Source organism: Streptomyces sp. NPDC002896 (assembly GCF_040295225.1).
In the GTDB taxonomy this organism is placed as follows: Bacteria; Actinomycetota; Actinomycetes; order Streptomycetales; family Streptomycetaceae; genus Streptomyces.
Map to the genome: position 1 here is coordinate 1 of NZ_JBEOVA010000003.1, position 57671 is coordinate 57671.

At 71.8% G+C, this 57671-nt stretch carries 44 protein-coding genes and 1 pseudogene (1 of these 45 running past the window's edge); 20 read left to right on the forward strand and 25 right to left on the reverse strand.

Annotation, left to right across the window (positions count from 1 at the left end; all coding sequences use genetic code 11):
• Positions 1-413 precede the first annotated feature (413 nt).
• Entirely contained in the window at positions 414-863 is a 450-nt protein-coding gene (locus ABT009_RS04715; RefSeq protein ID WP_351289578.1) for a PTS sugar transporter subunit IIA, read from the forward strand.
• A 100-nt stretch (positions 864-963) separates the two neighbouring features.
• Positions 964-2634 (forward strand): phosphoenolpyruvate--protein phosphotransferase, encoded by a 1671-nt coding sequence (gene ptsP, locus ABT009_RS04720; RefSeq protein WP_351289580.1) that lies wholly within the window; start codon positions 964-966, stop codon positions 2632-2634.
• Between the two features lie 109 nt (positions 2635-2743).
• On the opposite strand, the gene ABT009_RS04725 is transcribed toward ptsP, so the two are convergent.
• A complete protein-coding gene (locus ABT009_RS04725; protein ID WP_351289582.1) occupies positions 2744-3637 on the reverse strand; it encodes a DUF8829 domain-containing protein in 894 nt (297 codons plus the stop codon).
• A gap of 61 nt (positions 3638-3698) precedes the next feature.
• Positions 3699-5666 (reverse strand): acetoacetate--CoA ligase, encoded by a 1968-nt coding sequence (locus tag ABT009_RS04730; RefSeq protein ID WP_351289584.1) that lies wholly within the window; start codon positions 5664-5666, stop codon positions 3699-3701.
• Between the two features lie 211 nt (positions 5667-5877).
• Between ABT009_RS04730 and ABT009_RS04735 the strand changes: the two genes are divergently transcribed.
• Positions 5878-8244, forward strand: a complete 2367-nt coding sequence (locus ABT009_RS04735) for a glycoside hydrolase family 31 protein (RefSeq protein WP_351289586.1) — start codon at positions 5878-5880, stop codon at positions 8242-8244.
• Between the two features lie 63 nt (positions 8245-8307).
• Here ABT009_RS04735 and ABT009_RS04740 read toward each other — a convergent pair whose 3' ends face one another.
• Both ABT009_RS04740 and ABT009_RS04745 read right to left on the reverse strand, forming a co-directional pair.
• Positions 8308-8844, reverse strand: a complete 537-nt coding sequence (locus ABT009_RS04740; RefSeq protein WP_351289588.1) for an NUDIX domain-containing protein — start codon at positions 8842-8844, stop codon at positions 8308-8310.
• A gap of 157 nt (positions 8845-9001) precedes the next feature.
• Complete coding sequence (locus ABT009_RS04745; protein WP_351289590.1) at positions 9002-9811, reverse strand: M15 family metallopeptidase; 810 nt, start codon at positions 9809-9811, stop codon at positions 9002-9004.
• 180 nt (positions 9812-9991) lie between these two features.
• Here ABT009_RS04745 and ABT009_RS04750 point away from each other — a divergent pair, with 180 nt between their 5' ends.
• The 4 genes from ABT009_RS04750 (at position 9992) to glpK (ending at position 14359) form a co-directional block, all read left to right on the forward strand.
• Positions 9992-10483: a Zn-ribbon domain-containing OB-fold protein gene (locus ABT009_RS04750; protein ID WP_351290398.1), complete on the forward strand. Its 492-nt coding sequence runs from the start codon at positions 9992-9994 to the stop codon at positions 10481-10483.
• Positions 10480-11670 carry a lipid-transfer protein gene (locus tag ABT009_RS04755; protein ID WP_351289592.1) on the forward strand — a complete coding sequence of 397 codons (1191 nt, stop codon included), beginning with the start codon at positions 10480-10482 and terminating at the stop codon, positions 11668-11670. Before ABT009_RS04750 ends, ABT009_RS04755 begins: the two co-directional genes overlap by 4 nt.
• A gap of 414 nt (positions 11671-12084) precedes the next feature.
• Positions 12085-12834 (forward strand): MIP/aquaporin family protein, encoded by a 750-nt coding sequence (locus tag ABT009_RS04760; RefSeq protein WP_351289593.1) that lies wholly within the window; start codon positions 12085-12087, stop codon positions 12832-12834.
• Between the two features lie 13 nt (positions 12835-12847).
• Positions 12848-14359, forward strand: a complete 1512-nt coding sequence (gene glpK / locus ABT009_RS04765) for a glycerol kinase GlpK (RefSeq protein ID WP_351289595.1) — start codon at positions 12848-12850, stop codon at positions 14357-14359.
• A gap of 94 nt (positions 14360-14453) precedes the next feature.
• On the opposite strand, the gene ABT009_RS04770 is transcribed toward glpK, so the two are convergent.
• From ABT009_RS04770 to ABT009_RS04790, 5 genes are read right to left on the reverse strand one after another with little or no spacing between them, the layout of a single operon-like run.
• The gene (locus ABT009_RS04770) at positions 14454-15059 is read right to left on the reverse strand and encodes a GTP-binding protein (protein WP_351290400.1); all 606 of its coding nucleotides are present in this window, start codon (positions 15057-15059) and stop codon (positions 14454-14456) included.
• Positions 15060-15076: 17 nt separating this feature from the next.
• A complete protein-coding gene (locus tag ABT009_RS04775) occupies positions 15077-18706 on the reverse strand; it encodes a hydantoinase B/oxoprolinase family protein (RefSeq protein WP_502989817.1) in 3630 nt (1209 codons plus the stop codon).
• A gap of 23 nt (positions 18707-18729) precedes the next feature.
• A complete protein-coding gene (locus ABT009_RS04780) occupies positions 18730-19134 on the reverse strand; it encodes a DUF742 domain-containing protein (RefSeq protein ID WP_351289597.1) in 405 nt (134 codons plus the stop codon).
• A 9-nt stretch (positions 19135-19143) separates the two neighbouring features.
• Positions 19144-19584, reverse strand: coding sequence for a roadblock/LC7 domain-containing protein (locus tag ABT009_RS04785; RefSeq protein ID WP_351289599.1), 441 nt, complete (start codon positions 19582-19584; stop codon positions 19144-19146).
• Complete coding sequence (locus ABT009_RS04790) at positions 19581-22424, reverse strand: nitrate- and nitrite sensing domain-containing protein (RefSeq protein ID WP_351289601.1); 2844 nt, start codon at positions 22422-22424, stop codon at positions 19581-19583. Before ABT009_RS04790 ends, ABT009_RS04785 begins: the two co-directional genes overlap by 4 nt.
• A 545-nt stretch (positions 22425-22969) precedes the next feature.
• Here ABT009_RS04790 and ABT009_RS04795 point away from each other — a divergent pair.
• On the forward strand, positions 22970-23410 hold the full coding sequence (locus ABT009_RS04795; RefSeq protein ID WP_351289603.1) for a hypothetical protein: 441 nt from the start codon (positions 22970-22972) through the stop codon (positions 23408-23410).
• A gap of 83 nt (positions 23411-23493) precedes the next feature.
• Here the strand turns inward: ABT009_RS04795 and ABT009_RS04800 are convergent, their stop codons facing one another.
• From ABT009_RS04800 to ABT009_RS04815, 4 genes are all read right to left on the reverse strand, one after another.
• Positions 23494-28293, reverse strand: a complete 4800-nt coding sequence (locus ABT009_RS04800) for a hypothetical protein (protein WP_351289605.1) — start codon at positions 28291-28293, stop codon at positions 23494-23496.
• 42 nt (positions 28294-28335) lie between these two features.
• Positions 28336-29235 (reverse strand): hypothetical protein, encoded by a 900-nt coding sequence (locus tag ABT009_RS04805; protein WP_502989818.1) that lies wholly within the window; start codon positions 29233-29235, stop codon positions 28336-28338.
• 355 nt (positions 29236-29590) lie between these two features.
• Entirely contained in the window at positions 29591-31117 is a 1527-nt protein-coding gene (locus ABT009_RS04810; protein ID WP_351289607.1) for a hypothetical protein, read from the reverse strand.
• Positions 31118-31370: 253 nt separating this feature from the next.
• Complete coding sequence (locus ABT009_RS04815; protein ID WP_351289609.1) at positions 31371-32129, reverse strand: GntR family transcriptional regulator; 759 nt, start codon at positions 32127-32129, stop codon at positions 31371-31373.
• A gap of 282 nt (positions 32130-32411) precedes the next feature.
• On the opposite strand from ABT009_RS04815, the gene ABT009_RS04820 reads away from it, so the two are divergent.
• The 5 genes from ABT009_RS04820 to ABT009_RS04840 are packed head-to-tail and all read left to right on the forward strand — an operon-like array spanning position 32412 to position 36866.
• Positions 32412-33734, forward strand: coding sequence for an MFS transporter (locus tag ABT009_RS04820; protein ID WP_351289611.1), 1323 nt, complete (start codon positions 32412-32414; stop codon positions 33732-33734).
• Positions 33731-34576, forward strand: coding sequence for a putative hydro-lyase (locus ABT009_RS04825; protein ID WP_351289613.1), 846 nt, complete (start codon positions 33731-33733; stop codon positions 34574-34576). Before ABT009_RS04820 ends, ABT009_RS04825 begins: the two co-directional genes overlap by 4 nt.
• 45 nt (positions 34577-34621) lie before the next feature.
• The gene (locus ABT009_RS04830) at positions 34622-35386 is read left to right on the forward strand and encodes a LamB/YcsF family protein (protein ID WP_351289615.1); all 765 of its coding nucleotides are present in this window, start codon (positions 34622-34624) and stop codon (positions 35384-35386) included.
• Positions 35383-36000, forward strand: coding sequence for a 5-oxoprolinase subunit B family protein (locus ABT009_RS04835; RefSeq protein ID WP_351289617.1), 618 nt, complete (start codon positions 35383-35385; stop codon positions 35998-36000). The genes ABT009_RS04830 and ABT009_RS04835 overlap by 4 nt, the downstream gene beginning before the upstream one ends.
• Complete coding sequence (locus ABT009_RS04840) at positions 35997-36866, forward strand: 5-oxoprolinase subunit C family protein (protein ID WP_351289619.1); 870 nt, start codon at positions 35997-35999, stop codon at positions 36864-36866. Before ABT009_RS04835 ends, ABT009_RS04840 begins: the two co-directional genes overlap by 4 nt.
• Positions 36867-36939: 73 nt before the next feature.
• Here the strand turns inward: ABT009_RS04840 and ABT009_RS04845 are convergent, their stop codons facing one another.
• The 5 genes from ABT009_RS04845 to ABT009_RS04865 all read right to left on the reverse strand — a co-directional run bounded on the left by ABT009_RS04845 (position 36940) and on the right by ABT009_RS04865 (position 42443).
• Entirely contained in the window at positions 36940-37794 is an 855-nt protein-coding gene (locus ABT009_RS04845) for an SGNH/GDSL hydrolase family protein (protein WP_351289621.1), read from the reverse strand.
• Positions 37791-38966 carry a glycosyltransferase gene (locus tag ABT009_RS04850; RefSeq protein WP_351289623.1) on the reverse strand — a complete coding sequence of 392 codons (1176 nt, stop codon included), beginning with the start codon at positions 38964-38966 and terminating at the stop codon, positions 37791-37793. The genes ABT009_RS04845 and ABT009_RS04850 overlap by 4 nt, the downstream gene beginning before the upstream one ends.
• A complete protein-coding gene (locus ABT009_RS04855; RefSeq protein WP_351290404.1) occupies positions 38963-40087 on the reverse strand; it encodes a glycosyltransferase family 4 protein in 1125 nt (374 codons plus the stop codon). Before ABT009_RS04855 ends, ABT009_RS04850 begins: the two co-directional genes overlap by 4 nt.
• 218 nt (positions 40088-40305) lie before the next feature.
• On the reverse strand, positions 40306-41724 hold the full coding sequence (locus ABT009_RS04860; protein WP_351289625.1) for a HEAT repeat domain-containing protein: 1419 nt from the start codon (positions 41722-41724) through the stop codon (positions 40306-40308).
• A gap of 326 nt (positions 41725-42050) precedes the next feature.
• Positions 42051-42443, reverse strand: a complete 393-nt coding sequence (locus ABT009_RS04865) for an ankyrin repeat domain-containing protein (protein WP_351289627.1) — start codon at positions 42441-42443, stop codon at positions 42051-42053.
• A 304-nt stretch (positions 42444-42747) separates the two neighbouring features.
• On the opposite strand from ABT009_RS04865, the gene ABT009_RS04870 reads away from it, so the two are divergent.
• Both ABT009_RS04870 and ABT009_RS04875 read left to right on the forward strand, forming a co-directional pair.
• Positions 42748-42942, forward strand: coding sequence for a hypothetical protein (locus ABT009_RS04870; RefSeq protein WP_351289629.1), 195 nt, complete (start codon positions 42748-42750; stop codon positions 42940-42942).
• A 49-nt stretch (positions 42943-42991) separates the two neighbouring features.
• Positions 42992-44551, forward strand: a pseudogene (locus tag ABT009_RS04875) (hypothetical protein); the annotation flags it as partial.
• A 578-nt stretch (positions 44552-45129) separates the two neighbouring features.
• On the opposite strand, the gene ABT009_RS04880 reads toward ABT009_RS04875, so the two are convergent.
• Positions 45130-46629, reverse strand: a complete 1500-nt coding sequence (locus ABT009_RS04880; protein WP_351289631.1) for an SCO1417 family PLP biosynthesis transcription factor — start codon at positions 46627-46629, stop codon at positions 45130-45132.
• Between the two features lie 218 nt (positions 46630-46847).
• Between ABT009_RS04880 and yczE the strand changes: the two genes are divergently transcribed.
• From yczE to ABT009_RS04900, 4 genes are all read left to right on the forward strand, one after another.
• Positions 46848-47471 (forward strand): membrane protein YczE, encoded by a 624-nt coding sequence (gene yczE, locus ABT009_RS04885; RefSeq protein WP_351290406.1) that lies wholly within the window; start codon positions 46848-46850, stop codon positions 47469-47471.
• Positions 47468-48235 carry a glycerophosphodiester phosphodiesterase family protein gene (locus ABT009_RS04890; protein WP_351289633.1) on the forward strand — a complete coding sequence of 256 codons (768 nt, stop codon included), beginning with the start codon at positions 47468-47470 and terminating at the stop codon, positions 48233-48235. The genes yczE and ABT009_RS04890 overlap by 4 nt, the downstream gene beginning before the upstream one ends.
• 81 nt (positions 48236-48316) lie before the next feature.
• On the forward strand, positions 48317-49654 hold the full coding sequence (locus ABT009_RS04895; protein ID WP_351289635.1) for an MFS transporter: 1338 nt from the start codon (positions 48317-48319) through the stop codon (positions 49652-49654).
• 255 nt (positions 49655-49909) lie between these two features.
• Positions 49910-50284 carry an RNA polymerase-binding protein RbpA gene (locus ABT009_RS04900; RefSeq protein ID WP_351289637.1) on the forward strand — a complete coding sequence of 125 codons (375 nt, stop codon included), beginning with the start codon at positions 49910-49912 and terminating at the stop codon, positions 50282-50284.
• A gap of 369 nt (positions 50285-50653) precedes the next feature.
• Here the strand turns inward: ABT009_RS04900 and fxsA are convergent, their stop codons facing one another.
• The 4 genes from fxsA to ABT009_RS04920 all read right to left on the reverse strand — a co-directional run bounded on the left by fxsA (position 50654) and on the right by ABT009_RS04920 (position 54954).
• A complete protein-coding gene (gene fxsA / locus ABT009_RS04905; RefSeq protein ID WP_351289639.1) occupies positions 50654-51235 on the reverse strand; it encodes an FxsA family membrane protein in 582 nt (193 codons plus the stop codon).
• Between the two features lie 88 nt (positions 51236-51323).
• Entirely contained in the window at positions 51324-52115 is a 792-nt protein-coding gene (locus ABT009_RS04910) for a polyprenol monophosphomannose synthase (RefSeq protein WP_351289641.1), read from the reverse strand.
• 602 nt (positions 52116-52717) lie between these two features.
• Positions 52718-54358 carry an amidohydrolase gene (locus ABT009_RS04915; RefSeq protein WP_351289643.1) on the reverse strand — a complete coding sequence of 547 codons (1641 nt, stop codon included), beginning with the start codon at positions 54356-54358 and terminating at the stop codon, positions 52718-52720.
• Positions 54359-54513: 155 nt separating this feature from the next.
• On the reverse strand, positions 54514-54954 hold the full coding sequence (locus ABT009_RS04920; RefSeq protein WP_351289645.1) for an Lrp/AsnC family transcriptional regulator: 441 nt from the start codon (positions 54952-54954) through the stop codon (positions 54514-54516).
• A 285-nt stretch (positions 54955-55239) separates the two neighbouring features.
• Here ABT009_RS04920 and ABT009_RS04925 point away from each other — a divergent pair, with 285 nt between their 5' ends.
• Entirely contained in the window at positions 55240-55668 is a 429-nt protein-coding gene (locus tag ABT009_RS04925) for a hypothetical protein (RefSeq protein ID WP_351289647.1), read from the forward strand.
• Between the two features lie 478 nt (positions 55669-56146).
• Here ABT009_RS04925 and ABT009_RS04930 read toward each other — a convergent pair whose 3' ends face one another.
• Together ABT009_RS04930 and ABT009_RS04935 are read right to left on the reverse strand one after the other, a co-directional pair.
• A complete protein-coding gene (locus ABT009_RS04930; RefSeq protein ID WP_351289649.1) occupies positions 56147-57319 on the reverse strand; it encodes an acyl-CoA dehydrogenase family protein in 1173 nt (390 codons plus the stop codon).
• A gap of 350 nt (positions 57320-57669) precedes the next feature.
• Positions 57670-57671: a 2-nt sliver of an SCO1431 family membrane protein gene (locus ABT009_RS04935; protein WP_351289651.1), read on the reverse strand. It continues 148 nt past the right edge of the window; just 2 of its 150 coding nucleotides fall inside the window; its start codon lies off the right edge, out of view; only part of the stop codon is in view: it crosses the right edge, with 2 bases visible at positions 57670-57671.

Here is a 57671-nt window from a genome sequence, read left to right on the forward strand (position 1 = left end):
TTCGGTCTTGCGTTTCCGACTCTATCAGATCTTTCCGATCCGATTTCCTCGGTGCTTTCCAGGTTCTCGCTTTCGCGTTTCCCTTTCCGGCGGTTTCAAACTCTAGCAGGTCTTTTTCGACTCTCTGACCACAGTCACCTGCGGACATGCAGAATCGGATCCAATTTTCAGGATCTGACGCTGTAGATGTCCCCGGGCTTCGACGTTGGCACGTCCTCTCGCCCCGGCGGATCTACGACTCTACATCCGTGTGCGGAGCACATGCAAACCGATTGGGGAGTCCGCCCAGGCCCGGCAAGCAAGGCCTCTCGTGCGGAACCGGCACTTCTTATGACCTACCCTGCTGAACAGTGTGCCGCCCGGGACAACCCAGTGGCGGCGCGGTCGACTCTCCACCCCTGGGAGGCTTCCCCATGACCAGCGTGACGTCCCCTCTTGCCGGTCGCGTCATAGGACTCTCGGCAGTACCGGATCCCGTGTTCTCCGGGGCGATGGTGGGCCCGGGCACGGCCATCGATCCTGTGCGCGAGCCCTCCGAGGCCGTCGCGCCTGTGGACGGCATCGTCGTGTCGCTGCACCCCCATGCGTTCGTCGTGGTCGACGAGGAGGGGCACGGCGTACTGACCCACCTCGGTATCGACACTGTTCAGCTCAATGGCGAGGGCTTCGAGCTGCTCGTCAGCAAGGGCGACACTGTGCAGCGCGGTCAGTCCATGGTCCGATGGAACCCGGCTGCGGTTGAGGCTGCCGGCAAGTCCCCGGTGTCCCCCGTCGTAGCGCTCGAGGCTACGGCAGAGTCTCTCTCCGACGTAGTAGAGGACGGCGACGTAAAGGCCGGCCAGCCCCTCTTCGGCTGGAAGTGACGTCCGCTCCAGCTCGGAGCGACGTCTGCGCCCCCGTAGGCGCCAGATACAACAACCACCGCGGCGGGGCAGGGTCCGCCGCTCTATCGGAGACGGTGACATGGAGACAACGCTGCGCGGCGTCGGCGTCAGCCACGGTGTAGCTGTCGGCGAGGTTCGGCACATGGGGACGGCGGTGCTCGAGCCGCCCGCCAAGCAGATTCCCGCGGAGGAGGCGGAGCGCGAGCAGGGGCGTGCCCGTCAGGCTGTGGAAGCGGTGGCGGCCGACCTCATCGCTCGCGGCAATCTGGCCGGCGGCGAGGCTCAGGCGGTCCTCGAGGCGCAGGCGATGATGGCCCAGGACCCGGAGCTCATGGCGGACGTGGAGAGGCGCATCGCGGTCGGCAGTACGGCCGAGCGTGCGGTCTATGACGCGTTTGCCGCTTATCGGGCGCTGCTGGCGGGTGCTGGTGAGTATCTGGCCGGGCGTGTGGCGGACCTCGACGATGTGCGGAATCGTATCGTCGCGCGGTTGCTCGGTGTGCCGATGCCGGGTGTGCCGGACAGTGACGAGCCGTATGTGCTGATAGCCCGGGATCTCGCCCCGGCTGACACGGCGCTGCTCGACCCGACGCTGGTCCTCGGTTTTGTGACCGAGGAGGGCGGGCCGACCAGCCACAGTGCCATTCTTGCGCGGGCGCTCGGTGTTCCGGCTGTCGTTGCTCTTCCGGGCGCGGGTGAGCTGGCCGAGGGCACGCTGATCGCCGTGGACGGCAGCACCGGCGAGATATTCGTCGAGCCGAGTGCGGAGAAGCGGGCGGCGCTGGAGGCTGCGGCCGCTGAGCGGAAGGCGGCGCTCGCCGCGTCGAGCGGCCCGGGGGCGACCTCCGACGGGCACAAGGTTCCGCTGCTGGCCAACGTCGGCGGTCCCGCGGATGTCCCGGCCGCCGTGGAGGCCGGTGCCGAGGGTGTCGGTCTGTTCCGTACCGAGTTCCTCTTCCTTGATGACAGCAAGAAGGCGCCGTCCGAGGAGAAGCAGATCGAGGCCTACCGCCAGGTGCTCGAGGCGTTCCCCGAGGGCCGTGTCGTGGTGCGCGTGCTGGATGCCGGCGCCGACAAGCCGCTGGACTTCCTGACGCCGGCCGACGAGCCGAACCCGGCGCTGGGCGTGCGCGGTCTGCGTACGCTGCTCGACCACCCCGAGGTGCTGCGTACGCAGCTGACCGCGCTGGCCAAGGCCGCGGAGGGGCTGCCGGTGTATCTCGAGGTCATGGCGCCGATGGTCGCGGACCGCGCCGATGCCAAGGCGTTCGCGGACGCGTGCCGGGAGGCGGGGCTGCAGGCGAAGTTCGGCGCGATGGTCGAGATTCCCTCGGCCGCTCTCCGCGCCCGGTCGATTCTCCAAGAGGTCGAGTTCCTGTCGCTGGGCACCAATGACCTTGCGCAGTACACCTTCGCCGCGGACCGTCAGGTGGGTGCGGTGTCGCGTCTGCAGGATCCGTGGCAGCCCGCGCTCCTCGACCTGGTCGCGCTGGCGGCCGAGGCTGCGAAGGCCGAGGGCAAGAGCTGTGGTGTCTGCGGTGAGGCGGCGTCGGACCCGCTGCTCGCCTGTGTGCTGACCGGTCTGGGGGTCACCTCTCTTTCGATGGGTGCGGCGTCCATTCCCTATGTGCGCGCGACGCTTGCCAAGTACACGCTGGCCCAGTGCGAGCGGGCCGCGGCGGCCGCGCGTGCTGCGGACAGCGCGGAAGAGGCGCGGACGGCGGCTCAGGCCGTGCTGTCCGGCGAATAGTCCGGAATAGTCGGTCCAGGGCATCGGATCAGTAGTCGGTCCGAGCCTTCGGAGGGCCGTTGCGAGGGCGCTCCACCTGCGATCCTGCGGGTGGGGCGCCCCTCGCCGTTCAGTGCCGGTGGGCGCTTCCGGAATGGTCCTCGCCGAGGTCCGGAGGTGCGCAGTAGTCGACGCCTGATTCGGGGCCGACGAGGTCTCCGGATTCGATGTCGGTGCAGTAGGCGTCGAAGACTTCTGCCGCAGTGAGGGGCTGCAGGCCTCCTCCGTGCAGGCGCCAGCCGTAGACCTTGTCGCCGGTGCCGTTACCGCTCGTACGCATGACGAGTCCCCCGGGGCTGTCCGTGGCGATGCCGGCGGCGAGGACCGTGGTGAATTCCAGGGCCCCGGTCTCGTCCAGCCGCGTGGTGCCGTCTGTGTCCCCTTCGGTGCTCAGCACGGCGAGGAGCGGTTCCGTGTCGGTGGCGACGCTGCACACGAGGTGCCGGTGGCCGGGCGCCGCCGTCTCGAGGACCCGGACAAGCAGCTCCGAGGCGCGGACGAAGGCGGCCCGCCCGATGTCGTCTCCGCAGGAGGCGCAGGCGCCGATGACGGCCAGCAGCGTCGTCGCGTACTCCCAGGTGGTGTGTCGAAGGGCCTCGTCGACAAGGTCCGGCACCAGGTCGGCGAGAAGCTGGCCCTCGTAAGGGACGGTCGCGCCGGTGGCCGCGAGTTCTGCGGTGAAGCGGGTGCGGCTTGCGGGTGTGTCGGGTTCCAGGCCCGTCTCGGCGCAGAAGCCCTCGTACTCCTCGGGGTCGAAGAGGGCGACGGAGGTGTGCCGGCCCTGGTCTGCCAGCGTTCTCAGGAGGGCCTCTACCTGCTGGAGGTAGGTCTCGTGGTCGTCGAAGGTGAAGGTGCGGTAGCGCCGCATCGCCGTGAAGTCGTGCTCGTCGGCGAGCAGGCCGATGGTGCCGGCGACTTCGCGGTGCAGAACGTGCGTCGTGGTGCCGTGCCGGGTGCGCCCCATGGTTCCCCCTGTGTGCGGTGAATCAATGCTCACTCACCGTAACGGGCGGCACTGACAACGCTCAGCCGCGCTTGTGTGCCAGGTCCTCGTAGAAGCGGAGCAGGTCGATGCTGTCCACCGAGCCCGGGTTGACGGCCTTGTCCAGGGGCGTGCCCTGGAGGAGGCGCTTGACGGGGACCTCGATGCGCTTGCCGGTGAGGGTGTGGGGGACCCCGGGGACCTCGATGATCTCGTCGGGAATGTGGCGCGGGGAGAGCTGCTCACGGATGGTCTGCTTGATGCGCGCCCTGAGGTCGTCGTCCAGGGTTGATCCGGGCGCCAGGTGGACGAAGAGGGGCATCCAGTAGCCGCCGTCCGGCTGTTCGATGCCGATGACGAGGGACTCGCGGATCTCGGGGAGGCGCTCGACGACTTCGTAGATGTCGGCCGAACCCATACGTACGCCCTGGCGGTTGAGGGTCGAGTCGGAGCGCCCGTGGATGATCAGCGAGCCGCGGCTGGTGAGCGTGGTCCAGTCGCCGTGGCGCCAGACGCCCGGGTAGGTGTCGAAGTAGCTGTCGTGGTAGCGGCTGCCGTCGGGGTCGTTCCAGAAGCGGATCGGCATGGACGGCATCGGGTTGGTGACCACGAGCTCACCGACTTCGTCGGTGAGCGGTTTGCCATTGGGGTCCCAGGCCTGAAGGTCGGTGCCGAGGCAGGGTGCCTGAAGTTCGCCGATGTACACGGGCAGCGTGGGGACCGCTCCGGCGAAACAGGAGCAGACGTCCGTGCCGCCGCTGACGGAGGCGATCCACAGGTCGTCGCGCACCTCGTCGTGCAGCCAGCGGAAGCCGTCGGGCGGCAGCGGGGATCCAGTGGTGGCGACGCAGGAGATGCGGGAGAGGTCGAAGTCGCGTGAGGGGTGGACGCCGGCCTTGCGGCAGGCCATGACGTACGCGGCGGAGGTGCCGAAGAGCGTGGCTCCGGTGCGTTCGGCGACTCGCCACTGGGCGCCGGTGTCGGGGTGGCCCGGGCTGCCGTCGTACAGGACGATCGTGGTGCCCGTGAGGAGGCCGGAGACGAGGAAGTTCCACATCATCCAGCCCGTGGAGGTGTACCAGAAGAAGCCGTCGTCGGGGCCCAGGTCGCAGTGCAGGCCGAGCTGCTTGTAGTGCTCCACGAGGATGCCGCCCTGGGACTGGACGATGGCCTTGGGCAGGCCCGTGGTGCCGGACGAGTACAGGACCCACAGGGGGTGGTCGAACCTCACCTGTTCGTACTCGGGTGTCACGTCCGCGCTGGTGAGCGCCGACCATTCGAGGGCGCCTTCGGGGGCCTCGGTGCCCAGCAGCGGGATGTGGACTACAGCGCGAAGAGTTGGCAGCTCGCGGCGCAGCTCGGCGACCGTGTCGCGGCGGTCGTGCTCCTTGCCGCCGTAGCGGTAGCCGTCGACCGTGAAGAGGACCACGGGCTCGACCTGCTGGAAGCGGTCGAGGACGCTGCGGGCGCCGAAGTCGGGGGCGCAGGAGGTCCACACGGCGCCGACGGCCGCGGTGGCGAGGAGGGCGACGGCGGCCTCCGGGATGTTGGGCAGGTAGGCGCTGACGCGGTCGCCCGGGCGTACGCCGAGGGCGCGGAGCTCGGCGGCCAGGGAGCCGACCTGGCGGCGCAGGTCCGCCCAGCTCACCGAGCGCGGTTCGTTGGTCTCGTCCACGGCGAGGATGGCCGGCGCGTCCGGGCGGGTGTCGGCGGCCCGCAGGGCGTGCTCGGCGTAGTTGAGGGTGGCTCCGGGGAACCATTCGGCCCCGGGCATCGAGCGGTCGCCCAGCACGCGCGCGTAGGGGGTCGAGAAGCGGATGTCGAACCACTCGGTGACGGCCTTCCAGAACGTCTCCAGCTCGTCGACGGACCAGCGGTGCAGCGCGGCGTAGCCGCCCTCGGCGGGTGCTCCGTGGTGCTCGGCCGCCCAGGCCTGGAACCGGGTGATCTGCGCGGAGGCGATGAACTCCTGGTCGGGCTGCCAGAGTGGTGTGGGGTTCGCTGAGGACATGGGGCGGCTCCCAAGCTGTGCGCGTCGTGTGCGTCTGTCGTACACGGGCGTGTGTGCGCGTAAGGCGGCTGCTACGGACGATGCCATGTGATCGACTTCCACACCAGGGCTCGTCCCACATAGTCGTGATCGTGAAGATGTGCCGTTACCACAGGTGAACGGGAGTTGAACGCCTCACGCGCGCGTGGGCCGCAGTGGCAGGGTGATCACTATGGACGGTCGTGGCCTCGTGCGTGCGGTGAAGGCGGTCGGTGTGGTGGGGGCGGCGCAGGGGGTGCGCGCGGTGCGGGCGGCGTGGCGCAGGCGGCGTATCGACGCGGCAGGACTGCCGGCGCGGGGGGCCGAGCGGGCCCGCGTCCCCGGGCCCGTGACGGGGGCCGATCCGGGGCCGGGCGGCGGGGTGATCCGCTTCGAGCGCTCCGAGCTGCGGGTCATGGTCACGGTGGCCGGTGCGGTGTTCTGGGGCTGGGACGGAGCCGGCCCCGAGCCCTCGTACGCGCTGGCGGGGCCTTGTCCGGAGCCGGATCCGCGGGCCGTCCTGGAGCCGGACAAGGACGGCGGCTGGCGGGTGGTGGCCGAGCGGGTCACGGTGGCCGTCTCGCGGCACGGCGCCGTCGAGGTGCGGACCCCCGGCGGGGTCTTACTGCGCCGGGACCTGCCGCCCCGCTGGTGGGAGCCCCGCGAGGGAGGCGTCGCCCGCTGGGTGCAGCGGTCGGAAGTGGCGGCGGACGCACGGTTCTTCGGGCTCGGCGGGCGCGCTTCGGGGCCGCGGCTGCGGAACGGGACGTACCGGCTGTGGAACACCGACCCCGGCCGGGCGTTCGGGCCCGCCGAGGACCCGCTGTACATCACCATGCCGGTGCAGATGGTGGTGGCCGACGCCGGCACGCACCTGGCCTTCCACGACTCCACATGGGACGGCACGGTGGTGCTGCACGAGGGCGAGGAGGGCGCCGGATCCGGACACGACCGTCCCGGTTCATGCGAGCTGCGGATGGACGGCGGTCCGCTGCGGTGCTGGGTCGTCGTGGGCGCCCCCGCGCGCGTGCTGCACGTGTGGACGCAGCTCACGGGTGCGCCCGCGGTGCCGCCCGCGTGGGCGCTCGGGCACCATCACGCGCGGTGGGGCTTCGGCAGCGAGCAGGAGGTGCGGCGGATCGTCGCCGGCTACCGGGAACGGGGGCTGCCGCTCGACGCGGTCCATCTGGACATCGACCACTACGACGGGCACCGCGTGTTCACCGTCGACCGAGAGCGGTTCCCGAAGCTCCCGGTGCTCGCCGAGGAGCTGCGCAGGGACGGCGTCCGGCTCGTGTCCATCGTCGACCCGGCAGTGAAGGCCGAACCCGGCAACGCCGTGTACGACGCCGGGACGGCTGCGGACGCGTTCGTGCGAGACGCATCCAAGCGGCCCGTGCTGGGCGTCGTATGGCCCGGGGACGCGGTGTATCCGGACTTCACGGATCCGCAGGTCCGCGCGTGGTGGGGCGGGCTGTACGAGGAGCGGCTGCGGCAGGGGTTCGCGGGGTTCTGGAACGACATGAACGAGCCGGTGTCGTTCGCCGCCTTCGGGGAGGCGACCCTGCCGCGCTCGGCACGGCATGCGCTGGAGGGCCGCGGCGGGGACCATCGGGAGGCCCACAACGTGTACGGGTTGTGCATGGCCCGCGCGGGATACGAGGGGCTGCGCGAACTGCGCCCCGAGGAGCGGCCTTTCCTGTTCTCGCGTTCGGGGTGGGCTGGGATGCAGCGGTACGGCGGTACCTGGTCCGGGGACGTGGCCACGGGCTGGCCGGGGTTGCGGGCCTCGTTGTCGCTGGTGCTGGGGCTCGGGCTGTGCGGGGTGCCGTACTCGGGGCCGGACGTGGGCGGGTTCGACGGCAGTCCGTCACCCGAGCTGTATCTGCGGTGGTTCCAGCTGGCCGCGCATCTGCCGCTGTTCCGCACTCATGCGGCGCTGCGGGCCGGGCGCAGGGAGCCCTGGGAGTTCGGTGCCGAGGTGCTGGAGCACGCACGCGTGGCGCTCGCGGAGCGTCGGCGGCTGCTGCCGTACTTCGTCACGCTGGCGCATCTGGCACGTCGCACTGGTGCGCCCTATGTGCGGCCCGTGTGGTGGGGGGCGCCCGAGGACAGGGACCTGCGCGACTGTGAGGATGCGTTCCTGCTGGGTGACTGTCTTCTGGTGGCGCCGGTCCTTGACCGGGGAACAGAGCGGCGGGCGGTGCGGCTTCCGGCCGGCCGGTGGTACGACACGGTCACCGAGGAGGCGTACGAGGGTCCCGGGCAGGTGCTGCTGAAGGCGCCGCTGTCGCGTATTCCGGTGCTTGCGCGGGCGGGTGCGGTGCTGCCGGTCCGCGGTGCCGACGGTGGGCTCGAACTGGAGGTCTGGGCCCCCGCCCGCGGGCGTACCGGAGGGGGCCTCGTGGTGTCCGATGCGGGCGACGGCTGGGAGGAGCCGGAGACCGAGCGGTTCACGGCCCGCTGGGAGCGCGACCGTGTGGTGGTGGAGCGGGAATGGGAGGCCGGCAGGAGCGAGCCCTCGTACCCGGTGCGGGTGCGAGGGCTGGGACCGAGGTGAGCAGCCGGGACGGTACGAGCAGATGAGCGGACCCCTCGAGAGGTACTCGGGAGCCGGGCCTCGTCAGACGTAGCGGCCCTCGAACCACGCGCGGACGGCCAAGGTGTGCAGGGGGAAGGCGAGTTCGACGGGTCTGCGCAGCAGGTGCCAGCCCTCAGTCTCGTCCGTCGGCACGGACGGGGGCAGCTCCTGGGCCGGGCGCTCGGGCAGCAGACCGAACAGCAGCAGGTGTCCGCCGGGAGAGCTCATCGCGTCGGCCAGACGCACGTCGCGGCTCGCCGCGTCGATGCCCGTCTCCTCCTTGAGCTCGCGGACGACGGCGTGCCGCCAGTCCTCCCGGTGGTCGAGGAAGCCACCGGGCAGAGCGATACCTCCACGTGCGGGCGCGATGGTCCGTGTGATGACGACCAGGCCCGTGCCGGACGAGTCGTACGCGGGCTGAAGCGCGACCGCCACCGGCAGCGGGCTGCGATAGGCAACGGCACCGCAGGCAGAGCAGGTGCGGGGCCAGCCGGACGCCGCGTCCCCGTAGGGCGTGCCGCAGCTCGAACAGTGTGAGTCCGGCTTGGTGTTGAAGGAAGAGTGCTGGGTTTCGGACACGCCGCGGACTGTATCCGATCGCCTGGCGCCGCATTCTGTCCGGTTCCCGTCCCTGATAGACGCTGAGATGCCGGGCGAGCGTTCGGGGAGCGCGGGCTCCCCGAGCGCGGCCCGAGCTCGCATGGAACGGCGAGGCGGACCCCGGGACGGCCGGCCGTCAGTCGTGAGCGGTGAGCGACTTCCGTGACACGGGGAAGTCGAAATACGTGTCGGGGAACAGCTCAGGCTTGTACGTGAAGTGCCACCACTCCTCCGGGAGGTTCACGAAGCCCTGAGCCGCAAGCGTGCTCCTCAGCAGATCGCGGTTGGCGCGCTGCACTCCCTGGATGCGCGGGTCGTCGGTGTGGGACAGGGTGTCGAAACAGTCGAATCCGGTGCCCATGTCGACCGAGTTGTCGGGGAAGCGCTCGTCCTGCGGCGCGTAACAGGGCACAAGGGGCTCACCGGGGTGATACGGCCTGGTGGGCAGCGCGGGCAGCTTCACGATCGTCAGGTCGAGCGTCGAGCCCCGGCTGTGCCCCGACTTCTCCGCGATGTAACCGTCCGCGAACAGACGTGTCTTGTCGACGTTCGGGTAGAACTCGGCCTTCATGCTCTGGTCGTCGAGGTCCTTCGCCCAGCGGACGAAGTGGTCGACGGCTCGCTGCGGCCGGTAGCAGTCGTAGACCTTGAGCGAATACCCCTTGCTCACCAGCTGGACCTGGGCCTTGTGCAGGGCTTCGGCTGCCGGGCGGGTGAGGATGCACATCGGCTGTTCGTAGCCGTCCACGCGCTCGCCCACGAAGTTGTGCGGGGTGAAGTACCTGATCTCCTGGAGGATCGACTTGTCGACGTCCCTCAGCGCGACGAACTCCTCGGGGGCCTTGGGTTCGGTGCTCGCGTGGGCGGGGGCGGAGGTGAGGGCCACGGCGAGCAGGGCGGCGGTCGCGGTGACCAGGCCGCGCAGTGCGGAAGACAGTGCTCTCATGCCCCATCCGTACCAGGGCGACGTTCCGGCGGGAAGACGATCGCATACAGTCGGCGGCCGTTCGCGACCCCTGCCGGAACTCCGCCAGGCATGGCAGACTCCTGACGTACCGTCAGATTCGACTGCGGAAGCCCGTCACATTCACTGCCGGGAGGGGCCTTGTCGCGCAAACGCACGCCTGTGGTGGCGAGTTGGTTCACGGAGGATGGGGCCGACGGAGAAGGGGAGGGCGGCTTCCGGCTGCTGGGTACGCGGTGTTCCGCGTGCGCTTCGGTCTTCTTCCCCCGGGAGGACGTCCTCTGCCGCAACCCCGGCTGCCCCGGCGGTGAGCTGACCGAGGTGCCGCTCTCCCGGCGGGGCCGCATCTGGTCGTACACGGACTCCCGTTACCGGCCGCCCGCGCCGTATGTCTCGAATCCGGAACTCGAGTGGCAGCCCTGCACGTTGATCGCTGTGGAGCTGGAGGCCGAGCGCATGGTGGTGCTCGGGCAGGGGGCTCCGGGCGTCTCCCTCGCCGATCTGGCCGTCGGGATGGAGGTGGAGGCCGTCCCGGGTGTCCTCAACGAGGACGAGGAGACGACCTGGACGACGTGGCACTGGCGTCCGACCGGGTCAAGGAGGCCGGCTGAAGCGGAGGGGCACACCAAGGGGACGACGGGGGTGGTGGCATGACGGCGGACGTGGCGGTGCTCGGCGCGGGCATGCACCCGTGGGGCAAGTGGAGCCGCAGCTTCATCGAGTACGGCACGGCGGCGGCACGCGCGGCGCTTGCGGACGCCGGGATCGACTGGCGCGACATAGGCTCGATCGTCGGCGCGGACACGGTCCGCGGTGGATATCCGGGATACGTGGCGGGGGCGACGTTCGCGAAGGCGCTGGGCTGGCAGGGCGCGCGCGTGGCGAGCGTCTACGCGGCGTGCGCATCGGGCGCGCAGGCGATCAGCACGGCACGGGCGCAGATCCTCTCCGGCCTGGCGGACGTCGTCCTGGTCGTCGGGGCCGATGCCGCGCCGAAGGGCTTCTTCCGCCCGGCGGGCGGAGATCGCCCTGACGATCCGGACTGGCTGCGGTTCCGGGTGCTCGGCGCGACCAACCCGGCGTACTTCGGCCTGTACGCGCGCCGCCGGATGGCCGTGCACGGAGACACTCCGGAGGACTTCGCCCAGGTCAAGGTGAAGAACTCCACGGCGGGAGCGCTCAATCCGCTGGCCCGGTACCGCAAGCGGGTGACCGCCGAGGAAGTCGCCGCGTCCGCGGTCGTCGCCGATCCACTGCGGCTGCTCGACATCTGTGCGACCTCGGACGGAGGTGCAGCACTGGTGCTGTCCACCATGGAGTTCGCACGGAGGCACGGCGCGCCGGACCCGGTGCGGATACGTGCGGTGTCCACGGTCACGCCGAGGTTTCCGAACACCGTGCTCGATCTTCCCGACATCGCCACGGACTCCGCGGCCGCGGTGGACCCGCCCGCCGAGCCGTTCCGGGTGTCCATCGCGCGGGCGGCGTACGAGGAGGCGGGCATAGGTCCGGAGGATCTCTCGCTGGCCGAGGTGTACGACCTCTCAACTGCACTGGAGCTGCAGTGGTACGAGGATCTGGGCCTCTGCGGGGAGGGCGAGGCGGCGAAACTGCTGCGCGAGGGTGCCACCGGTCCCGGCGGTCGTATACCCGTCAATCCGAGCGGAGGGCTCGCATCGTTCGGGGAAGCCGTGCCGGCGCAGGCCATCGCCCAGGTGTGTGAACTGACCTGGCAGCTGCGGGGTGCGGCGGGTGAGCGGCAGGTGGCGGACGCGCGTGTGGGGGTGACCGCGAACCAGGGGCTGTTCGGGCACGGGTCCTCGGTGATCGCGGTGCGGTGAGGCCGGCGTCTCGCCGTCCGGGAGACGCCCGCACCGGGTGACGCGGCAGCCGTCCTCCGGCCGTACTGGAGGCTCGGCCACCGGTTGCGCCGCATCCGCGCCACCGGCCAATGGTTCGCGTCCACGACCTTGACGCCCCCACACCACCGGTGAACACTTCCGGGTGTCAGTCGGCATCGCCGCACATCGGCTGCCCGGCCACCCATGGCTCCGCCAGGCCTCGGCTATCCCATTGCCGCAGGTCCCGGCCATCTCCACTGGCGCTACGGGCGATTCGGCTGCGAGGGCACGCTCATCACCGAGGCCGGGCGGGGCACGGGACTCCCTGCCCAGGGCTCACACAGGCACGGGAAACGCACCCTGCACGGAGCACCGGGGCGGAGAACCCGCCGCGGGCCAGGCCTAGGAGCCGCCATGAGCAACGGAGACATCTTCTTAGGTGAATTGATCGGCACCGCGATCCTGATTCTCTTCGGCGCCGGCGTGTGCGCCGCCGTCACCCTCAACCACTCGAAGGCGAAGGCGTCGGGGTGGACCGTCATCGCCTTCGGGTGGGGCTTCGGCGTACTGGCGGGCGCGTACACCGCCGCCCCGCTCTCCGGCGGCCAGCTCAATCCGGCCGTCACGATCGGCATCGCCGTCGACACCGGCAAGTGGGACAAGGTCTGGGTCTATCTGCTCGGCCAGATGGTCGGCGCCATGCTGGGGGCCGTACTCGCCTACCTCGTGTACCTGGCGCAGTTCCAGGCCAACGTCCGCAAGGAGGGCACGACAGAGGGGACGGCGGTCGAGCCGACACCGACGCTGGGCATCTTCTCCACCATCCCGGAGATCAGGAACCCGGTCGCCAACCTCATCACCGAGATCATCGCGACGATCGGCCTGGTGCTGCCGATCCTCGCCTTCGGGCTGACGAAGGGGCTCGGCGAGTCCGGCACCCTCGTGCTGATCGTCTCCCTGCTGGTCGTCGGCATCGGTCTCTCCCTCGGCGGGCCCACGGGCTATGCCATCAACCCGGCCCGTGACCTGGGCCCGCGCATCGTGCACTCGTTCCTGCCGATACCGAACAAGGGCACGTCCAACTGGAGTTACGCCTGGATTCCGGTGGTCGGGCCGCTCATCGGCGGAGCCCTGTCGGGACTGATCTACAACGCAGCCTTCTGACGAAGGGGACGTCATGACGGACAAGTTCGTCGCCGCAATCGACCAGGGCACTACCTCCAGCCGCTGCATCATCTTCAACCAGGACGGCGCGATCGTCGCCGTCGACCAGCGCGAACACCGCCAGATCTTCCCCAAGCCCGGCTGGGTGGAGCACGACGCCACCGAGATCTGGTCCAAGGTGCAGGCCGTCGTCGCGGGGGCGATCGCCAAGGCCGGGCTGCGCGCCGACCAGCTCAGCGCGCTCGGTATCACCAACCAGCGCGAAACGACGGTGCTGTGGGACCGCGCCACGGGCAAGCCCGTGCACAACGCCATCGTGTGGCAGGACACGCGTACGTCCGCGCTCTGCACCGAACTGGGCGGCTCGGACGGGCAGGACCGTTTCCGCGAGCAGACCGGCCTACCCCTCGCCAGCTACTTCTCCGGGCCCAAGGCGGCCTGGCTGCTGGACAACGTGCCGGGCCTGCGGGCACGTGCCGAGCGCGGCGAGATCGCCTTCGGCACGATCGACTCCTGGCTGATCTGGAACCTCACGGGCGGTGTGGACGGCGGGGTGCACGTCACGGACGTGACGAACGCCGGCCGCACCATGCTGATGAACCTCCAGACGCTGCAGTGGGACCAGTCCATCCTGTCGGCGATGAACGTTCCCGAGGCGGTCCTGCCGGAGATCAGGTCCTCGGCCGAGGTGTACGGCACGGCCGTGGGCCAGCTCGAGGGGGTTCCGGTCGCGTCGGCGCTGGGCGACCAGCAGGCCGCCGTGTTCGGCCAGGCCTGCTACGACACGGGGACGGCCAAGAACACCTACGGCACGGGCAGCTTCCTGCTGCTCAACACCGGGAACCGGCCGGTGCCCTCGAAGAACGGCCTGCTGACGACGATGGGCTACAAGATCGGCAGCGAGGCGCCCGTCTACTGCCTCGAAGGGGCCATAGCGATCACCGGTGCGCTGGTTCAGTGGTTCCGCGACCAGCTCGGGATCATCCGCACGGCCGACGAGATCGAGCAGCTTGCGTCGAGCGTGGACGACAACGGCGGTGCGTACATCGTGCCCGCGTTCTCGGGTCTGTTCGCGCCGTACTGGCGCGCGGACGCGCGGGGTGTCATCACGGGGCTTACCCGGTATGTGACCAAGGGCCATCTGGCGCGTGCGGTGCTGGAGGCGACGAGCTGGCAGACGCGGGAAGTCGTCGACGCGATGTACCAGGACTCGGGGGTGCAGATCACCACCCTCAAGGTCGACGGCGGCATGACCAAGAACAATCTGCTGATGCAGCACCAGGCGGATGTGCTGGGCGTGCCGGTGATCCGGCCCAGGGTCTCGGAGACCACGTGCCTGGGTGCGGCCTACGCCGCCGGTCTGGCGACCGGTGTGTGGAACGACCTGGACGAGCTCAAGACGCACTGGCAGAAGGACGCCGAGTGGACGCCCGGTATGGAGACGCAGGTGCGGGACCGCGAGTACGACAACTGGCGCAAAGCGGTCGAGAAGAGCCTCGGCTGGCACGAGGACAGCGCGGGGTGACCGTCTCCCGCTGAATCGCGCGGCACGCGCGCGTGGACCGCGGCCCGTACCCCGGTCGGTGGGGGTACGGGCCGCCTCACATGGTGACGCCGTCTCAGGTGGTGACGGTCTGGCGGTGATCCGCGGCGACCGCCATGGCGTGCTCGACGACCTCGATCAGCACTTCCTTGACGGACTGCAGGTCGCGTGCGTCGCACAGCACGACGGGCACTCCGGGGTCGAGGTCGAGAGCCTGCTGGACCGCGTCCGCCGGGTGACGTTCGGCTCCTTCGAAGCAGTTGACGGCGACGATGAAGGGGATGGAGCGCCGCTCGAAGTAGTCGACGGCGGCGAAGCAGTCCTCCAGTCGCCGGGTGTCGGCCAGCACGACGGCCCCGAGGGCGCCGGTGGCGAGTTCGTCCCACAGGAACCAGAAACGGTCCTGCCCGGGGGTGCCGAAGAGATACAGCACCAGGTCGTCGCGGAGCGTGATGCGCCCGAAGTCCATGGCGACCGTGGTGGTGTGCTTGCCCTCGACCCCATTGGTGTCGTCGACCGGCCGGCCGGCCTCGGTGAGCATCTCCTCGGTCCGCAGCGGCCTGATCTCGCTGATCGCGCCGACGAGGGTCGTCTTGCCCACCCCGAAACCGCCGGCCACGAGGATCTTGAGCGTGACGGGCTCGACGGGGGCCTTGCCGCGCGCGGAGCGCCCGAGGATCATCGGTCTGTTCTCCTGACTCACTGTTCGCTGGGGTCGTGTGCTGGGAGACCGTACCCGCCGCCACCCGGGGTTTCGATCACGAGTACGTCACCGGGCCGCACCTCGGCGGAGTCGCTGCCCCGCAGCCGGGTGACCGTGCCGTCGGCGCGTTCGACGCGGTTGGAGCCGAGGGCTCCTGGCTCTCCGCCCGCCATGCCGTACGGCGGCATCCTGCGGTGCTGGGACAGCGTGGACACCGTCATGGGTTCGCGGAAGCGGATCCGGCGTACGGCGCCGTCCCCGCCGCGCCACCTACCCCCTCCGCCGCTGCCGCGCCGTACCGCGAACTCGTCGAGGAGGACGGGCAGTCGCCACTCCAGCACCTCGGGGTCGGTGAGGCGGGAGTTGGTCATATGGGTCTGGACGACGGGCGCGCCGGGGAACCCGTCCCCGGCACCCGATCCCGAGGCCACGGTCTCGTAGTACTGGTACCGCTCGTTGCCGAAGGTGACGTTGTTCATGGTGCCGGAGCCCTCGGCCTGGACGCCCAGGGCGGCGTAGAGGGCGCCGGTGATGGCCTGCGAGGTCTCCACGTTTCCGGCGACGACGGCGGCCGGGGGCTGCGGTGCCAGCATGGACCCCGGCGGGACGATGATGCGCAGCGGCCGCAGACAGCCGTCGTTGAGCGGGATGTCGGCGGCCACCAGGGTGCGGAAGACGTACAGGACGGCCGCGTTGACCACGGAGAACGGTGCGTTGAAGTTGGTGTCGAGCTGGGGCGACGTACCGGTGAAGTCGATGGTGGCGGCCCGTTGGTCGCGGTCCACGCGGATGCGAACACGGATGACGGCACCGGAGTCGGTCTCGTAGGCGTACTCACCGTCCTCGAGGGCGTCGATGACGCGGCGTACCGCTTCTTCGGCGTTGTCCTGGACGTGCCTCATGTACGCCTGGACGACATCGAGGCCGAAGTCCTCCATCATGCGGGCGACTTCGTCGACGCCCTTCTGGTTGGCGGCGATCTGGGCGCGCAGGTCGGCGAGGTTGGTCTTCGAGTTGCGGGAGGGGTAGTGCGCCTCGGTGAGCAGGCGGCGCGTCTCCTCCTCGCGGAAGCGGCCGCCTTCGACGAGCAGCCAGTTGTCGAAGAGGACGCCTTCCTCCTCGATGGTGCGGCTGTTCGCGGGCATGGAGCCGGGTGCGATGCCGCCGATCTCGGCGTGGTGGCCGCGCGAGGCGACGTAGAAGAGAATCCGCTCCCCCGCCGTGTCGAACACCGGGGTGATCACGGTGACGTCGGGGAGGTGGGTGCCGCCGTGGTACGGGTCGTTGATCGCGTAGCTGTCGCCGGGACGCATGCTGTCGCGGCGCCGCCGGATGACCTCCTTGACGCTGGTGCCCATCGAGCCGAGGTGGACCGGGATGTGCGGGGCGTTGGCGACGAGGTTGCCGTCCGGGTCGAAGAGGGCGCAGGAGAAGTCGAGGCGCTCCTTGATGTTGACGGACTGGGCCGTCGACTCCAGGCGGGCGCCCATCTGTTCGGCGATCGACATGAAGAGGTTGTTGAAGACCTCGAGGAGCACCGGATCGGCTTCTGTGCCGACGTGGGAACTCTCCGTGACCGCCGCCCGTTCCATGACCAGGTGACCGTCGGGGTTCATCGCCGCCTGCCAGCCGTCGTCCACGACCGTCGTGGCGCCGGACTCGGTGATGATCGCCGGCCCGGTGACGGGGTGCCCGGGAGGCAGTTCCTCGCGCCGGTGCAGGGGTACGTCGCGCCAGACGCCGCCCGTGTGCAGCCTGACGGTCTCGGGGGTGCCGGCGGAGGGGGTCCGCTCGGCGAATGCGGACAGATCGGGGGGTTCGGTGAGACCGGTGGCTTCCACGGAGAGGGCTTCGACGACGACCGGACGGTCGAGGGTGAAGGAGTAGGTGGCGCGATGACGGTCCTCGAAGGCGCGCGTCATGGCGTCGGGGTCGGAGAGTTCGACGGTGAGCGTGGTGTCCGTGCCGTCATAGCGCAGCTGGGCTCGGCGGGTGACGCGGATGCGGTCGTCGGGCACGTCCTCGGCGCGCAGTTCGGCGTGCGCCGCGCTCTCCAGGTCGTCGGCGCTCTTGCGGATGGCGGACATCGCGGAGGGTTCGAGGCGGGCCTCGACGGACTGCTCGCGCATGGCGGTCGTGTCGGCGAGGCCGATGCCGAGCGCGGAGAGTACGCCGGCCATGGGCGGGACCAGGACGGTGCGGATGCCGAGCGAGTCGGCGACCTTGCAGGCGTGCTGACCGCCCGCGCCCCCGAAGGTGGTGAGGGCATAGCGGGTGATGTCGTGGCCCTTCTGGACCGAAATCCGCTTCACGGCGTTGGCGATGTTGGCCACGGCGATCTGCAGATAGCCCTCGGCGACCTGTTCGGGGGTGCGGTCGTCGCCGGTCTGCTCCCTGATGTCGTGTGCCAGGGCGGAGAAGCGTTCGCTGACCAGCTCGGCGTCGAGGGGCTGGTCACCGTCGGGGCCGAACACGCGCGGGAAGTGGCCGGGGTGGATGCGTCCGAGGGCGACGTTGGCGTCGGTGACGGTGAGCGGCCCGCCGTTCCGGTAGCAGGCGGGTCCGGGGTCGGCGCCCGCCGAGTCGGGGCCCACGCGATAGCGGCTGCCGTCGAAGTGGAGCACGGAGCCGCCGCCCGCGGCGACGGTGTGGATGTCCAGCATGGGCGCACGCAGCCGCACCCCGGCGATCTGCGTCGTGAAGACCCGTTCGTACTCGCCGGCGAAGTGCGAGACATCCGTGGAGGTGCCGCCCATGTCGAAGCCGATGACGCGGTGGAATCCGGCGAGCTGCGACATACGGGCCATGCCGACGATGCCGCCCGCGGGCCCGGACAGGATGGCGTCCTTGCCGCGGAACTGGCCGGCTTCGGTGAGCCCGCCGTTGGACTGCATGAACATCAGCCGTACGCCTTCGAGCTGGTCGGCGACGTGCCGCACATACCGGCGCAGCACGGGCGACAGATAGGCGTCGACGACGGCCGTGTCCCCGCGCGGTACCAGCTTCATCAGTGGGCTGACCTCGCTGGAGAGTGAGATCTGCGGGAAGCCGGTGCGCGCGGCGAGTTCGCCGATGGCGCGCTCGTGTGCGGGGTGGAGATGGCTGTGCATGCAGACCACGGCGACGGAGCGGATCCCGTCGTCGTAGGCCTCCTGCAGCGGGCCGGCGAGGCTGTCCAGATCCGGGGCGCGCAGGACCTCGCCGTCGGCGGTGATGCGCTCGTCGGCCTCGACGACCCGCTCGTACAGCAGCTCGGGGAGCACGATCTCGCGGGCGAAGATGCGGGGACGGTTCTGGTAGGCGATGCGCAGGGCATCGCGGAAGCCGCGGGTGATCACGAGGAGGGTGCGCTCGCCCTTGCGTTCCAGGAGGGCGTTGGTGGCGACCGTGGTGCCCATGCGGACGGCGTCGATCGTCGCGTTCGGGACGTCGCGCTGCTGTTCGGGGCCGTCCTGAGCGGACTCGTCGGCCGCTCTGAGGATTTCGCGGATGCCCGCGACCGCGGCGTCGGCGTAGCGCGGGTTGTCCGACAGGAGCTTGTGGGTCAGCAGGCGGCCGTCCGGGGACTGCGCGACGACATCGGTGAAGGTGCCGCCGCGATCGACCCAGAACTGCCAGCCTGTCACGTGCCCACCCGCTTCCGCCCTGCTCAGAGCGCCCGGAGACCGTTGATCACGTCCCGCAGAATACTCTCGTCCGGCAGCTCCGCGGGGGGCACGGGACGCGACACGTGTACCAGGCCCTCGTCGGCGAGATCGCCGATGAGCACCCGTACGACGCCGATGGGCAGGTTCAGCTCGGCTGCGAGTTCGGCGACCGACTGGGGCGCCTCACGGCAGCGGGCGACGATGTCGACGTGCTCCGGAGACAGCGCCTGGTCCGGCTCCGGGTCGTGCGTCGGGTCCTCGGCGACGACGAGGGCGATGAGGTCGAGGCGGTGCTGCTCGGCGCTCCTGGTGCGGCCGCGCGTCATGGCGTACGGACGCACCACCGGTCCGGCGTCGTCGTCGAACCAGTGGGCCTTGTCCTGCGTGCCCTGACCGTCTGCGCTCATGCCATCCCACTACCCGCCGGGGTGCAGATCCGTACGCGGTGCCGTGCCCAGATGCACGCCGACCCTCTTGACCAGCAGCGTCATCTCGTACGCGATCTGGCCGATGTCGGAGTCGCTGTCGGACAGCACGGCGAGGCAGCTGCCGTCGCCGGCGGCGGTGACGAAGAGGAAGGCCTCGTCGAGCTCGACCACGGTCTGCCGGACGCTGCCCGCCTCGAAGTGGCGGCCGACGCCCTTGGCGAGGCTGTGGAAGCCCGAGGCGACAGCGGCCAGGTGCTCGGCGTCCTCGCGGGTCAGGTCCGCCGAGACGCCGGTGGCGAGACCGTCGCCGGAGAGCACGATCGCCTTGCGGATGCTGGCGACGCGCTGGACCAGTTCGTCGAGTAGCCAGTTCAGCTCTCCCGAGACTCCGGGCGTCGCGGTGTGGCTGGTGGCCTTCGGTGCGGTCATCGACCGTCCCCCTCAGATGTCGTTCCCTGTGCTGTGCTGTCGGGGGCGTTGTCGCCCGCGGCGTTTTCCTCACGGCCGCGCTGCCAGCCCCGCTGGAGCGAGGCCATACGGCTGCGTACCTCTTCGGCGTCGCGTGTCTCGGTCCCGGAGGCGTCGCGAGCGGCTTCTCGCTCGGTGCGGCGCTCGGGTCCGGTCTTGAGCTGGGGGGCGAGGCTGGCCTGGCGTACGCGGCGGGGCAGCGCACCGTCGCCGGTTCCGCCCGGTGCCGCCTCGCTCGGTCCGGTGCCGCTTCCCCTCGGTCCGGCGCCGTTCCGCGTCGGCCCGTCGTCGTCCGCCGTCGACTTGTCGATGTTCCCGCTCGATCCGGTCTCGGGCCGGGTGGCCGCTGCCTCGGTCCGCTTCCGGCGCCGGGGGAGCTCGGGCGTGCCGTCGGAGCTCCCGGGCAGCAGTGGCTGCGCCAGTCCGGGCGTGGATGACTGCGCGGGGCGGTCCGCCGGGGGTTCCGTGTCGCGCTGCCACGGCTGCCCCACCGGGCGGCCGTGCGAGCTCACCAGCTTGGGTGTCCTGCGCCGTGGCAGCGGCACGGGAGCGCCGGGGTGGTCCTCGTCGCCGGGGCGGGCGGAGCCGAACCGGGCCTCGTGCTCGTGGCCGGCCTGCTGGTGCTGTTCGCTCGGGGGCGCGGCGATGGAGCGACGCGGCCGGAAGATGCCGCCCCGCTCGCTGTCGTCGTCGCCGAGCGCGCCCGGGAAGTCGTCCAGGCCCTCCGTCCCGACCGGCGCCTCCAGCTCCACCGGGCCGTCCAGGACGGCGGGTGACAGCTCCGGCAGCGGTACGGGCAGAGCGGTGAGCCCCGCGGTGCGCTCCGCGCGGTCGCCGTGTGCGTCGCGGGGGGCCAGCCCCTTCGCCTGCGGGCGGTCGAGGCGGAAGCCGACGCCGTTGGTGTCGGGCACGTCGTCGGTGAGCAGGGCGTCCGGGATGAAGACGACCGCGGTGGTACCGCCGTACGGGGACGGCTGCAGCGAGACGCGCACGTTCTGTCGCTGGGCGAGCCGGCTGACCACGAAGAGGCCGAGCCGGTCGGTGTCGGACAGCTCGAACTCCTGGCTCTCGGCGAGCCGCAGATTGGCGTCGAGGAGCGCATCGGCGGCTATGCCCAGGCCCCGGTCGTGGATCTCCAGCGTGAAGCCGTTGGCGACGCGCTGGCCGAGGACCTGCACGGCGGTGTGCGGCGGTGAGAACACGGTGGCGTTCTCGAGGAGTTCGGCCGTCAGATGTGTGAGGTCGGCGACGGCGGGGCCGGTGACGGCGACGCGCGGCAGGCGGCGTACCTCGATGCGCTCGTAGTCCTCGACTTCGGCGACGGCCGCGCGGACCACGTCCATGAGCTGGACCGGCTTGCGCCACTGGCGGGAGGGGGCGGCGCCCGAGAGGATCACCAGGCCCTCGGCGTGCCGCCGCATGCGGGTGGTCAGGTGGTCGAGGCGGAAGAGGTCGGCGAGTTCCTCGGCGTCCTCGGTGCGGCGCTCCATGGCGTCGAGCAGTGTGAGCTGCTTGTGCAGGAGCACCTGGCTGCGGCGGGCGAGGTTCACGAACACTTCGGAGACGCCCTGGCGCAGTTCGGCCTGTTTCACGGCCGCCTCGACGGCTGCCCGCTGAAGCGTGTTGAGCGCCTGGCCGACCTGGCCGATCTCGTGCTTCTCGTACTCGAGCCGGGGCGCCTCGGTCTCCACGTCGACCTGCTCGCCCGCGGCGAGGCGGCGCATCACGCTGGGCAGCCGGACCCCGGACGACTCGTGGGCCTCGAGGCTCAGCCGGCGCAGATCGCGGACGAGGCTCCGGCCGATGCGTACGGAGAGGAACAGCGAGACCAGCAGGGCGAGCGCGCCGAGCACCCCGGCGATACCGGCCTTGACGAGGACGCCGACGGCGGCGGGCTTGACGCGGTCCTGGTAGCGCTCGTCGGCCGTGGTGTTGATCTCGGCGAGATCGGTGAGTGCGTGGCCGGCTGCGCTGTTCCAGGTGGCGAGGGTGACGCCGCGGGGCATGCCGGGCGTGGAGGTGATGACGGACCGCTCGGCCACGCGGAGCGGAGCCGAGGCGGCGCCGTTCCAGAAACGCTGGTAGCGGTCGCGGTCCTCGTCGGGCAGCAGCGGCAGATTGATGTCGTACAGCAGGGTGCGCTGCGCCACGAGGTCGGAGATTTCGCGGACCTCGGCGCGGGTCATGCGCTGTGCGGCCAGGGCGGAGCCGAGCAGGGCGTCCTCGCGTGACAGCAGCTCACGCGCGCGTGCCAGGTTGACCAGTGCGCGGGCCTGCTTGTCCAGCTCTACGTTGTCGATGCCGTGCAGGGTCGCCAGGAGCGTGTAGCAGGGGTCGATCAGGCGGTTGTAGCGGTCGAGCACCTCGGAGCGGGCCATGTCGCCCCTGGCGACGCTGCGGCGCAGGGAGTCGATTCCATCGAGCGCGTCCAGGACGGACGTGAGTCGTCTGCTGTTTCCCTGCGAGAGTTCGCCCCGCAGTCCGGGATCCGCTGCGTTCTTGCGGATCTTCTCCACGGCCATGTCCGTCTCCACGCGGGTGCGGCGCAGGGCGGTGACGGTGGCGGAGTCACGGGGGTCTGCCAGGTAGACCAGGGCCTGCCGGCGCTCCTGCTGGATGACGCGCACGGCGTCCTCGACCGGATAGCCGATCTTCTCGACGACGGTGCCGACCGTGAGCAGATCACTGGCCTCGCGTCCGGTGAGTACCGTCGCGAAGCCCCAGATGGACGTCAGGGACACCAGCGGGACGACGAGCAGCGCCACGATCTTCCTGCGGATGGACTTCCCGCGAAAGCGCATGGCCTCCCCCAGATCAACCCCCTGCCCCGGGGGTGCACATGTACGTCAACAAACGGCGCGAGCCTACTACTGACACGTGAACAACTCGAAGACCTGTCCGGATACTTTCACACGACCCCTGCGGATCGCTGACGCCGGGTGTCCTGACTGGCCCTGGCAGGAGAGGACACCGCGTCCTGCAGGTCAGGGCATTGCACGCAATGTCGCCAGACAGGGCGACGACAGATCTCATGGGCTGCGACAGACGGTCAGTCGGCTGGATCTCCAGGCCACTTGGGAATCTTCTCCTGTCCTCGTTCGTCCTTACGTACGGGAACCGAGGGTGGAACGGGCCACATGTGGCGCCGGGCGCATCCGGCGGCGTAAAGCAATGCAAACCGGGCAGCCAATGAGGGGTCGGATCGGACCGGCACACGACCGAGGGGCATGCGGGGCCAGGGGCATGCGGGGCCGAGGGGAGTGACGAGTTGATGGGCACGGCAGAGCGGCGCACGGCGTCCGAGAACAGCGCCGCGGCCGGATCCGCGCGGGGATCCGGGGAATTGATGGCAGAACTCGGAGTGGGGCTCGGAAGCCTGACGGCCGACGCCGCGCGCGGGAAACCGCTCTGGGTGGAGGAACCGGCTCGGCACCCGCGCATGCCCGACCCGGTGCGTACGGCAGCCGTGCGGGCCGTGCTGATAGTGGCCCTGACGCTCATGCAGGCGATGGTCGCGTTCCTGTGCACGCTCACCGGTTCCTGGCTGGCCTTCCCCATGGTGCTCTCCAGCGTGGCCAGCACGGTCGTGGCGACCTGGGGCGTGCTGGACGTGTGGGTCACACGTCAGGTCTGGAACCAGCGGCACGGCGTCGTGTCGACGCCGAGCAGCACGGCCCGCCGGCTGCGTCGTGAGCGCCGCCGCGCCCACAGGCAGGCCCGGGCGTTGGACCGGGAGCAGGAGCGGATACGCAGGCGGGGCAGCCGGCGGCAGTTGTCGCACACGTAGTCAGGGGCACGCACGCCGGTTGTCGGCGACCGACCGATGTGCGGGCCGGTCCCCTCGGCGAGTGCCGTGTGCGCGCGGGCCGGTCACCCCTGGGCGGGTGCGGGGCGCTTGAACATCCGCGTCGCCGTGATCTCGCCGTGCACCGTCTCCCCCGCGGGTTCCTGCTGCGGCAGTCCCGGCCGGAGGTGCTCCTCCACGCTGATGTACTTCAGCCCGGCCCGCAGGTCCGCATCGTTGCGCAGTCGGATCACCAGCGGGAACTCGGCGAGCGCCGTGGTGTCGAACAGACCCGTGGTGTAGAGCAGCTGCACACCGAGCGCGTCCGACACGGCCCGCTGGAGCTCCAGCAGATACGTCGCGTTGGCACGGCCGATCGGGTTGTCGAGGAACAGCGTGCCCGCGTGCCGGTGCTTGTCGCGGCCCCGGTCGTTCGAGCGCAGCGCGGCCATCGTGCAGTACAAGGCGATGGCGGCGGTGAGCAGCTGGCCGCCAGAGAACACGTCGCCCATCTGCCCGACGGGGACGCGCTCGGCGCGCAGCACGGCGTCCGGCTTGAGGATCTCGACGGCGACATCCTTCGGCTGGAGGGCCGCGCCGACACCGCGCAGCAGCAGCGACATGCCGTCACGGCGCATATCGGAGTTCTTCCTCACCGCGGCGCGGGTGGCCTCGTCGATGACCTCGCCCAGCCGCTCGGTGAGCGTGGCCTGGTCGGGCTCGTCGAAACGGATGCGCAGGAACTCCTGGCCCGACCATTCGCCGAGACCCTCCGGGAGGCGGGAAAGCCGCTGAGCCGAGCGGAGGGTGGCGAGGGCGGACTCGACGAGGCCCCGGAGGCGGTCCACGATCGAGTCGCGGTTGCGCTCCAGCTGCTCCAGCTCGTCGGTGAGGACGCGGAGGCGGGGCGCGAAGGCCTCGGCCCATTTCTGCGCGTGCTCCGGCAGGGCGGAGGCGGGCAGTTCGCGGATCTGCTGGCGTGCGGGGGTGCGGACCTGTTCGTACCGCGTGGAGTTGGCGTGACGTACGAGGACGTCGCTCGCCTCGCGTACGGCTGCTTCCGCGGTGGACAGATCGGCGGCGCAACCGCGTAGAGAGCGGCGGGCCTCGGCCGCGGCGTGCCGGGCCTCCTGCAGGCTGCCGGGGTAGGGCTCCGGCTCCTCCGGGTCGTCGCCGGAGGGCTCGCGGAGAAGGTCGCGCAGCTGGGCGGCCGTCTCGTCGAATCCTCCGGCGGCGTCCTCGGCGGCGCGATGGGCGACGAGCAGTTCGGTGTGGGTGTCCCTGGCCTCGCTCAACGCCGCTGTGCGCGAGGCGAGTTCGGCGGTGGCGGTGCGCAGCAGGGCCTGGGCGTGTTCGGTGTCGGCGGGGACCAGGTCGTCGGGCAGGTCGGTGTGTGCCTCGCCGTCTTCGGGCGCGTGCCGCTCGGCCTCGGCACGGAGCCTGCCGAGCTGCTCGCTGGCCGCGGAGGCGCGGGTCTCGAGAAGCTGGACGAGCTCCTCGGCGCGGGCGGCGGCGGCCTGCCGGGACGGCCCGTCAGCGCCGTCGGGCGACTCGAGGAGCTGGGCGGCCCGGGTGCGCACCTTGTTGCTGAGCCGGTCGAGTTCGGTGAGGGCCGCGCTCTCGTCGCTCTCGGCGCGGGCCTGCTCGGCGCGCAGGTCGGCACCGACGCCGACCTTCTCGTAGACCTGGGAGGCCGCGCGGTACGCCTCGCGCAGCGCGGGCAGCGACGCCTTGGGCACCTTGCCGTTCCGGCCCCCGCTGCCTGCGGACTCGCCGCTTCCGGACTCGCCACCCGGGGTGTCGTCTTCCGGTACGTCGTCAGGTGCGCCGGCGATGTCGGCGCGCTCCGCGCGGAGGGCGCGGGCGGTGCGACGGGCGTCGTCGGCGGCGCGCTGAGCCCCGCGACGGTCCTCGTCGGCGGCTCGGGCACGCTCGAGACAGGCCTGGGCGCGGGCCTCCGACTCGACGGCCTCGTCGGCGAGTTCACGCAGTCTGACCTGCCATCCCGCACGCTCGCGCAGCCGGAACGCAAGCCCGGCGAGCGCATCGGCAGCGCGGCGGGCGCGCTGTGCGGCGTCCTGCCGCTCGTCCCGTACGCGTGCCGCCTCGGCCGCCGCCTCGTCGGCCTCGGCCCTTACGGTGCGCGCCTCGGTGAGCTCGGCCTCGGCCTCCTCGGCGAACGCGTGTGCGTCGCGGGCGGCGACGCCGAGTTCGGCGAGCCGGCCCGCAGGGCAGCCGGCCCGCCAGGAGGCGAGGCGCGCGGCGAGCTCCCGGTCCTTGGCGAGGCGGGCGGCGAGCTCCCGGATGTCCTCGTCCCGTCGGCCGGCGCGGGCACGCAGGGCCTCCCGCTCCTCGTCGGCGGCCTGCTCGTCGTGCATGGCCGGGTTCGGCGGCACGAGGAACACGTCGCTGTCGCCCGAGCCGGGCGCCGGGGTGGGGGCGAGGAGGGCGGCGGCGGTGCCCACGGCGACGGCGGAGCGGGGCAGCAGCGCGGCGTTGCTCAGCGTCTCGCGGGCCCGCGCGTGGGTGTCGGGGTCCGTGATGACGACGCCGTCGACGAGTTCGGGCCGGGCGGCCAGCACGCGCGCGTGGTCGGCGGGGTCGACGGCCTGGGCGAGGTAGCGCCAGCCGGGCAGTGCCGGGATGCCGTGCTCGCCGAGGAACTCGACCGTGGCGAGTACGTCCGGCCCGGGCGGCAGCAGCCCGCCGTCACCGAGCGCGCCGAGAATCCGCGCGTCGTCGGCGGCCGCGGTTCGCAGCTCGAAGAGCTGCCGCTCGGCGGAGCCGACCGCGTCGTCGAGCAGCCCGCGCAGCTCGTCGGCGTAGCGGTCGAGCTCCTCGGCGGTCAGCGGGCCTTCGGCCGCGCCATGGGCTTCTCCCGCTCCGGGAGCGCCACGCTCGACGCTGTGAACTGCGGCAGCGCCAGGGACACCCTCATCGGGCTCGGCTACCGAGCCGTCTTCGCCCGCACCCGAGGAGCCGTCGGCGCTCCCCGTTCCCGGTTCCCGCCGGGGATGCGGCACCACGGCGGGGCGCGCCCCGCCCGGCAGGCTCAGCAGTTCCGCCAGCCGTTCCTCGCCCGCGAGGGACTCGGCGGTGCGCCGCTCCGCCTCGTACGCGCGCTCGGCCGCCGTCGCGGCGTCCGCTGCGCGCGCCGCGGTCAGTTCGGCGCGCGACTCCGCGGACGCGGCCTCCCGGGCATGGTCGGCTGCGCGCCGGGATGCCTCGCGCGCGGTGTCCCAGGCGGCCACGGCGGTCTTCTCGGCGTCGCTGGCGGCGAGCGCCGCGCGCGCCGGGTCGGCGTCCGGCGCGGTGTCGTCGAGCCACCCGGCCCGTACGGCCTCGGCGGTCTCCTGCTCGACCTCCGCGAGCCGCTGGCGCAGATGGCCGGCCTCGCTGCGGGCGCGCTGCGCCTCCGTCGCGGCGGCCGTCGCGTCACGATGCGCGGCCTCGCCGGCCTCCTGAAGGGCCGCGGACCGCTCCTCCCCCTCGTTCGCCAGCCGCTCCGCGTCCTCGGCGGCGCCGTGCAGAGCTCGAACGAGGTCGGCGGCTGCCTTGGCTCGCGCGGCCAGGGCGGGGGCCGCGTCCCGCTCGGCCTCGCGGATGGCGGCGGCCACGCGCGCGGAGCGGTCGGCGGCCGCGCGGTGCCGCAGCACGGCCTCCGCGGCCTGCCAGGCGGAGTGAAGGGTGCGCGCGTCGGCGAGCTCGCGCTTCTGCGCGGCGGCGGCCTTCTCGGCGCCCGCGAGCGCCAACGACGCGTGACGGTAGGCCAGTTCGGCGGCGATCAGCGCCCTTCGGCCGCGCGCCTGTTCGGCCTCGGTGACGGTGTGCGCGGCGGCGGTGACCTGCTGGGCGAGGTCGGCGGCGCGGCCGCGCTCCTGGGCGGCGCATGCCGATAGACGACGGGCGAGGGTGCGGGTACGCCGCTCCGCGCCCGCGTGGATGTCACGCGCGCGTGCCCGCGCGTCGGCGGCGTCGACGATCCTGCCGAGGAGGTCGACGGAGCCCGCGGTGAAGTCCCGTTCGGCGATGAGTTCGCCGCGCCGTCCCAGTTTGTTGCCGAAGCCGCTGACCAGGTCGGCGAGCCCATCGGTGTCACGGGTGTCGGTGACGGCGCGCAGCAGCAGGTCGGTGAAGTCGGAGTCCTTCTTCACCGCGAACAGGCCGGCCGCCTCGCCCTCGTCGGCGTTCATCTCCCGCTGGTAGCGGAAGAGTTCGGGGTCGAGGCCCAGCTCGCCGAGGTGCTCGGTCCAGCGCTCATGGATCTCCTCCCAGTGCACCTCCAGGTGCGGGTACGCCTTGCCCGCCTCGGTCAGCGCGTCCCGGAACCCCTTCATGGTGCGGCGCCGCCCCTGCGCGCCGGACGCTCCCTCGACGGGCGGCCGCACCGCCGTGGACTCGGCGACCGGCAGGTTGTCCAGGCTCAGCCCGGGTCCGGGCCGGAACGAGTACCAGGCCTCGGCGAACTTCCGCGGATCGTTGGACACCTGCCGCCCGCGCCACTCGCTGACCTTGCCGACGACGACGCACTCACCGGTCAGCGTGTGCTGCCACTCCAGCGCGACATGGCCGCAGTCGTCCGCGAGCAGGAACTTGCGCAGCACGCCGGAGCTAGCGCCGCCGAGCGTGTTCCGGTGGCCCGGAAGCATCACCGAGAAGATCAGCTTCAGCAGTACGGACTTGCCGCCCCCGTTCTCCAGGAAGAGCACACCGGCGGGTGCCGGCCGACGCGGCGGCCCGACGGGCTCCTCCTCGAAGAACTCCGCCTGGGTGGGTGCGGGGTGCGGCACGGGCTCGCCGACACCCCGCAGGTCCAGCACGGTGTCGGCGTAGCGCGCACCGGCAGGCCCGATGGAGTAGAGGCGGACCCGGGACAACTCGTACATTGCGGCGGACTCTCGTAGTCGTGAAACAGGTGGTGAAGGAACTCAGGAGTGGAACGGCAGCCCGGCGTCGGCCACCAGCTCCAGGTCGTCGGTGTCCTGGGGCGGCAGCAGGCTCGCCGTCCCGTCGCTCACCGGCACGATGCCGAGCTCCAGCAGCTCGGCCATGGCGGCGCCGCCGGCCATGTCTCTCACCTGCAGCTGGTAGCGGGCGGTCGTGCGGTACGTCCCTCCTGAGTCGTCCCCGGTGCGCTGCAGGAACCCCGAATCGGTGAGGAAGGCGACCGCTTTGCCGACGATGCCGGTGGTCGAACCGGCGAGCCGGCGGGCGTCCTTGGTGGCGCCGGTGGCGCTGCGCCGCGCCCAGATCCGCCAGGAGGCCTCGAGCCCGGGCGCGTCGCTGGCCGGGTCGGTGTTCTCGCCCTGCTCGGCGGCCCGATCCTCCAGGCGGCGGCAGGCCTGCCGTACGAACGCGTCGACGCCGTTGACGGTCACGCGGCCGATGTAGCCGTCGTCGGCGAGGTCCTCGGGGCGCGGGAACGCCATGGCTGCGACGGCCAGGTGGGCCAGGCCGTGCAGGAAGCGGTCGCCGGCGTCGGACGATGCGCGGCGGGCGTAGTCGCCCATGCGGACGGCGAAAACGGAGTCCTCGGCGGCCGTCACGGCCATGCCCGCGCGCGGGGACACCTCGAGGACGACCAGACCGAGACCGGCGGCGACGGCGTCCGCGAGCCGCGCGAACGGCGGGTCGTCGCGGTAACGGCGCAGCAGCTCCGCGTACTCCTGGTCGCGCGCGGGCTGCAGCTTGGGCTGCAGCCCGAAGGCGACGAGGCGCGCCGCGTCCGCTGCGTCGGCAGGGGTCACGGGCGCCTTGGCCCCCGCCGGGGCCGCCGCCCCGGAACCCGGCTCGCCCCACGCGGTCCCGTCTGCGTGGTCGTCGGTCACGGCTGGTGCTCCTTGCTGGGGTGGTGAGGTCGTACGAGAAGTGGGTGCCCGGAGGGGCGAGGGGTGCCGGCCGCGAGCGCACGGCCGCGCCCCTCGGCGCAGGCGTGTGTCCAGCTGGTGGTTACCCGGCTGGTGGTCCTGCAGCTCAGCTGTCCGGAGTGGGCAGCCTCCGCGAAGCGGACGTGACCGGTGGCCCGGGAGAGTGGCACCCCGCGGGGGTGGCTCGCGACGCATGCGTGTGCGGCGCCACGGGCCGCCCTCTTGCCTCCGGCGGTTTCTGCGGCGACGAGGGCCGGCGGCGGCCGGACGCCGGTGCCCGGGCCGGTTCGCGGCGGTGCGCTCGGCACTGGGGGCACTACGCCGCCTCCGTCCGGTCGGCGGCCATGCCCGCTGCGTCGAGGAGGGCCGTCCCGACTATGAGGTCGGCGCCGCCGAACTCCGGGTCGTCGAGTTCGGTGCCGTCGTCCACAGCGAACAGCAGTTTCTCCTCGCCCTGGCGGTAGGCGGTGCCGACCGGGGGGCTGGCCGCGTGCACGGCGAGCAGGGCGACGAGATAGGGCAGGCCGGGATCGCGCCTGCGCGCCTCGGCGAGCAGGCCGGAGAGCCGGCGCGGCGCGTCGGAGGGGAGGTCGAGCAGCTCCATGGCGCTCGCCAGCTGCTCGTCGCTGAACCGGCTGTCGTCGGGCGTCGCGATCAGATCGGGCTCGGGCATCTCCGCACCCAGGTGCTCCCGCTCCAACGGCGGCGTGAGCAGTATGCCGACGAGGTCCGCGACCCGTACCGACACGGGCGTACGCAGGCCGGTCCCGCGGGCGAAGTAGGCGTCGGTCACGCGGAGGGCCTGCTCGAGGGGGAGCGGCAGCACTGGTGCGACGAGCTGGCCGTAGAGATCAAGCCCCGCGCGCGCGGCGGGGGCGGCGAAGGCCTGCCGGTCCTGTTCGGCGCGGAACAGCGGTCCCGCCTCCAGAAGACGGGACTGCAGCTGGGTGTGGCGGCGGATGCAGTCCTTGACGATGTCGACGAGCTCGGCGGCGCGGCGCTTGTGCTCGGGGTCCTCGGACTCGTCGCGTGCCCTGCGGATGTTCGTGAGGATCGCGTTCTCGTGGCGATAGCGGTCGGCGACGTGGTCGAGGGCCTCGGCGATCATGTCGGGGACGGTGTTGAGCCAGTCCACCGCGCGTACGTTGCGCCGGGTGGCCTCGAGCGCCCTGCGGAGCGTTTCCGAGTACTGCACGGTGCGGTACCGGGCCTGTTCGGCGGCGAGCTGGGCGTCGGCGAGCCGGCCGCGGTTGATCAGCACCTCCAGCTTCACCTCGGCGGCGATCTGGGCGCTGGTCACATCGGTGTCGAGAGCGCCGACGAGGACGTTGACGGCCTCGTCCGTCGTACGGAGGTACACGGCGCCGCCGTACCCCGGGACCTCCTCGATCAGCTTGAAGTCGTAGTCCCGGCGGACATAGCTGCCGTCGGGCGCGAACGTGCCGTACACGGCGCGGAAGCCGCGGTCGACGCTGCCGACGTTGATCAGGTTCTCCAGGACCCAGCGGGCGACGCGCTCGTGCTCTGCGGTGGGGCGCTGCGGGGCCTGGGCGGCGATGCGCGGAATGAGCCGGGCCACTATCTGCTCGTGGTCGGCGCCCGTGTCGAAGTCCATGTTCAGTGTGACGAGGTCGATGGCGGCAAGGGCCACCTCCGCCATGCCGTACACCGAGTACTCACCCGCCAGGTTGGCCTTGCGCGCGTCGAGGTCGTGCAGCGGCGCGGTGCAGGCGAGCGCGCGCAGCCGCCGTGCCAGGCCCTCGTCGGCGGCCGGGCCCGGCGCGGGCCGCGGCCCCGCGCTGAGCTGGGGCGAAGCGAAGTCCGTCGATGCTGGCAAAGTCACGGTGCACAGACTAGGTCCTCGGTCTGACAACGGCCCAAACGGCGCAGATACCACCCAGGTCACGCGAGGCAGGTCCCGGCCGGGGCTCCGTCCAAGCCGCACAACGGGCCCGTGTACCAAAGCTGCCAAACCCCCACAAACCGCGCCAGTAGCAACAAGAACCGCAACTCACTCGATTTAGGGGTACAGAGACCAGCCTTGACCGCGGCGTTCAGGGACTGGCCTTGACCGAGGCGCCGGTGCGGCGCCCCGCTCACTCGTCCTTCCGCGTGCCCTCGTCATCCCCCGCGCCCACCCGCTGCCCGTACACCTCGACCAGCCCCCGGCGCGAGTCGTCGAGGTACTCGGCGAGCAGACGCTCTGCCTTGTCGCGGTCGCCCGCCTGGAGCGTCTCCAGGATCTGGCGGTTGCGTGCGAGGTACGGCTCGTGCAGTCGGCGCGGGTCGTCCACCACATGGAAGGCCAGGCGCAGTTCGGCGAAGACGCTGCGCATCACCTCGTCCGTGCGTTCGCTGCCGGCGAGGGCGACCAGTTCCCGGTGGAAGTGGATGTTGGCCGTCCCGAGGCCCTTCCAGTCGCGTTCACGCGCCGCCCGCCGCCCGTCGGCGACGGCCTCGGCGACCGCGTCCAGCTCGTACGGCGGCTTGCCCAGGCCTCTCACGACCGCGCACTCCACGAGACGCCGGGTGCGGTAGATGTCCTCGACGTCCTCGACGGTGAGGACCCGCACGAAGACGCCGCGGTTCAGCTGGTGGACGAGCAGCCGTTCGTGGGTGAGCAGCCGGAAGGCCTCGCGCAGCGTGTTGCGCGAGACTCCGAGCGCCCCGCCGATGCTGTCCTCGGACAACCGTGTGCCGGGCCGGAAGTAGCCGTCGGCGATACGGCTCCTGAGGATGTCCGCCACTCGCTCGGCCGTGCTCGTACGGCCCAGCAGCACACGGTCGTCGGCCAGCCCTGCGGGCTCTCCGACCGACGGTTCGGGGCTCGCACCCCGCGAAGACACAGCACCCATGCCGGAATTCAACCTCAGATACAAGAACGAAACAACGTGGGTATTGAGGGATCGTTCAACAATCCTCTACCTTGGCGAGCAGGGCGCCGACCGCACCGCTCCGGCGCCCGTCGTCCCTTCGCACGCCCGGAACGGCGCAGCACCCCGGCTCGGCCCAGTTCCCGCACGGCACAACACCCGATTCGGCTCGTCTCCCGCACGGCACAACACCCCGCTCGGCTCATCTCCCGCACGGCACATTCCCGTTCGCATGCACCCTTTGTCCCTTTCTGCGAGGTGCCCATGAGCACGACCCCTCCGACACAGGCCCTGACGACCGAGGACCAGCGGTCCGGCACGGACGAACTCTCCGGTGACAGCGGCGCGTTCGCGTGGCTGCGTGCCCTCGGGCCGCGTGGCCGCCGCGCTTTCGCGGGCGCGTTCGGCGGCTATGCGCTGGACTCCTACGACTACTTCACGCTGCCGCTGAGCATGGTGGCGCTCGCGGCGTACTTCGGGCTCAACAGCGGCCAGACGGGGCTGTTCACCACCGTCACGCTGGTCGTCTCGGCGGTCGGCGGCGCCGTCGCCGGTGTGGTCGCCGACCGGATCGGCCGGGTCAAGGCCCTGATGATCACGGTGATCACCTACGCCGTGTTCACCGTGGCCTGCGGCTTCGCGCCCAACTACGAGACGCTGCTGGTCTTCCGCGCCCTCCAGGGTCTCGGCTTCGGCGGCGAGTGGGCGGTCGGCGCGATCCTGGTCGCCGAGTACGCGAGCGCCAAGCACCGCGGCCGCACGCTCGGCGCCATCCAGAGCTCCTGGGCCGTCGGCTGGGGGCTCGCCGTGGTCGTCTACACGCTGGTGTTCCAGTTCCTCGACGACGACGTGGCATGGCGCGTGATGTTCTGGACCGGGGCCCTGCCCGCCCTGCTCGTCGTATACGTACGGCGCAGTGTGCACGACGCCCCCGAGGCCGCCGAGCGCCGGCAGAAGAGCACCGAGAAGGGCTCGTTCACCGCGATCTTCAAGCGGGGCACGGCGACCGAACCGGGCCTGCTGCGCACCACGTTCTTCGCCGTGCTGCTCTCCACCGGCGTCCAGGGCGGCTACTACACGCTGGCCACCTGGGTGCCCACCTACCTCAAGACGGAGCGCGAACTGTCGGTCGTCGGCACCGGCGGCTACCTGACATTCCTCATCTCCGGCGCCTTCCTCGGCTACCTCACCGGCGGCTACCTCACCGACAAACTGGGCCGCAAGCGGAACATCACGCTCTTCGCGTTCCTCTCGGCGGCCGCGATCCTCGCCTACACCAACATCCCCAGCGGCGCGAACACTCTGGTCCTCGTCCTCGGTTTCCCGCTCGGGTTCTGCATGTCGGCCATCTTCAGCGGCTTCGGCTCGTTCCTCAGCGAGCTCTACCCGGCGGCGGTGCGCGGCACGGGCCAGGGCTTCACGTACAACACCGGCCGCGCGGTGGGCGCCGTCTTCCCCACGCTCGTCGGATTCCTCGCCGACAGCTGGGGCGTGGGCGGTGCGCTCACCTTCGGAGCGGTGGGGTACGGCCTCGCCGTCCTGGCACTGTTCGGCCTGCCCGAGACCCGTGGACGGGAGCTGCAGTGAACCGTACGCAGGACCGCGCCGTAAGCCGTACGCAGGACCGTTCCACGGAGCACGTCGTCGCGCGCACGCGCGCGTGGGGCCCCAAAAAGGCCCGGGCCCACTTCCGTGCGGGCGCCACAGGGCCGACCGCCGGCTGGTCCGCCGGCCACACGCAGGCCAATCTGATCTCGGTGCCTGCCGACTGGGCGTACGACATGCTGCTGTTCTGCCAGCGCAATCCGAAGCCCTGTCCCGTGCTGGACGTCACCGACGCCGGTTCCTGGAGCACACCGCTCGCGCCGGGCGCCGATCTGCGCACTGATCTGCCGCGGTACCGCGTGTGGGAGAACGGCGAACTCGTCGACGAGCCCACCGATGTCGTCGGGCACTGGCGCGGCGACCTGGTGTCGTTCCTGATCGGCTGCAGCTTCACCTTCGAGTGGGCGCTGTCCGAGGCGGGGGTGCCGATGCGCCATGTCGAACAGGGCCGCAACGTCCCCATGTACGTCACGGGCCGCCAATGCCGCCCCGCGGGCCGGTTGCACGGTCCCATGGTGGTGTCGATGCGTCCCGTCCCACCGGAGCATGTGGCGGCGGCGATCCGGGAGAGTTCGCTGATGCCCGCGGTGCACGGCAGCCCGGTGCACTGCGGCGAGGCGGACGTGCTCGGCATCCAGGACCTGGCGCGGCCCGACTTCGGCGATCCGGTGGACATCGAGCCGGGCGACATCCCGGTGTTCTGGGCGTGCGGGGTGACGCCGCAGGCGGCCGTGATGGCCTCGCGCCCGCCGTTCGCCATCACGCACGCACCTGGTCAGATGTTCATCACGGACGCCCGCGACGAGCAGTACCGGGTGCTCTGAACCAGCTCACTCGAACAATCAGAGGAAACAGGAGAGAAGAGACACATGGCCTCGGTCTCGATCGATCTGAACGCCGACCTCGGAGAGGGTTTCGGGCGCTGGCAGCTGACCGACGACGAACAGCTCCTGTCCGTCGTCACCAGCGCGAACGTCGCGTGCGGCTTCCACGCCGGGGACGCGGCCACCATGCGGCGCGTGTGCGCGATGGCGGCCGAACGCGGCGTACGGATCGGCGCCCAGGTCTCCTACCGCGACCTGGCGGGCTTCGGGCGGCGCGCGATGGACGTGCCGCCCGACGAGCTGGCCGCCGAAGTGGCGTACCAGATCGGCGCCTTGGAGGTCTTCACGCGCGCGGCGGGCACGCGCGTGTCGTATGTGAAGCCGCACGGCGCGCTCTACAACCGGGTCGTGCACGACGAGGACCAGGCGCGGGCCGTGGTCGACGGTGTGCTGCTCGCCGACGGCAGCCTGCCCGTGCTCGGCCTGCCAGGATCGCGCCTCCTCGAGACGGCGGAGAAGGCCGGACTGCCGGTCGTCACCGAGGCGTTCGCGGACCGCGCGTACACCTCCCAGGGCACGCTGGTGCCGCGCGGTCAGGACGGTGCCGTGGTCACGGACCCGGAGTCCGTCGTCGAGCGCTCGGTGAGCCTGGCACGGTCCGGAACCGTCATCTCCCATACGGGCGAGGAGATCGCGGTACGCGCGCGGTCGCTGTGCCTGCACGGGGACACCCCCGGAGCGGTGGGTCTCGCGCGGCGCGTGCGGGCCGAGCTGGAGTCGGCCGGCGTCCGCGTGGAGGCCTTCGCATGAGGGCGCTGCCGGTCGGCGACCGTGCCCTGCTCGTCGAGCTGGGCAGCGGCGCCGAGGCACAGGCGCTCCACGCGGAGCTGCTGCGGCGCCGCGCGGCGGGCTCGTTGTCCGTTCGGGAGATCGTGCCCGCGGCCCGCACCGTGCTGCTCGACGGGCTCGACGATCCGAGCCGGCTGGCCGCACAGCTCACGGCCTGGGACATCCCGCCCCTCTCCGCGCGCACGGAGGACGTGATCGAACTGCCGGTGCGCTACGACGGCCCCGACCTCGCGGACGTGGCGGAACTGTGGGGCGTCGACGAACAGGACGTCGGAAGTATTCATTCGGCGGCCGAATTCCGCGTCGCCTTCTGCGGGTTCGCGCCCGGCTTCGGTTATCTGACGGGACTGCCCGAGCGCTACGACATCCCTCGCAGGGCCACGCCCCGTACGGCGGTTCCGGCCGGTGCCGTCGCGCTCGCAGGCCCGTACACGGGCGTGTACCCGCGCTCGTCGCCGGGCGGCTGGCAGCTGATCGGCACGACGGACGCCGTACTGTGGGACCACGCGCGCGTGCCTGCCGCGCTGCTCGCGCCCGGTGCACGGGTGCGCTTCGTACCGGAGGGGCCGCAGTGACCGACCGTGCCGTCGCCGTCGTCCGGGCCGGTGCGCTGACCACCGTCCAGGACCGGGGCCGCCACGGCCACGCGCACCTCGGCGTGCCCCGCTCGGGTGCGCTGGACCTACCCGCCGCGGCCCTCGTCAACCGGCTCGTGGGCAATCCGCCGGACGCGGCGGTCCTGGAGACGACCCTCAACGGCTGTGCGGTACGGCCCCGTTGCGACGTCGACGTGGCGGTGGGCGGCGCCCCCTGCCCCGTGACCGTCGACGGTCGGCCGGTGCCATGGAGTGCGCCGGTCCGCGTTCCCGCCGGGGCGGTGCTCGAGGTCGGGACGGCGGTCTCCGGCGTACGCAGCTACGTGGCGTTCGCGGGCGGAGTGGCCGTGGAGCCGGTCCTGGGGAGCCGGTCGACGGATCTGCTGTCGGGCCTCGGGCCCGCGCCGCTCGCCGACGGAACCGTGTTGCCCCTGGGCCACGTGACTGCGGCACACGCGCGTGCGGAGGTCGGTCCCCAGCCGGGGCCCCCGCGCGAACTGGTGCTGCGGGTGACACTCGGCCCCCGCCACGACTGGTTCACCGACGCGGCCCTGCGGACGCTCACCACGCGCGCGTACCGGGTGTCCTCGGCCAGCAACCGCATCGGACTGCGCACCGAGGGGCCCCCTCTTCAGCGGGCGGTGGACGGTGAACTGCCCAGCGAGGGCATGGTGCTGGGCGCGGTACAGGTGCCCCCGGACGGCCGGCCGGTGGTCTTCCTCGCCGACCACCCGACCACGGGCGGTTACCCGGTGATCGCGGTGGTACGGGAACCGGACCTCGCGGCCGCGGCCCAGGCTACGCCCGGGACACCGGTACGGTTCGTGGCGGTCCGGAGGCGCTGAGCCTCCCGCGCTCGTCCCGCCGTGGGTAATCGTTCCCCCACGGCCAACTCATCCCGGCCCGCGCCGAAGATACTCACGCGGCGTCCGCCGCCTCCGCGCCCGAGAGCGCCGCCAGCGCGGCCGCCACCGCATGCGAGGCGCCCAGATCCAGCCGCGCACTGGTGCCCCGCGCCCGGTGCCGCACCTCGTCCGCGGCCAGCCTGAGGAGCTGCGGCAGCAGATCGGTGCATCGGCGCGCCACCCAGCCGGTACCCGCGGTGGCCAGCCAGAGCAGGCTGGCGGACCGTGTGGGCGGCGGGAGCTGGGGCTCGACCGAGGGCTGACGGCCGACGGTGATCCCGCCCGCGGCAAGCGTCGCGTGGAAGTGCGCGGCGAGCATCCGGTGACCGCGCTCGCCGGGATGCAGCCGGTCCGCGCTCCACATCGCGCGGTCGGTGATCCAGTCTCCTTCGGCGGCGTGCAGATGGACGGCGCCGTACCGCTCCGACAACGCGTGTACGACAGTGTTCACGGCCCGCTGGCGGCGGGCGAGCGGACGGGCCAGCACGCCGGGCAGGCCGAGCATCGCCCCGGGGTCCGGCAGGCAGGCGGTGAGCAGCACCGCTTTCTGCGCCGCGAAGGCCGCGTAGACCTGGTCGAGGCGCGCGGCGACGGCGTGGATGTCGAAGGTGCAGCGGAGCGTGTCGTTGACGCCGACTATGACGGACACGATGTCCGGCCGGAAGGCGAGTGCGGCCGGGGTCTGGCGCTCGAGGACGTCCAGGGTCTGGGCGCCGCTGACTGCGAAGTTCCGGAACTCCAGCGGGGCTCCGTCGGGGGCGAGGCCGTCGGCGAGGAGTGCGGCCCAGCCGCGCCACCCGTCTCCCACCCGGTCGCCCACTCCTTCGGTGAGCGAGTCCCCGAGCGCGGCGAAGCGGACCGCACTCATGCCATGCCTCCCACGCGCTCACCGGCCCGCGGCACCCGCACGGGTGCGTCGTGCGCCGTGAGGAACGCCCGGACCGCGATGTCCCATCCGAAGCACTCGGCACGCGCGCGTGCAGCCTCGCGGCGCTCTGTCTCAGGACGCTCCAGGAGGCCCTGCACGGCGTCCGCGAAGGACGCTCCCGTGTCCGTCGCCGTGGCGCCGGCCGCGCCGACGATCTCCGGGAGCGCGGACGTCGCGCTGGCCACGACCGGGGTGCCGCAGGCCATCGCCTCCAGTGCCGCGAGCCCGAACGTCTCGGCGGGACCGGGTGCCAGGCACACGTCGGCGGAGGCCTGGAGTGCCCCGAGAGCCGTGCGGTCCCCGACGTGGCCCAGGAAGGTCACCGGCAACCGGCGCTCACGGGCGCGCTGTTCGAGCCGGGCGCGCAGCGGACCTTCGCCCGCCACCACGAGCACCGCCCGCTGCCCCCTGGCGAGCAGCACCTCCAGCGCGTCCAGCGCCGTGCCCGGCCGCTTCTCCACGGACAGCCGCGAGCACATCACGAGCAGCGCCTCACCCACGCGCGCGTGCTGGTCGCGCAACTGCGGGTCCCGCAGCCCGGGATCACAGCGTTCCAGATCCACGCCGAGCGGCGCCCGTACGACGTTGCGCGCACCGATGCGTACGAACTCGCGCTCCGCCCACTCCGTGGTGCACACGACACGCGTGTACGCGCGCGCGGTGCGGAGGTTGAGGGCGTCGGCGGCCCGCCGAGCCGCTCCCTCCGACAGGCCCCAGGTGCGCAGGACGCCGTGCGCCGTCTCGTGGGAGACCATCACTGCGGGTACGCGGGCGCGGCGCGCCCACTCCCCCGTCCACCGCAGGGTCGTACGGTCGGAGACCTCGAGCCGGTCCGGGGCGAGCTGCTCGAGGAGCCTGGTGAGCCGTCGGCGGTCGGTGATCACCCGGTAGCCGCCGGTGCCGGGCAGCAGGGGCCCCGGAACGGTGATGACGCGGCCCTGGTCGGTGTCGCGGTCGTCGGTCCGGTCGCCGGGCACGATCAGCACGGGCTCGTGGCCGGCCGCCCGGTAGCCGGTCCCCAGCTCCCGCAGGGCCGTCCGCAGCCCGCCCGACGAGGGCGCGACGAAGTTCGCCAGGCGCACGATGCGCAGGGGCGATGCCGAGGCTGTCATGCCGCCACCGCCGTCCGCGCCCGGAGCACCTCGGTGTAGTGGTCGATGAGCTGGTCGCCGACAGCCGCCCAGGTGCGGCCCTCGACCGTCGCCCGGCCCGCGGCCCCGTACGACGCCCGCCGCGCGGGGTCGGCGGCCAGGGACCACACCGCGTCCCGCACGGCGTCCTCGTCCCGCGGGGGCACGAGCACCCCCGTCCGCCCGTGGTCGACGAGGTCGAGCGGCCCGCCCGCCGCGGGGGCGACGACCGGGACACCGCTCGCCATGGCCTCCTGCACGGTCTGGCAGAACGTTTCATACGGTCCCGTGTGCACGAACACGTCCAGCGAGGCGAAGATCCGCGCCAGTTCGTCGCCCGTGCGGCGCCCGAGGAAGACGGCCTCGGGCATGGCCTCGCGCAGCGTGCTCTCGCTGGGGCCGTCACCGACGACGACCACCCGCACACCATTGAGGCGGGCGGCTCCGGCGAGCAGTTCGACCTGCTTCTCGGGGGCGAGCCGTCCCACGTATCCGACGATCAGTTCGCCGCCGGGGGCCAGTTCCCGGCGCAGCGCCTCGTCGCGCAGCGACGGCCGGAAGCGGTCGGTGTCCACGCCGCGGGCCCACAGTCGCACCCGAGGGATTCCGTGCTCCTCCAGGTCGCGGAGGGCGGCCGTGGAGGGGGCGAGGGTGCGGTCGGCCGCGGCGTGGACGCTGCGTATGCGCCGCCAGGCGGCGGCCTCGCCTGCTCCCATGTAGGTGCGCGCGTATCCGGCCAGATCCGTCTGGTAGACGGCGACGGCGGGGATCCCCAGCCGCGCCGCGGCGGCCATGCCGCGCACGCCCAGCACGAAGGGGCTGGCCAGGTGGACGACGTCGGCCCGGTGCGAGATGAGTGCCGCGGCCACCCGGCGGCTCGGCAGTGCCACCCTGACCTGGGGATATCCGGGAAGCGGCAGGGACGGGACCCGGATGACGGGGCACGGCGCGGAGGCGTCGGCCCCCGTGCCGGCACCGGTGGCGGGGGCGACGACGATCGGGTCGTGACCGCGCGCGGCGAGATGCCGGGCGGTCTGCAGGGCGCAGTGGGACACGCCGTTGATGTCGGGCGGGAAGGACTCAGTGACGATGACGGCACGCATACCCGTGTTGTCCACGCGCCGGGCGTGGCCACGTCAACGTGGATCTTTCCTGCCGGGGAACGTCGAATGAGCGTTCCCCTGCGCAGCTGCGGGAATGCCTGGCGGCTCGGCTCCCCTTTGATCGGCGGCTCCGCCGCCTCGTCCTCAATCGCCGGACGGGCTCAATTTTCGCGCCGGGCGCCGCACGGCCGGTGCGCTACACGGCCGATGCGTGGCCGCTACACAGCCGAAGCGTCGGGCCCGATCCTGCTGCGCACGGCGGTCTGTACCTCGGCCTCCTCGGCCGGATCGGAGGCGAGCCTTCTCAGCTGCTCCACGACGCGCACGTCGCCGGTCTCGGCATGTCGCGCGGCGACTTCGCGGGTGGATTCCTCGCAGTCCCACAGGCACTCGACGGCGAAGCCCGCGGCGAAGGACGGATCGGTGGCCGCCAGGGCGCGTGCGGCGCGGCCGCGGAGATGGGATGAGGCGGTTTCGCGGTAGAGGTGCCGCAGCACGGGGGCGGCGCAGACGATGCCGAGCCGTCCGGTCCCGTCGACCAGGGTGCCCAGCGTCGGGGCGTCCGGGCCGTCGCCGCGCACCGTCTCCCGCAGCGCGGCGAGTACGAGGTGGCTGTCCTCCGTACCGCCCCGGCAGGCGAGCATTCGCCCGGCGGCCGCGCCGAGGACGTCGGGGCGGCCGGCCCAGCGCCTGGCCCGCTCCACCGCGGCGACGCTGCACATCCGTTCGAAGGCGTCGACGGCCGCGTCCACGACGAGCCGCGACGGGCTGTCCACAGCGGCCTCGATCAGGTCGAGCGCCGCGGGATCCTGGGCCGCGGCCAGGTAGCGCAGGGCCGTGCAGCGTGCCCCGTCGTTGCCGCTGCGCGCGGCCTCGACGATCGCCGGCCGGTCGTCAGGGCCTGCGACGGCGGTGAGGCAGCGCGCGGCCGGGACGTGGAGGAGCGCGCCGCGCTCGATGCCCTGCTGGGCCCAGTCGAAGACCGCCTGGACGCTCCAGCCGGGGCGCGGCCCGGTCGGGGTGAGCTGCCGCTGCCAGCGGTCGAACGAGCCCCTCTCCCCCGCCGCCCGCACCCGGGAGGCGATCGCTTCCCGCGGGTCGTCGGCCCACAGCCGCCACGGCCTCGGTTCGAAGGCGTCCCGGACCGCGGCGGCCAGTTCGGCATCGCCTTCTGGGGTCGACGGGAAGCGGGCGAGGACGGCCACGGCCAGGCCGCGCAGCCCGGCGTCGTCGTCGCGCAGCGCGAGCTCGTCCAGCGCCCAGGCCCAGTTGGTGCCGTAGGCCGCGTACCGCCGCAGCAGTTCGAGCGCGTCGCGCCTGCCGTAGGAGGCGAGGTGGCCGAGCACCGTGAGTGCCAGCCCGGTGCGTGACTCGTCCGTCTCGAGGACGTCGTCCGGGGCGAAGAGGTGCCGCTCGATCTCGTCGAGCTCGCCGCGGAGGTCGAGGAAGAGGCGCGCGTAGTAGAGGGAGCGGTTCTCCACCTGCCAGTCGTGGCGGGGGTCGTGCAGCACACAGTGGTTCAGCGCCGCGAGCGCCTCGGCGCGCGGTGCGGTGAGCGCGTGCAGTGTGCCGTCGCCGCGGCCCCGCTGGAGCAGGCCGAGCAGCGTACCGCTGGGCGCTATGACCGGATCGAACATGGAAACAGCCTCACATCAAGCGTCGACGCAACCGGGGATACCGCACTACCTGGCCGCGCGACAACACGTCGGGGCGCCCGCCGTCTCTTGCTTGCTGTAGACCATCTTCCTCTGCCTCTCGTCGGTGGCCCGCCGGGAGCGGGCCGCTCACGATCCGCGCGGTGCGGCAACACCTGCCCAGTCGTCGCGTCCGTGAACCACGACGTCATGATGACCCAGCGGTTCTGTCCGTCGCGACCACATTTCCGACGGCTCAGCGCGCTCTGATCAGTCCGATCGGCAATTTCCGGCGATTCAGAGCGCCCCGAACGCTCCGATCGGGCGCCTCAATGCGCCCCGAACAGTTCCAGCAGGTCGGCCTTGCCGAACATCCGGGCCGTGTCGACGGCCGACGGCGTGCCCGCGGCAGGGTCCGCGCCGCCGTCGAGCAGTGCCCGGATCACCGCCTCCTCGCCCTTGAAGACGGCGCCCGCGAGCGGCGTCTGCCCGCGGTCGTTGGCCTGGTTCGGCTCGGCGCCGCGCTCGAGCAGGGCGCGGACCGCGTCCGCGTGGCCGTGGTAGGCGGCGAGCATCACGAGCGAGTCGCCCTTGTCGTTGGTGAGGTTGGCCGGGACGCCCGCGTCGACGTATGCGGCGAGCGCCTCGGTCCGGCCCTGGCGCGCCATGTCGAAGATCCTGGTCGCCAGCTCCACGACCTCCGGGTCGGGGGCTTCGGTCATAGGCTCGGACCACCTTTCGACTGCGGGTCTCCGGTGCGCGGTGATGCACGGCCGAGCACCCGTACGGATGAATCGCCAGCGTACTGCCCGTGCGGGCACATGTCGGGCCCCGGCAGAGGCAAAGATCATCACGATGACGCGCGCATCCCGAGGGCCGCCCGGGTGGCGGAGCCGGACCCTGCCAGTCGATGGAAATCAGCGGAATTTCACCCAGTTGCACCTTTTATCGTATGGATACATGCTGTGAGCCTGGAAGTACTCATGGTGACTGTCCTGACTGTCCCCACTGACCAGGAGACCTCTCATGATTCTCTCCATCTCGGGCGTCGTACTGCTCGGCGTCATCGTCGTCCTCTTCTGCCGCAAGGACGGGCTCAAGGGCACGCACGCGGTCGTCTGCGGGCTCTTCGGCTTCTACCTCGCCAGCACGGCCATCGCCCCCAGCATCAAGGCCGGTGGTGCGAGCCTGGCGAGCCTGCTGGGCGGGATCAAGTTCTGACGCTCCCGCCCGGTACGCACCCTCTCGAACGCACCCTCAGGAGACCGACGTGTCCCGGCGCGTACTCCCCCGCATGAGCAACGGCAGCGCACAGTTCGCCCGAGGCCGGGAGCTGGCGCGGTCGGCGGCCCACGCGGCCGGCGACGTGCTCCACCCGCTGCTCACGATCACCCGTGGGCTGCGCCGGCTGGCCGCCGCCGGGCGGCGCAAGTGGGCCGCGACGCCGAAGGACCGGCGCGGGCCGCTGCTGTTCCTGGTGAGCTCCCTCCTGCTCGTCGTCGTACTGATCCCCTACGGTCCGCTGCTGACGGGCGTCGTCCTGCTGGCGGCCGCTGCCTGGACGGGCCGGGACCGCGCGTCCCGGTCGTCCGCGAGCGCCCCGGGCGCAGCGCAGCTGCGGCGGCTCACCTCGCTCTACGAAGCGCTCGTCCCGTACTTCTCGGTCCCCGAGGACCCGAGCCCGCTCTTCGCGCACGGCGGCGAGTGGAACAAGGCCTTCGCTTCCTACGAGTTCGACGAGGCAGGCCGCATCTCGCGCCTCGAGATCCGCTACCCCGCGTACTTCACGGACGGCGAGGCCGAGTCCCGCGCGCGGATCGAGCACCTGGTGCACGCCAAGTCGGGCCGCGGTCGCGAGTACCGCTTCGACTGGGACGAGGAGGGCAACCAGCTGACCGTTTCGGTGCTGCCCCCGCTGCCCACGCACATCGCGGCCCAGCGCTTCGTCACGACGCCGGGTGAGACGGTTCTCGGCTTCACCGACCCGTCGGGGGTGCCGCGGACGCTTCCCGTGGCGGACGGCGGCGGACGGCGCGACGTGCCGCCGGTCGTCTGGCGCACCGGCATCCGCTCCACCGAGCCGCATCTGCTGGCCGTCGGCCAGCCCGGCAGCGGCACGACGACCCTGCTGCGCTCGATCACGTTGCAGGCCCTGCAACACGGCGACGTGCTGATCGTGGAGGGCAGCGGCACGGGCGAGTACGCCTGTCTGACGGGACGGCACGGCGTCCTGGCCGTCGAGTGCGGGCTCGCCGGGGCGTCGGCGAGCCTGGAATGGGCGGCACACGAGACGGAGCGGCGCCTGATCGCGGCGAATCGGGCGCGCCAGGCGGGTCAGCCGGCTCCGGCCGACACGAAGCGCCCGCTGTGGGTCCTCCTCGACCGCCCGAGCATCCTCGGCCACCTCGCGGCCGCGGACGGCCGCAGGGATCCGCAGAGCCTGCTCCAGGTGCCTCTGCGGCACGGTCGGGCGGCCAACGTGACGGTGGTCGTTGCGGATCAGTTCGACAGTCTCGACGCCCTCAGCGACGCGGTACGCCAGCACACACGCGCGCGTGTCGTCCTCGGCCCCGCCACACCGGAGCAGATCGAGGGCGTACTCGGAGTGCCTCCGCACACCACCCCCACGACGGACATGGCCCCCGGCCGGGGCTACGCCCGGCTGGGCGCGGGCCCGGTGCACCGGCTGCAGGTCCCGGCCACACCCGACCCGTACGACGACGCGACCAGCGAGTCCCACCGCACGGCGGTGACGAGCCTGCTGCCGGAGCGCGTGGGAGCGGCCGAGGACCGGGCGGACAAGGCTGTCCCCGACGCGGCTGCCGGCGAGCCGGAGCCCGTCGCAGTGGGGGCCGCCGTGACGGAGGCACTCCCGTCGCCCCTCGTGGAGACGGCTGCCGGAGAGCGTACGGGCGACGGCGTGCCCGTCGGGGCAGCCGCCACTGCCACGCACATGCGCGAGGCGACGGTCGAGGCGCCCGTGCAGGTCGCTGCTGCCGCCTCTGCCACCGGAACCGAGGCTGCAGAGAGGGCAGCCGAGGAAGCCGTGGCCGTGGCGACGGCGACCGCGCGGGAGGGAGCGGCCGCCGGCGGCCCGGAGGCGCATCGGTCAAGGGTCGCCGCATCGCCGGCAGCCGGGTCACCGGCCGGATCGCCTGTGGCCGGATCACGCACGGGGTCACCGGTGTCATCGGGGTCATCGCTGACCGGCCCGCCCGTGTCCGGATCCCAGGTCTCCCAGCCTCCATCCCCCGAAAGCGCGAGCGAGTCCGCGGTCGCCGAACCGGTTGTCACCGAATCCGCGGTCGCCGATTCGGGGGTCGCCGCGGCACCCGTCGCAGAGGCCGCGGGGGCCGAGCGCTGAGGTACACCGCCGGGGCCGAGCGCTGAGGAACCCAGCGCTCAGGCTCAGGCCACGAACGTCCGCGGCGCCTCCGTCCCCGTCGTCGCGCCGCTCTCCACCAGGCGCGCCGCGGCCGCGAGTCGCGTGGCGGCCTCATCGGCCACGGCACCGCCGACGGTGAACGGCAGCCGTACGTACCCCTCGAAGGCACCGTCGACCCCGAAGCGGGGGCCGGAGGGCACGCGTACCCCCACCCGCTCGCCCACTTCGGCAAGGCGCGACCCGGACAGGCCGCCCGCACGCACCCACAGCGTGAGTCCGCCGGACGGGATCTCGAACTCCCAGTCGGGCAGTTCGCGCCGCACGGCGGCGACCAGGGCGTCGCGGTTGTCCCGGGCCTGGCCGCGGCGGAGGTCGACGGCCTCCTGCCACCCGCCTGTGGTCAGCAGCCAGTTGACGGCAAGCTGCTCAAGGACGGGGGTGCCCAGGTCCGCGTAGGCGCGGGCCGACACCAGACTGCGGATCACGTCGGGCGCGGCGCGCACCCAGCCGATGCGCATGCCGGCCCAGAACGCCTTGCTGGCCGAGCCGACCGTGATCACCGTCGAGCCCGCGGGGTCGAACGCACAGACGGGACGCGGCATCTCCACACCGGGATCGAGGTGGAGTTCGCTCATGGTCTCGTCGGCGACGAGCACGGTGCCCGCCGAGCGGGCGGCGTCGACGAGCCGGCGGCGTTGGTCCTCGTCTGCCAGGGCGCCCGTCGGGTTGTGGAAGTCGGCGACGACGTAGGCGAGCCGGGGCCCGGCATCGCGGAACACCTGGCGCCAGCGGTCCATGTCCCAGCCGGCGAGCCCTTCGGCCATGGCGACCGGGACGAGCCGGGCGCCGGCCTCCCGCATGAGCTGGAGGATGTTGGCGTAGCTGGGCGACTCCACGGCGATGCGCTCGCCGCGGCCGGCGAAGAGGTGGCAGATCGCGTCCATCGCGCCCATCGCACCGGTGGTGACCATGATCTGTTCGGGCATGGTCGGGATGCCGCGCGCGGTGTACCGCTCGGCGAGCATCTCGCGCAGGGCGGGCAGACCCGCCGGGTAGTCGCCGTGCGTGTGCGCGTACGGCGGCAGCTCCTCCAGCGCGCCGTGGACCGCGCGGGTGAGCCAGGGTTCGGGGGCGGGCAGCGCCGCACAGCCGAGGTCGATCATGGAGCCGAGGGCCTCGGGCGGCAGAGGCTCGAGCCCCCGCGCGGGCAGCGGGTTTCCGGCGGGTACGGCGGTCCAGCTGCCCGCTCCCCTGCGGGACTCGAGGAACCCTTCATTGCGCAGCTCCTCATAGGCCGCGGCCACCGTGGTGCGGCTGAGTGACAGCGCCAGGGCCAGCTCGCGCTCCGCAGGCAGGCGCGCGGCGACCGGTACGCGCCCTTCGAGGACGAGCACCCGGATGCCGTCGGCGAGCGCACGATAGGCCGGCGGCCGGCGGGTGCCGGGGCCCGCGGGCCGGGCCTGCTGGGAAGTGATCAGCCGGGCGAGCTGCACCGAGCCCACCGCCGAAGTCCAGTGCGCCATGCTTTCCAGTCCACCTTCCCCGAATTGGCCATGGAGGGCGTGCGTTACCAAGCCACAGAGTGTCACGAACCAGTCCACTACTACCACCAGGGGGGCATCTCTTGTCCACGCCGTCCGTACGCGCGAGCTCCGAGAGCTCCGATACGCCCGAAAGGCCCGGGCCGACCGGCCCCGCGCCGACAGCGCATCTCGCGCCGAAGAGGCACCTCACACGAAGGCTGCTCCAGCTCTACGTCGGTCTCGCGCTGTACGGCGTGAGTTCAGCGCTCCTCGTGGAGTCGGGTCTGGGACTGGAACCATGGGGCGTGCTGCACCAGGGCCTCGCCGAGCTGACGGGGCTGACGATCGGCGTCGTGTCGATCATCGTGGGCGCAGCGGTGCTGCTGCTCTGGATTCCGCTGCGGCAGCGCCCGGGCCTCGGCACCGTGTCGAACGTGTTCGTGATCGGCATCGCGATGGACGGCACCCTCGCGCTGGTCCCCGACGCACACAGCCTGGCGGTACGGATCCCGCTGCTCGTGGGCGGGATCGTGCTCAACGGAGTCGCGACCGGCCTCTACATCGCGGCGAAGTTCGGCCCGGGCCCGCGGGACGGCCTGATGACGGGCCTGCACCGGCGTACCGGCCGGTCGATCCGCCTGGTCCGCACGGCCATCGAGGTGGCGGTCGTGGCGACCGGCTTCGTCCTCGGCGGCACGGTCGGCATAGGAACGGTGCTGTACGCGCTCGCGATCGGCCCTCTAGCCCAGGTGTTCCTGCGCGTCTTCGCCGTCCCCACGGCATCCGCGGGCAGCACAGTCGTTGCCGGTTCGCCACCGAATGGAGCGATACTCCATCCGTGACCACCGCCATACGCCACCCCTACCTCGACCATCCGGGGCCCATAGCCTTCGCCCACCGCGGCGGAGCGGCCGGCGGCCTGGAGAACACCGCGGCCGCCTTCCGGCACGCGGTCGAGTTGGGCTACCGCTACATCGAGACCGATGTCCACGCGAGCTCCGACGGCAGGCTCGTGGCCTTCCACGACGCCACGCTGGACCGGGTGACGGATGCGGCCGGCCGTATCGCGGACCTTCCGTGGAGCGAGGTGCAGCACGCGCGCGTGGCGGGCACCGAACCCGTTCCCCTCTTCGAGGAACTCCTCGAGACCTTCCCCGACGTGCGCTGGAACGTCGACATGAAGGCGGAGCCCGCGCTGCTCCCGCTGATGGACCTGATCGAGCGCACGCGCGCGTGGGACCGCATCTGCGTCGGCTCGTTCTCCGAGGCGCGGGTGGCCCGGGCGCAGCGCCTCGCGGGCCCGCGCCTCGCGACGTCGTACGGCACTCGGGGTGTGCTGGGGCTGCGCCTGCGGTCGATCGGCGTCCCGGCCGCGGTGCGCCGCTCCGGGGTGTGCGCCCAGGTTCCCGAGACCCAGTCCGGCGTCCGCGTCGTCGACCACCGCTTCGTGCGCGAGTGCCACGCGCGTGGGCTGCAGGTCCACGTCTGGACGGTCAACGAGGCCGAGCGGATGCACGCGCTCCTCGACCTGAGTGTGGATGGCATCATGACCGATCACATCGAGACGCTGCGCGACGTGATGAAGGACCGCGGGATCTGGGTCTGACGGCACGCCGCGCGCGTCCGCGTAGGGGAGACCGAGGGCGAAGCGAGGCCGCGGGTGGGGACAGGACCGGGAACCGGCGCCGTGCGGACGGCGGCCGACGGCGGCGACGAGAAGGCCGCCCGGCGGCGCGAACAGCGCGGCTGGTACGTCTACGACTGGGCGTGCTCCGTCTACTCGACGAGCGTGCTGACGGTGTTCCTCGGCCCCTATCTCACCGAGGTCGCCAAGTCCGCCGCGGACGCGGACGGTTTCGTGTACCCGCTGGGCATCCCGGTCCGCGCCGGATCCTTCTTCGCGTACTCCGTGTCCGCGTCCGTGATCCTGTCGATCCTCCTGATGCCGCTGGCGGGTGCGGCAGCCGACCGTACGGGCCGCAAGAAGCCACTGCTCGCGGCCGCCGCCTACCTGGGCGCGGCAGCGACAGCGGGCATGTTCTTCCTGTCCGGCGACCGCTATCTGCTCGGCGGTGTGCTGCTGATCGTCGCCAACGCGTCGCTGGCGGTCTCGATGGTGCTCTACAACTCGTATCTGCCGCAGATCGCCGCCCCCGAGGAGCGCGACGCCGTGTCATCGCGCGGCTGGGCCTTCGGCTACGCCTCGGGTGCCCTCGTCCTGGTCGCCAATCTGGTGCTCTTCACGGCCCACGACAGCTTCGGGGTGTCCGAGGGAACCGCGGTACGCATCTGTCTTGCCTCGGCGGGCGTGTGGTGGGGCGCCTTCACGCTGGTCCCGCTGCGGCGGCTGCGCGACCGCCGGACGCCGGCCGCCGAGGCTTCCGCCCACGGCTGGCGCCAGCTGGCCGCGACCGTACGCCACATGCGCCGCCATCCCCACACGCTCGCCTTCCTTCTGGCCTATCTCGTCTACAACGACGGCATCCAGACCGTGATCTCGCAGGCGTCGGTCTACGGCTCCGAGGAGCTCCGGCTCGGTCAGTCGACCCTGATCGTCGCGGTGCTGCTGGTGCAGGTGCTGGCCGTGGCGGGCGCGCTCGGGATGGGCCGGCTAGCCCAGCGGTACGGCGCCAAGCGGACGATCCTCGGTTCGCTGATCGCCTGGACGCTCACCATCGGGGCCGGGTACTTCCTGCCCGCGCGCACGCCCGCGTGGTTCTTCGTGCTCGCCGCGGGCATCGGGCTGGTGCTGGGCGGCAGCCAGGCGCTGTCACGGTCGCTTTTCTCACATCTGGTGCCGAGCGGAAAGGAAGCCGAGTACTTCTCCGCGTACGAGATGAGCGACCGCGGGATGTCGTGGCTCGGCCCTCTGCTCTTCGGGCTCACATACCAGCTGACCGGGAGTTATCGGTCCGCGATCATCTCGCTGGTGCTCTTCTTCGTGCTCGGTTTCGTGCTGCTCGCACGGGTTCCCGTGCGGCGCGCCATCCAAGATGCGGGCAATCCCGTTCCCGAACGGATTTAACACCGGAGGGCAAAGGGCGGTAGTGTACGCGTTTGGCCTGCCTGGCGGACCGTTACTGCGCGCCAAAGCTCTATAAGCGCTGGGTGACATCTGCTGTCAGATGTGACAAACCGGGCGTCGGTGGGTACAAAAAGGGGCGGCTACGACGGCGACGCATGACCCAGAACGGGAATCTTTACCGCCGACCGGACGTTGACCGGATGACGACGACAGCGACACCTGTCCTGTGGGCGACAAGCCCGGGAGGCACGATTCATGAGTGAGCGAGCTCTTCGCGGCACGCGCCTCGTGGTGACCAGCTACGAGACGGACCGCGGCATCGACCTGGCCCCGCGCCAGGCCGTGGAGTACGCATGCGAGAAGGGGCACCGCTTCGAGATGCCCTTCTCGGTTGAGGCGGAGATCCCGCCGGAGTGGGAGTGCAAGGTCTGTGGGACCCCGGCACTCCTGGTGGATGGCGACGGCCCTGAGGAGAAGAAGGCGAAGCCTGCGCGTACGCACTGGGACATGCTGATGGAGCGGCGCACTCGCGAGGAGCTGGAAGAGGTTCTCGAGGAGCGGCTGGCCGTTCTTCGCTCCGGCGCCATGAACATCGCCGTGCACCCGCGGGACAGCCGCAAGTCCGCCTGACCCGAGGGTCGGGCGACCGCCGAAGGCACACAGCCGCGGCTGCCACACGTCGGTGTGGCAGCCGCGGCTGCTTACTGCCTGCTACCTGGCCGTGGGGCCGACCGCCTGGTCTGCCCGGCTGCGGGGAGACCACCTGGCCTGCCCGGCCGTGGGAACGACCGCCTGACCTGCCCCGGCTGTGGGAACGACCGTCTGGCCTGCCTGGCCGCGGGGCTGACCGCCTGGTCTGCCCGGCCGTGGGGAGACCGCCTGGTCTGCCCGGCTGTGGGGCCGACAGCCTGGCCGCGGGGCCCACCGTCTGATCTGCCGGGCCGTGAGGCCCACCGCTGGGAGCCCTGCCGTCGGGCCGGGCTGCAGTTACATCCGCGGTCAGGGCGTCAGGGGCGGACGCGGGCCCGCGTCCGGGTGCGAGGCGGGCGGTGCGTCGTCGCGGATGACCTCGCCCTGGACGACCTTGCCGTCGGGCCGGCGTATACGAGCCTGCTGGAAGGCGTCTCCCAGACTGCCGGGAGTGGCAGCCTGCAGCCGCCGCTCGAACGTCCGCTCCGCGTACCGGCTCAGCACCTTCTGGACCGGCGGCAGCAGGCAGAGCAGACCCAGGGCGTCGGAGATCAGACCCGGCATGATCAGCAGCAGCCCGCCGAGCATCGTCAGCGCATTGCCGCTGCCGCGCCGGTCCCCTGCCGGGACCGCGGCCGTCTGCTGTTGCTGCAGCGCCTCGCTCAGACGCCGGAAGGCCCGGCGCCCGGCTCGCTTGATGAGCACGGAGCCCAGCACGATCCCGGCGATCAGCAGCAGGAAGACGGTGAACCCGCCTGCCGCGTCCGCCACGACGGTCAGCAGCCAGATCTCCAGTACCAGCCACGCGGCGATGGCGAGCGGCAGATAGGAACGCGGCCGGGAGCGCCGGGGCCGGGCGGGGTTCGTGGGAGGCGTCGTGCCAGTCATCATTCCCCCAGTGTGCCGGTGCCGGGCTCAGACCCGCGTAAGCGGCCGGCCAGCCGGAACGACAGCCCCGGCATCGGGGCATGGTGGGGACTCAGGCGCGCTTTCGGCCCAGCAGGCGGCCGACCCGCTCCTCCACGCCCCACGCCGTGACCCGCCACAGCGCCTCGGCGACGATGTCCCGGCTCATCTTGGAGTCCCCGTGCTCGCGCTCGACGAAGGTGATGGGCACCTCGACGACGTGGTAACCCGCCTTGACCGCACGGCGTGCCAGGTCGACCTGGAAGCAGTAGCCCTGTGAGGCGACCTCGCGAAGACCGAGGCCCTCGAGGGTCTCGCGGCGGAAGGCGCGATAGCCGCCGGTGACGTCCCGGATCGGGACGCCGAGCAGCAGCCGCGAGTAGGTGCTGCCGCCGCGGGAGAGCATCTCGCGGGAGCGAGGCCAGTTCACGACGCGGCCGCCGGGCACCCAGCGGGAACCGAGCACCAGGTCGGCGCCCTTGAGCGCGGTGAGCAGCCGGGGCAGTTCCTCGGGCTGGTGCGAGCCGTCGGCGTCCATCTCGATCAGTACGCCGTAGCCGTGCTCGAGACCCCAGCGGAAGCCCGCGAGGTAGGCCGCGCCGAGGCCTTCCTTGCCCCTGCGGTGCAGCACCTGGACGTGGTCGTCACCGGCTGCGATCTCGTCGGCGAGTTCGCCGGTTCCGTCGGGGCTGTTGTCATCGGCGACGAGGATGTGCGCGTCGGGCACGGCGGCCCGCACACGGTCGACGATCGACTTGATGTTCTCGGCCTCGTTGTACGTCGGGATGATCACCAAGGCCGTGCCGAGCGGACCGAACTGCCGCCCCCGGGCTGCCGCCCGTACGCTCTCATCACCGTCGTTCACTGCTGCCCCTTCACGTCCGTGCGCAGGGCACCACCATAGTGGCCGCTGCCTGCGCCGTCGTGGCCAGCAGGCCCTTGTGGGGGTGTCGATACGACAAGAATCAGGCAAGAGAACGGCAAGACGAAGCGGGAGGCCGAGCGGGTGTCCGCGCGGTCGGCAGGGACCGCTGCGGATCGGGGCCCGGCGCCCTTCGGGCCGACCTGGGACCCGCTGGCTGCGGATCTACCGAAAGCCGTTGTCTACTGAGCATCCGGGCCCCACCCGGGTCGCACCGTCCCCCAGGCTCTTGGGGAGCAGGGAGGGACCCCCATCCGGCAGGAACGTTCCCTCGCCCCCGAGGCGCGGGTGCTGGGACTGGCTCCCAGTGGTGGTGCGCCGGTGCGGCACACCACCCCATGACCCAGCCGCGATCGACGACTGCGTGGAGGTTCCCCGTCGGACGTCCAGTGGTGGACCCGGCCGAACCTACCGGCCGACCGCGGCTCTCTGTCAACAGCCGTTCGACCTGCGAGGATTCCCCGAATCGGCAGGTCAGTGCCGAGGATACGCAGGTAGCGCAACGGAATCGCGGGCCAAGATCGACTGCGCGCCTCCCCGGTACATCACTCGTCCGGCCGTACGAAGACCGTCTGCCCGAACACCACTGTGCGCAGGCAGACGGGCAGTTCGGCGTCCGGGGAGAGATCCGGCAGGCCAGGGGTGCCGGAGCGGGGGTCGGTGGACCAGCGTGCGACGCGGTCGTCGGGCGCCTGTACGACGAGGTCGCCGGTGCGCCACACGGCGTAGTCCGCGGGCGCGCCGGGCACCAGGATCCCCGCGTCGTCCCGGCCGATGGCTCGCCAGCCGCCGCGCGTATGAGCGGTGAACGCGGCGCGCACCGAGACGCGGTGCTCGGGCGTGCGGTGGAAGGCCGCGGCGCGGACCGTGCCCCACGGGTCGAGTGGCGTGACGGGGCTGTCGGAGCCGAAGGCCAGCGGGACGCCGGCACGCAGCAGGGCCGCGAACGGATTGAGGGTACGCGCGCGTGCGGCGCCGAGGCGCTGGGCGTACATCCCGTCCTCGCCGCCCCACAACGCGTCGAAGGCCGGCTGGACAGAGGCGGTGAGGCCGAGTTCGGCGAAGGCCGCGATGGTCTCCGGGGTCAGCATCTCGGCGTGCTCCACGCGGTGCCGGGCGGCGCGAATACGGTCGAGGCCGACCTTGTCGGCGGCGGCGCGCACGCCCTCGACGACCGCGGTGACGGCGGCGTCGCCGATGGCGTGGAAGCCCGCCTGCAGTCCCGCCTCGGTACAGGCGATGACATGGTCGGCGACCGCCGCGGTGTCCAGGTACGCGGCCCCGGTGTGCGTGGCGTCGGCGTACTGGTCGTGCAGGCACGCGGTGTGCGAGCCGAGGGCACCGTCGACGAACAGGTCGCCCGCGGCGCCGATCGCGCCCAGATCCCTGATCTTCTCGGCGCCCCGGGCGTCCGCGATCTGCTCGCCCCAGTAGCCCACGACGCGCGGCCCGAGCTCCTCCGCGGCCAACCGCAGCAGCCCGGTGAAGTCGTCCTCACTGGAGATGTCGGGACCCGCGCACTCGTGCACGGAGCCGATGCCGAGCGAGGCGGCGTGCCGCAGGGTGGCGCGCTGGGCCTCCGTGCGCTGCTCGGGGGTGACGGCGGCCTGGGCGGCGGCGCGCACGGCGTGGTGGGCGTCGCGGGTGAGCGGCCCGTCGGTCTGGTATCCGGCGCGCTCAGCGATGCCTGGCACGAGGTCGAGCAGCGCCGTGCTGACGACCGCGGAGTGGACGTCGATACGGGAGAGGTAGAGCGGGCGGCCACCGGTCGCCTCGTCGAGCTCGACGCGGGACGGTGCGCGCCCGCCCGGCCAGCGGGCGGCGTCCCAGCCGTGGCCGAGGAGGACCCGGTCGTGGGGACGTGCGGCGGCATGCCCGCGTACGAGTGCGAGGGCCTCGTCGAGGCTCCGGGCGCCGGTCAAGTCCAGGCCGGTGAGGGTGAGCCCGGTCGCCGTCGTGTGGACGTGGGCGTCGGTGAACGCCGGGGTGACCAGGGCGCCGTCGAGGTCGATCACCTCGTCGACGCCGTCCGCGAAGGCGTCGGCGGCCCCCTCGGAGCCGACCCAGGCGACGTGTCCGCGTTCGACGACCATCGCGGTGGCGAAGGGGTCGGCGGGGGTGTGGATGTCGCCGCGGCGCAGCAGCACGGTGCGATGGTCTCTGCGACTGAGGGGGCTTTCACTCATGGGGACAGTTTCTCCCCCTGGGCCCCTGCCGCCTTACTCGGGTTGCACGTCGGGGCGCCGTACGTCGTGGGTTGCGCCCACCCTCCCCCAGCTACCGCTGGGAGGTGCCCCCCGCCCTGCGGAACGATTGCCCACAACGGTGGCGCGCTCGCCGGTCAGACCTTGGGGGGTCTTGCCTCGTACGGGGTGGAGAGGACCACCGTCGTGCGGGTTGAGACGCCGGCTAGGGAGCGGATGCGGGTGAGGAGGTTTTCCAGTTCGAGCGGGGTGGCTACCCGCACCTTGAGGATGTAGTTCTCGTCGCCGGCGACGCTGTGGCAGGCCTCGATCTCCGAGACGCCGGCGAGCCGGTCCGCGATGTCGTCCGGCGCACTGGGGTCGAACGGCTTCACCGAGATGAAGGCCGTGAGCGGCAGCCCGACGGCCTCGGGGTCGACGACCGCGGCATAGCCGCGGATGACGCCACGCTGCTCCAGCCGGCGCACCCGCTGGTGCACGGCCGACGTGGACAGACCCGTGGCCTTGCCCAGGTCGGTGTAGCTCATCCGCCCGTCCTTGACGAGCAGCTGCACAATCTGACGGTCCAGCTCCTCCATGGCGCAAAAGCTACAGTGCGCATGATCCTCCGGGATACATGCGCGGCTATGTGGAGGATGGCCCGGCCACTGGACCATCCCCCGTTTTCCCCCGGTTTCCGGTCTTCCGGCCACCAATGCCCCCCTCGGCGTTCGAGGTTTCGGCATCTGCAACTGGCATGTGACGAACACCACAGGACTGCGACCGTGTCTGCGGGTTGGGCGTGATTACCCGTACGACCAGGCGGGAAGTGCTTGCTGTGGTCCAGGCCGCAGCGCCTTGTCGGCCCACCCGAGGGGGAGTTCATGCAGAGTCTTAAGCGTCCCGGTCGCCCTGCCCGCGGCAGGCAGCAGCCGGTCATCGAGCCCGCACCGGAGGGCGTCGAACCGGTCGAGGACGATCTCGACACCTACGACACTCTGGAGATGTACCGGGTGATCTGCCCGGACTGCGCCCAGCCGATCGCCCTCCTGGCGGACGAGGACGTCCTGCCCGAGCATGCACTGTGCGCGTCTCCGTGGAACCCGTTCGGGCTCACGGTCTGCCCCGGCACGGGCCGCTGGGCGTCCGACGCACGGCCCGCGGACGAGTCGCTGGAGGCCCAGGAGCAGGACACCGGCTTGCTGCTGACGCTCCCTCAGGGGCTGGACTGGCGAAAGCAGCCGTTCTCGCACGTTGGCGGCCCGGGCTCGCGCCCGATCCGGATCCCGGCGATCCGCCGCTCTGCTGCGTAGCCGCCACCCCGCGGTCCGGTAACCCCGGTCGCCCCCCGATCCGCCCCAATAGCTGATCTGATCAGTCTGTGTAGCCGATCGGCCCCAGTAGCTGTCCTGCACCATCGCGAAGACACTGCCGTGGTGCAGGATCAGTGCGTCCGGAGCCGCGCGAGCGGAGGCCGCCAGCCGGACCGGGAGGCCCGGCATCGCGGGCATGACCTGAACGCAGAGTCGATTCCTCGTACCGGTGACCTGTCCCCCCTCCCGGGCGTTGCACCAGGCATGACCCCTCCGCATGCGACAGGCCGCCGTCGCCGCCTCCTGGTCCCCGCTCTCCCTGTTCCAGCAGAATCGGTTCCCCGTCCGCCCCAGCTTCCGGACCCGCCGATCTACCGCGCCTTGATGACCTCGTGGGCCAACCGCGGCAAGACGCTGCCGGGGCGCCACGACCCGGAGTGGGTACGGCTCGCGGCGCCCCTGGTCAGGGCGGGACAGTTCAGCGGGACTCGGGTCCCGCGAGGTGACGGGCGATGACCATCCGCTGGATCTGGTTGGTGCCCTCCACGATCTGCAGCACCTTCGCCTCACGCATGTAGCGCTCGACGGGGAAGTCAGCGGTGTAGCCATAGCCTCCGAGCACCTGGACGGCATCGGTGGTGACCTTCATCGCGGTGTCGGTGCACAGCAGCTTCGCCATCGCGGCCTGCTTGGAGAACGGCTTGCCCGAATCGCGCAGGCGGGCCGCCGCGAGGTAGAGGGCCCGGCCGGCCTCGATCTGCGTGGCCATGTCGGCCAGCATGAACCGCAGCCCCTGGAAGTCGGCGATCGGCCGGCCGAACTGCCGGCGCTCGGTGGCGTACGCCAGGGCCGCGTCCAGCGCCGCCTGGGCCACGCCGATCGCACAGGCCGCGATGCCGAGCCGCCCGGAGTCGAGTGCGGACAGGGCGATCGCGAAGCCCTGGTTCTCCTCACCGATGCGGCGGGTGTCCGGCACACGTACGCCGTCGAAGTGCAGCTGAGCGGTGGGCGAGCCCTTCATGCCCATCTTCTTCTCGGGTGCCGCGGCGCTCAGGCCCTCGGCGTCCCCGGGCACCAGGAACGCCGTGATGCCGTGCCTGCCCTCGCCGCCGGTGCGGGCGAACACCGTGTAGAAGTCGGCGACACCACCATGGGTGGTCCAGGCCTTCGTACCGGTGAGCACCCAGTTGCCACCGTCCCGCACGGCCTTCGTACGCAGGGACGCCGCATCGGAACCGGAGGCGGGCTCGGACAGGCAGTACGCGCCGAGCAGGCCGCCGCCGAGCATGGCGGGCAGGTGCTCGGCCTGCTGCTCCTTGGAGCCGTAGCCCGCGAGCGCGTGGCAGGAGAGGGAGTGGACGCTGACGCCGAGGCCGACGGTCAGGCGCGCGGCGGCGAACTCCTCGAGGACCTGGAGATAGACCTCGTACGGCTGGTCACCGCCGCCGTACTCGGAGTCGTAGGGCAGTCCGAGCAGTCCGGTTTCGGAGAGGAGGGTGAAGACCTCGCGCGGAAAGCGCCCGGCGTCCTCCTCCTCGGCCGCCTTCGGGGCGATCTCGCGCTGTACGAGATCACGTACGAGCGAGAACAGGTCCCGGGCCTCGTCCGTGGGCAGTTGACGGTCCACCGGCTGCGGGGCGCGGTCGTTCATGGCGACGCTCTCCTCCCTGTCGGGCACTGCGGCGGACGCGCGCACGGGGTGTGGCGGCGCCGCCGACGGGGTCCGGGCCCATCGGCGGCAGCCGCGGGTCACCAGCCCCGGAAAACTCAGCACGCCTCAGCCGATGCTGCCCTCCCGGGTCGCGGAACGGGCTGATCAGCGGCTGCGGCGCGTTGAGTATGCCCGATCGGAGGCAACGCGTCACGGGGTGAGTGGATCTCGCTCGGAGGACCTCGAATTGGTCCGAACCAGTGACGCGACGCTCCGGTCGCCGCAGGGGCCCGACCACACGAGTGCGGTCACTTGAGCCCGGTCACAGCAGCCCGGTCACATGAGTCCGATC

Excerpts from the sequence above, each read along its gene's own strand:
- ABT009_RS04715 (WP_351289578.1), top strand. The coding sequence starts at position 414 with ATGACCAGCGTGACGTCCCCTCTTGCCGGTCGCGTCATAGGACTCTCG.
- ptsP (WP_351289580.1), top strand. The coding sequence starts at position 964 with ATGGAGACAACGCTGCGCGGCGTCGGCGTCAGCCACGGTGTAGCTGTC.
- ABT009_RS04725 (WP_351289582.1), bottom strand. The coding sequence starts at position 3,637 with ATGGGGCGCACCCGGCACGGCACCACGACGCACGTTCTGCACCGCGAA.
- ABT009_RS04730 (WP_351289584.1), bottom strand. The coding sequence starts at position 5,666 with ATGTCCTCAGCGAACCCCACACCACTCTGGCAGCCCGACCAGGAGTTC.
- ABT009_RS04735 (WP_351289586.1), top strand. The coding sequence starts at position 5,878 with ATGGACGGTCGTGGCCTCGTGCGTGCGGTGAAGGCGGTCGGTGTGGTG.
- ABT009_RS04745 (WP_351289590.1), bottom strand. The coding sequence starts at position 9,811 with ATGAGAGCACTGTCTTCCGCACTGCGCGGCCTGGTCACCGCGACCGCC.
- ABT009_RS04755 (WP_351289592.1), top strand. The coding sequence starts at position 10,480 with ATGACGGCGGACGTGGCGGTGCTCGGCGCGGGCATGCACCCGTGGGGC.
- ABT009_RS04760 (WP_351289593.1), top strand. The coding sequence starts at position 12,085 with ATGAGCAACGGAGACATCTTCTTAGGTGAATTGATCGGCACCGCGATC.
- glpK (WP_351289595.1), top strand. The coding sequence starts at position 12,848 with ATGACGGACAAGTTCGTCGCCGCAATCGACCAGGGCACTACCTCCAGC.
- ABT009_RS04770 (WP_351290400.1), bottom strand. The coding sequence starts at position 15,059 with ATGATCCTCGGGCGCTCCGCGCGCGGCAAGGCCCCCGTCGAGCCCGTC.
- ABT009_RS04780 (WP_351289597.1), bottom strand. The coding sequence starts at position 19,134 with ATGAGCGCAGACGGTCAGGGCACGCAGGACAAGGCCCACTGGTTCGAC.
- ABT009_RS04785 (WP_351289599.1), bottom strand. The coding sequence starts at position 19,584 with ATGACCGCACCGAAGGCCACCAGCCACACCGCGACGCCCGGAGTCTCG.
- ABT009_RS04790 (WP_351289601.1), bottom strand. The coding sequence starts at position 22,424 with ATGCGCTTTCGCGGGAAGTCCATCCGCAGGAAGATCGTGGCGCTGCTC.
- ABT009_RS04795 (WP_351289603.1), top strand. The coding sequence starts at position 22,970 with ATGGCAGAACTCGGAGTGGGGCTCGGAAGCCTGACGGCCGACGCCGCG.
- ABT009_RS04800 (WP_351289605.1), bottom strand. The coding sequence starts at position 28,293 with ATGTACGAGTTGTCCCGGGTCCGCCTCTACTCCATCGGGCCTGCCGGT.
- ABT009_RS04815 (WP_351289609.1), bottom strand. The coding sequence starts at position 32,129 with ATGGGTGCTGTGTCTTCGCGGGGTGCGAGCCCCGAACCGTCGGTCGGA.
- ABT009_RS04820 (WP_351289611.1), top strand. The coding sequence starts at position 32,412 with ATGAGCACGACCCCTCCGACACAGGCCCTGACGACCGAGGACCAGCGG.
- ABT009_RS04830 (WP_351289615.1), top strand. The coding sequence starts at position 34,622 with ATGGCCTCGGTCTCGATCGATCTGAACGCCGACCTCGGAGAGGGTTTC.
- ABT009_RS04835 (WP_351289617.1), top strand. The coding sequence starts at position 35,383 with ATGAGGGCGCTGCCGGTCGGCGACCGTGCCCTGCTCGTCGAGCTGGGC.
- ABT009_RS04845 (WP_351289621.1), bottom strand. The coding sequence starts at position 37,794 with ATGAGTGCGGTCCGCTTCGCCGCGCTCGGGGACTCGCTCACCGAAGGA.
- ABT009_RS04850 (WP_351289623.1), bottom strand. The coding sequence starts at position 38,966 with ATGACAGCCTCGGCATCGCCCCTGCGCATCGTGCGCCTGGCGAACTTC.
- ABT009_RS04855 (WP_351290404.1), bottom strand. The coding sequence starts at position 40,087 with ATGCGTGCCGTCATCGTCACTGAGTCCTTCCCGCCCGACATCAACGGC.
- ABT009_RS04860 (WP_351289625.1), bottom strand. The coding sequence starts at position 41,724 with ATGTTCGATCCGGTCATAGCGCCCAGCGGTACGCTGCTCGGCCTGCTC.
- ABT009_RS04865 (WP_351289627.1), bottom strand. The coding sequence starts at position 42,443 with ATGACCGAAGCCCCCGACCCGGAGGTCGTGGAGCTGGCGACCAGGATC.
- ABT009_RS04870 (WP_351289629.1), top strand. The coding sequence starts at position 42,748 with ATGATTCTCTCCATCTCGGGCGTCGTACTGCTCGGCGTCATCGTCGTC.
- ABT009_RS04880 (WP_351289631.1), bottom strand. The coding sequence starts at position 46,629 with ATGGCGCACTGGACTTCGGCGGTGGGCTCGGTGCAGCTCGCCCGGCTG.
- ABT009_RS04900 (WP_351289637.1), top strand. The coding sequence starts at position 49,910 with ATGAGTGAGCGAGCTCTTCGCGGCACGCGCCTCGTGGTGACCAGCTAC.
- fxsA (WP_351289639.1), bottom strand. The coding sequence starts at position 51,235 with ATGATGACTGGCACGACGCCTCCCACGAACCCCGCCCGGCCCCGGCGC.
- ABT009_RS04915 (WP_351289643.1), bottom strand. The coding sequence starts at position 54,358 with ATGAGTGAAAGCCCCCTCAGTCGCAGAGACCATCGCACCGTGCTGCTG.
- ABT009_RS04920 (WP_351289645.1), bottom strand. The coding sequence starts at position 54,954 with ATGGAGGAGCTGGACCGTCAGATTGTGCAGCTGCTCGTCAAGGACGGG.
- ABT009_RS04925 (WP_351289647.1), top strand. The coding sequence starts at position 55,240 with ATGCAGAGTCTTAAGCGTCCCGGTCGCCCTGCCCGCGGCAGGCAGCAG.
- ABT009_RS04930 (WP_351289649.1), bottom strand. The coding sequence starts at position 57,319 with ATGAACGACCGCGCCCCGCAGCCGGTGGACCGTCAACTGCCCACGGAC.